The sequence below is a fragment of the Nodularia chucula CCY0103 genome (assembly GCF_963923915.1).
GTDB lineage: Bacteria > Cyanobacteriota > Cyanobacteriia > Cyanobacteriales > Nostocaceae > Nodularia > Nodularia chucula.
This window is the reverse complement of sequence record NZ_CAWUOL010000007.1, coordinates 1-57,671: the sequence shown is the minus strand read 5'-3', so window position 1 is coordinate 57,671 and position 57,671 is coordinate 1. Positions and strand designations below refer to the sequence as shown.

Sequence of the window (57,671 nt, the reverse complement as noted above, 5' to 3'; positions counted from 1 at the left end):
GCTTGGTGGTGCAATATCTACCAGAACAGGGTGTTTGGAAACATATCGCTGAATTTCGCCACAATCCATACACCCTAACTACCATTGGCTTTGAAATACCTGACGCGGGTAATCCCTTTGCTAATCAACTCAAGCAATTCCAGGTGGTACTGGTGGAAGATACAACCAAGGTGGACAATGAGATTAACCGAGAACTTGCTGAAAACATACCTGGAGCCTGGTTACTGATTCCCTTGGTCATTGAAAATACTCTTTGGGGCAGTTTCACCATTACAACTGCGGAAAAACCCTTTACCTGGAATCATGACCAAATTGCCCTAGCCCAGTCAGTCGCCGAACAACTAGAAATTGCTATTCACCAAGCCAATCTTTACCAACAGTTACAAGAAGAGCTAACCGAACGTCGCCGGGTGGAGACAGCTCTCAGAGAAAGCGAAGCCCGGTTTCAAAATATGGCCGCCAATGTCCCAGGGGCAATTTTTCGTTACATACTTCGCCCTGATGGTACTGACGGTATACTTTATGTGACTCCAGGCTGTTATCAACTTTGGGAAGTCACAGCCGCAGACTTAGTAGCAGATGTTAATATTCTCTGGCAAATGGTTTGTCCAGAAGACATACCTGGAATGCGCGCCTCAGTCATGGAATCAGCACAAACCTTAGAACCCTGGTTATGGGCGTGGCGGATTCTCACACCATCAGGGCGAGAAAAATGGCTAGAAGCTGCTGGTAGACCCACCCTGCAAGCCAATGGTGACATTATTTGGGATACATTAATTGTGGATGTTACCGATCGCAAACAAGCAGAAGCAGCCCTGCGAGAAAGTGAAGCCCGCTATCGATTGTTAGCCGAAAATACCAACGATCTCGTCTGCCTGCACAATGTCAATGGTCAATATCTCTACGTCAGCCCATCTTGTGAATTTCTCTTGGGGTATAGCCATGAAGAAATGGTGCAACAACATATTTATAACTTCATTCATCCTGATGATGTCTATCAGGTTGAGCAGGAGATTTCCAGAGCATTGACCGGGGAAAAACCCATACCCATCACCTATCGGATGCTTCAGAAATCTGGTAAATATATCTGGTTTGAAACCCTGACTAAGCCGATTCTTAATCCTACAGAGCAAATTATTCAACTGGAAACCACTTCCCGCGATGTCACTGAACGCGTCCAAGTGCAAAATCAGTTAGAATACGAAGCCCTCCATGATCGATTAACAGGGTTGCCCAATCGCCGTTGCTTCATGGAAAGATTGGAAGTAGCTATTCAAAGAATTAAAGGACTAGAAAATTATCATTTTGCCGTTTTATTTATTGATCTTGATCGATTCAAAGTCATTAACGATAGTTTAGGGCATTTAGCAGGGGATAAATTACTGATTGCCATTACCGAAAAACTTCAATCCACACTGCGACCAGTCGATCTAGCCGCTCGCCTGGGAGGGGATGAATTTGTCATCCTACTGGAAGAAATTCAGGATATGCAGCAAGTAATTGGCATCACAGAACAGATATTGTTAGAGTTACAAAAACCTCTATTCATTGAAGAACGGGAAGTATACACAACATCCAGTATTGGCATTGTCCTGGGGACAAAAGACTACGTTGAAGCCTCTCACCTGTTGCGAGATGCTGATATTGCCATGTATCGGGCAAAAAACCAAGGCAAAGCAGGATATGAAATTTTTGATAATAAAATGCACATTCAGGCTTTGAATCGACTGCATTTAGAAAACGATCTGCGCCGCGCCATCAAATCTCAGGAATTTATCCTGCACTATCAACCAATTGTCGCTCTAGGAACTGGAAATCTTGTCGGCTTTGAAGCACTAATTCGCTGGGAACACCCCACCAAAGGCTTGAAATTCCCCGGAGAATTTATTGCCGTCGCTGAAGAAATTGGATTGATTACAGCGCTAGATTTTTGGGCAATGAGTACAGCCTGTGAGCAACTAGTAGCATGGCAAAGTAAGTTTTCTGATCTTTCTGCTATCAAAATGAGTGTCAATTTATCGGCACAAGATTTACATAGGCCTGATTTATTAGCAAAAATTGATCGCATTCTTATAGAAACTCAATTAAATGCCCATTGCCTCACAATAGAAATTACTGAAAGTATGTTAATTGAAGATATTGAATCTACTATTATTCTACTTCGTCAGTTAAAAGAGCGGGGCATTCAAATTAGCATTGATGATTTTGGTACAGGATATTCATCCTTAAATTATCTCCACCGTTTACCTCTGGATAATCTGAAAGTTGATCGCTCCTTTGTGCATCAAATTGAATCAGGTAAAAGAAATCATCAGATTGTTCAAACTATTATGGCATTGAGTGACCATTTAGAACTGAATGCGATCGCCGAAGGAGTAGAAACTCAACAACAACTAGAATGGTTACAACACCTGGGTTACAAATTTGGTCAAGGGTATCTATTCTCCCAACCCCTAAACCAAAAAGAAGCAGAAGTATTTTTAGCCAATCAAGCATCCTCTGACCAAAATTACAACTCACAAGACTGAGAAGCATTCTCCACATCAAACTGACTAAAACTAATTAAAGCCAAATGCGCCGGGTTCCGCATCAACTCCTTAGCCAGCAAAAAGCCAGAAATTGTCCATGTTTGATATCTTCTCGCTTCCTTACCCACTAAAACTCCCCGCGTACCATCATAATATTCCGGCCAATGATCTTGACTCAGACGTGCTTGAGCAATTCCCCAAGCCCTTTCACCAATATCCTTTCTGCCTGTTTTTTGTGCCGCAGCAATCAAAGACCACAATAACACCGGCCAACTACCACCATTATGATATGACCAAGGAATATTTCTGGGGTCACATCCGGTAAAAATCCGATACTCCTCCTTTTCCGCAGCCGGAAAACAGATTTTCATCGGCATTGATCCCACCAAATCCTCCCACTGCTCCTCAATCAAATTCATAATAGCTTGAGACTGCTGTTCACTAGTAAGAGACGAAATAATCGCCATCATATTTCCCAGCGCAAAAAAGCGAGTATCTAATTGAGAAGGACCAACATTACCTGCTAAATAACCACCATTTTTTGGCAACCATATCGCCAAATTAGCATATTGAATAGAATCAGGATAGATATTAAATTGATTAACTGCTAACTCTCCGTATTCTTCACCCTTAAAACGATAAATTACATTCAACCTTTTTCGATCAATCCAATAGTGATCACGAATATGATTTCTTAATAGAGGTAAGCGGTTATCAATTCCATCCACAATTTTTTCATCCCCTGCACAAATCAACAACTTGCGTGCAGACCGCAAAGCCGCATAAAATAGCGCTTGAATTTCCAAAGGATAACCATAAATACCCATCCGCCGATAAATCATACAAGCACCATCAGGTACTAACAGCGTGGGATACATATCAAATCTAGTCGCCAAGCAGAGTTCCATAATTAACATAATTCCTTCCTGGAACTGAGGCTGCAATGCGAAATGGATATCCTTTGTGGCTTTTACATAAGCGTATAGTAAAATCACCCACCATAGACAAGAATCAACAGGTGTAACTCTGGCGATGGAGTGTTCACCAAAATCTGCCTCTAAAGACTCCACACCATCTTTGCATACAACTCTAAAACTACCAGGAATAAAACCTTGAGTTGGGATATAAGCATCAAATTTTCCGGTTTTTGGCTGTAATTTTAAAGTTTCTTCCAGAAAATTACGCACAAGATCATATTTACCTTTAATTAAAAAAAGTAATGCTGACGGCACAAAATCCCTAATAAAACAATGGTCGTAATTTAAAGATTTTTGCGAAGTATCATAGGCAGCTATTATACCTACAGGACGACCTTGGTACTTAATAATTGATTTTTCTAAAATTTCCCATGCCTGTTTCTCTAAGTCATCAACCTTTATGAATTCCTCTCTTTCCATTGTGAGAAACACTCCATTTTTATGGGATTTTAGCAAGAGATAAACTCTGGTTATTCTTTGCCGTTGCAATGCTTTTCATGTATTGATGGATATACAGCAATTTGCAGAGATATGAGGTACAAAAAGAAACAATGAAACTTTTGTTGGGTAGGCAGCTTTCGACTACGCTCAAGCCAAGTCTTGCCCGCCCTTGTGTACCTCACTAAAATGAAATGTGCTGTATAACCCACCTAGTTTCTGCCACGGTATATCTAGGGCGATTTCCACCGTCCATACACTCAAAATAACCCAAGTTTCTCATTTACTTCATTGTCCCATATACTCGATTTTTTAAAGTTATCACTCAGAGCAATTTAGCAAATAACAAAAGCCCCATAGAATTACAAAGGGGCTTTAAAAACAATGTTTATTTTGGACAGTTTGCACAACTTTTCGGAAGTATTACCACAGTAAAATATTCTAGCGAGATATGAAAGGTTCTACACTGCCAACTTCAAACTCACAAGCGCGAGAAATAGATTCTGGAGGTAATTCATCAAAACTGACTAAAGGCAAATAACTGGGATTATCCATCAATTCTTTTGCCAACAAGAAACCCGCAATTGTCCAAGTTTGATATTTACGCGCTTGTTTACCAATTAAGCGCCCTTTCTTCCCGTCATAATATTCCGGCCATTCATCTTCACTCAGCCGGGCTTTAGCAATTTCAATAGTCTTTCTGGCTAAAGCAGTTTTATTTGTTTTGACAGCAGCTGCGGCAAACATCCACATTAACACAGGCCAACTGCCAGCATTATGATATGACCAAGGGATATTTTTGGGGTCACACCCAGTAATAATTCTGTATTCTTCATTCTCTAAGGCGGGAAAACAGATTTTCATCGGCATATCTCCCACCAAATCATCCCATCTTTCCTCAATCAAAGTCATAATTGCTTGTGATTGTTCTTCCGTGGCTAAATCGGAAATAATCGCCATCAAGTTACCCAGTGCAAAGAAACGAGTATCTAACTGTGATGGACCGACATTTCCAGCTAAATAACCACCTTTGCGCGGTAGCCATTTATCTAATTCATAATAGGGAAGAGAATCTACATAAATATTAAATAGATTCACCGCCCCTTTGCCATACTCTTCACTCTTGAAACGATAAATTGCATTTAGCCGATTAATATCTATCCAATAATGCTGGCGAATATGAGAGCATAATAAAGGTAAGCGATTATCAATGGCTGCGATGATATCTTCATTACCTTGACAAATTAACAACTCACGGGCTGCACGTAAAGCCCCATAAAATAATACTTGAAGTTCCAGAGGATGACCATAAATACCCATCCGACGATCAATCATACAAGCACCATCGGGAACCAATAATGTGGGGTACATATCGAAACGATTGGCCAAACAGATTTCCATAATTAACCGAATACCATTTTGGAAATCAGGTTGACGGGCTATAGAATAATCTTTAGTGGCGACTATATAAGCACGCAACAAAATAATCCACCATAGACAAGAATCTACAGGGGTAACTCTAGCTATAGCGTGTTCCCCAAAATCCGCTTCTAAATGTTCCTCTCCATTATCAACCACAACTTTAAAGCTAGCTGGAATTAACCCTCGCCCTGGCTTATATGCGTCTAACTCCCTTTCTTTCGGCTGCAACTTCAAAGTTTCTTCTAGAAAATTCCGCACAATATCTGTTCTCCCTTTAATCAGAAAAATTAAGGCTGAAGAGACAAAATCACGGATAAAACACTGATCATAATTCAGCGCTTCTACAGAAACATCATGGGCGGCTACAGTCCCAACAGGGCGACCTTGATAATAGAGAATTGACTTCTCTAGCGCTCGCCATGCTTGTTCTTCTATATTTTCATCTGTTACTAATTCATGTATTGGCATCGCTAGAGTAACTCCATTCAGAGGGTAAGTTTTAGTAGATGCGCCTTCATTGATGATTTATGATTTCTAGCATAACAAAAACCAGCTTTTGCATAGAAAATTGCTTTGAAAAAAATAACTTATAAATAATAAGTTAAACTACTAATTTCTCCGCAATTTAATCTATACTCAGTTGGTTTTTCATCAATTATCTATTTGGTGAATCCTAGCTAGGCAGTTTTTGCCTGTCTCAACGTGATCATTCCTAAAAACAGCCACACCATAAATATTCCCAGATGACTCTGTATCCTGTCTGTACATCTGTAACCTGGCTTGGGCAAACAATAATATTTCTCCGTTACTGCTCAAATTGTGTGCAGTTTGAACTATATCTGGTAGATTTACTTAATCAGAATTTAGTTTGAAGATAGCTAATTGAATTATTCCCCTATAAGTTCATAATTTATAATGTTTTCGCAGAATATGCAATATAAAATCTGAAAAAATTAGCCATCAATTCTCCTGAATAAACGCATATTTTACTCAAATATGCAAAAATATGGTGATATTTTGGTAAGAAAGTCAAAAAATATATCTGGCACATAACTTAAGGCCGATGCAGGTTCTATCCAAAATTACAGAAAATTACTAGAGCAATCTTAAGTCATAATTTAGACAATCAGAAAATCTTAATAATGATCTAGAAATCATCATTAATTGAATAGCTATAAATTGAGTATTTTTTCCTAAAAAATAAATAATTGGCGTAATTTCGTAAACATTATTTGTTTTTCTGTCGAAAACTTAACTACAGACCAGAGGAAAAAATATTAAATGCAGTTAATTGATAGCTAAAAAATCAGAATCTCTCCGTAAAACCACACGAATTTTTGCAGTAGCTTAGGAATATTTTTCGCCGTCGAAAAATACTTTCTTCACCCCTAATCCTCCAAGTCCAACTCCCAGGACAATTCCTGCTGCTGGGAGTGCAACGACACTTGTTGTGGTGAATCCTGGTTCTTCTTTGCGTCTAACGCACAACAGCTTATAGCCTCCGTTATTCTCCACTAACGCGGAGGGTACGCTGATACACGAACCACTCTTCAAGTTTCTAGCTAGTAGATGTATCGTAATAAAAGCGATTCTTGGATAAAACAAAAAATTTATATGACTTCAGTATCTCCTCACAAAAAAGCCAAAGCCCTCAAACCAACTAGTCGCCGTCCGGCTAAAGAACTCTGTAGCGAGTGTGGGCTGTGCGATACATATTATATTCACTATGTCAAGGAAGCCTGTGCTTTTATTAATCAGCAGATAGACGGACTTGAAGAAGAAACCCACAAGCGATCGCGCGACCTAGATAATGAAAATGAACTCTACTTTGGTGTTCATCAAGACATGATCGCCGCCCGCAAACAGCAGCCCATCGAAGGCGCACAATGGACAGGTATTGTCAGTAGTATTGCCATTGAAATGCTGAATCGCGGCTTAGTTGAGGGTGTTGTCTGTGTCCAAAATACCAAAGAAGACCGCTTTCAACCCATGCCAGTTATCGCCCGTACCCCAGAAGAAATACTGGCAGCGAAAGTAAATAAACCAACATTATCTCCCAACCTTTCTGTTTTAGAAGAAATAGAAAAATCAGGGATGAAAAGATTATTAGTAATTGGTGTAGGTTGCCAGATTCAAGCCCTGAGAGCCGTAGAAAAACAACTGGGTTTAGAAAAATTATATGTCTTGGGTACACCTTGTGTAGATAACGTTACCCGCGCCGGACTGCAAAAATTCTTAGAAACTACCAGCCGTTCACCTGACACAGTGGTGCATTATGAATTTATGCAAGATTTCCGAGTTCACTTTAAACACGAAGATGGTTCTACAGAAACAGTGCCTTTCTTTGGTTTGAAGACAAATAAACTCAAAGATGTGTTTGCGCCTTCCTGTATGACTTGCTTTGATTATGTTAATTCTCTAGCAGATTTGGTTGTGGGTTACATGGGCGCACCCTTCGGCTGGCAATGGATTGTGGTGAGAAATGATACCGGGAAGGAAATGTTGGACTTAGTGCAAGACCAGTTAGACACTCAGCCGGTGATGTCTCAGGGAAACAGGAAGGAAGCGGTGCAACAGAGTATTCCTGCTTACGATAAGGGGGTGACTCTGCCGATGTGGGCGGCGAAATTAATGGGTGTGGTGATTGAAAAGATTGGGCCGAAGGGTTTGGAGTATGCGCGGTTTTCGATTGATTCGCACTTTACACGGAATTATTTGTATGTGAAGCGGAATTATCCTGAGAAGTTGCAAGCTCATGTGCCGGAGTTTGCTAAGAGGATTGTGGGGGGGTATAAGTTACCGGAGTAGTGTTTCGCGCATCAGCGAAGCGAAGCACGAAGTGCGTTAGGCGCAAAGGCGCAGAGAATAATGACTGAGAATGAAATTGCTAAGGAGGTTGTTGATGCTGCGTATAAAATTCATACAAAGTTAGGTCCAGGACTCTTAGAATCTGTGTATGAGGCAGTTCTAACTTATGAATTGGAAAGTCGGGGATTATGGGTAGTTCGACAGCAACCAATTCCTGTAGTTTATGAGGGTATACGCTTACAGGAAGGCTTTCGTTCTGACCTCATTGTTGAAGACAAGGTAATTATTGAAATCAAATCCTTGGAAGCCGTTCATCCAGTACATAAAAAACAACTGATCACATACCTTCGCCTTGCCAACAAGCGCCTTGGTTTGCTCATCAACTTCGGTGAAGAACTGATTAAAGATGGCATAACAAGACTTGTTAACGGACTATAAAAATACATCACCTTAAGACGCAAAGAAACCCTTAATTCCTTTGCGTCTTTGCGCCTTTGCGCGAAACCTTCTTATCTCATCCCCACAGCATCCATCGCCGCTTCTAATGCGATCGCCACATGAGTCCAATGAGTCCCCCCCTGACAATAAACCACATAAGGCTCTCTTAAAGGTCCATCCGCCGAAAACTCCAAGGTACTCCCCTCAATAAACGTCCCCCCAGCCATCACTACTTGGCTCTCATACCCCGGTATCTCATCGGGAATAGGTTCCAGATAGGAACCCACAGGTGAATGCTGCTGAATCGCCTTACAGAAAGCAATTAACTTAGCAGCAGAACCCAATTTAATCGCCTGAATCACATCACCACGAGGTGCAAGGGGTGCGGGATTTACGGGATAACCCAATTTATCGAATACATAACCAGTTAAATGAGTGCCTTTCATCGCCTCCCCTACCATTTGAGGAGCTAAAAATAAGCCTTGGAATAGTAACCGATTTTGGTCAAATGTCGCACCACCATAACTCCCAATCCCAGGCGCAGTTAAACGACAAGCTGCTGCTTCTACTAAATCAGCGCGACCAGCAACATAACCGCCAGCTGTGACAATTGTCCCCCCAGGATTTTTAATTAATGACCCCGCTATTAAATCCACACCCACATCTGTAGGTTCTTTAGTTTCAATAAATTCGCCATAACAGTTATCTACAAAGCAGACGGTGTTGGGGTTTTGTTGTTTAACTAAATGAACGATTTTTTCTATATCGGCTATTGATAAACTTGGTCGCCAGGAGTAACCACAAGAGCGTTGGATTAATACTAAACGGGTATTTTCCGCGACGCTATGACTTAAAGTGTCCCAATCTATAGTTCCTTGGGGGGTTAACTCCAATTGGCGGTAATTTATGCCAAACTCAATAAGGGAGCCTTGACCTTTTCCCCGTAAACCAATTACTTCTTCAAGTGTATCGTAGGGAGAACCAACTACTGCTAACATTTCATCTCCAGGACGGAGAACACCAAATAAGCCGCAGGCGATCGCATGAGTTCCCGAAACAAACTGCACTCGCACAGCAGCAGCTTCAGCACCCATAACTTCCGCAAAAACTTTATCTAAAGTTTCTCGTCCTAGATCATCGTGACCATAACCACTCACACCAGCAAAATGATGTGCGCCTACACGGTGATTACGAAACCCATCTAAAACTTTTTTGAGATTATACTTGACCTGAGCGTCAATTCCAGAAAAAATCTCTACCAGTGCCTGTTCTGCTGCTCGCAGCTGTTCTAAACTGTTCATTAGTCCTTTTTTCACAAAAAATTAATTATTAGATATGCGGATTTTTCAATCACGCAGATTAAACTAGAAAATTTCAATTCGGGTTATTGCATGACAATTGCTACTTCAACTAAACTTCAAATTAACTGGGTAAATACCCTGTTTTTCGTAGCCCTGCACATCGGCGCTTTATTTGCTTTGCTTCCCAGTAACTTTAGCTGGAATGCCGTTGGTGTAGCTTTATTGCTTTACTGGATCACAGGCGGACTGGGTATTACTCTCGGATTTCACCGTCTGGTAACTCACCGCAGTTTTCAAACTCCTAAATGGCTAGAATATTTCTTTGTTTTATGCGGGAGTTTGGCCTGTCAAGGTGGTCCCATTGAGTGGATCGGAACACATCGGATTCATCATTTACATTCTGATACTGACCCAGATCCCCATGATTCCAATAAAGGTTTCTGGTGGAGTCACATGGGTTGGTTAATTTATCACTCTCCCTCTCACGCTGATGTTCCCCGTTTTACCAAAGACATTGCCGAAGACTCAGTTTATCAGTTTTTCCAAAAATATTTCATTTTGATTCAGGTGGCATTGGGTTTATTACTCATGTATCTGGGTGGCTGGTCTTTTGTGGTTTGGGGAATCTTTGTTCGCATTGTTTGGGTTTACCATTGCACCTGGCTGGTGAACAGCGCTACGCATAAATTTGGCTATCGCACTCATGATGCAGGCGATCGCTCCACAAACTGCTGGTGGGTCGCCGTGTTAGTATTCGGCGAAGGCTGGCACAATAACCACCATGCTTTCCAATACTCAGCTCGTCACGGACTGGAATGGTGGGAAATCGATTTAACTTGGATGACAATTCAACTGCTGCAACTATTCGGTCTAGCTACCAATGTCAAATTGGCAGAGAGAAAGCAGTAATTTCCCGGTTATTGTCTAATAGTGGATAAATTACAGAATTTATTCACTATTGGCGCAAAAGTAATTTCTACCAGCAACTAATAACCATTCCCCATCTCGGAAAATTATTTCTAATCACTATTTAATAGTGCGCTTGTGTAGCTTAGATTGCTATAATCCGAGACGCTAATGTTAAGAAACTTTGCGACCGGCTGCCTGATTGGTGGCTTGGGTGTAAAGCGTATTGTTTTGCAGGTTTTCATGACTACATCAACAATCAACAGCCAAAAATTAGGTGAAGACCTTGGTGATTCCAGCCTGAAACTCAAAGATATTATCAAAACCTTGCCAAAGGAATGTTTCCAGAAAAATCGCCGTAAGGCTTGGAGTCAAGCGCTTCTTAGTGTCTTAATGGTCGGTTTAGGCTACTTTTTTCTAGCAATTAGCCCTTGGTTTCTCTTACCCCTAGCCTGGATTTTTACAGGTACTGCTTTAACAGGTTTTTTTGTAATTGGCCATGATTGCGGTCATAGATCCTTTGCCAAACGTCGTTGGGTGAATGATTTAGTGGGACATATATTTATGGCTCCTTTAATTTACCCCTTTCACAGTTGGCGAATTAAGCATAATCATCACCATGCTCATACCAACAAATTGGATGAAGATAATGCTTGGCATCCCATTAGAACCCACGTGTTTGCGAATTGGACCCCCTTTAGACAGTCAGCTTTTGAAGGCTTCATGCGTAAGCGTCTGTGGTGGGTAGGTTCCATTGGACATTGGGCAGTAGTGCATTTTGATTGGCGGAAATTTAAAACCAAAGACCAATCAAGTGTGAAACTTTCCGTGGCTGTAGTAGTAGTATTTGCGGCGATCGCATTTCCGCTTTTAATTGCCACTACAGGTATTTGGGGATTTGTCAAGTTTTGGCTCTTACCCTGGATGGTTTACCATTTTTGGATGAGTACCTTCACCATCGTTCACCACACTGCGGCAGATGTTCCTTTCGACACAGCCAACAAGTGGAACGAAGCCTTAGCACAGCTATTTGGGACTATTCATTGTGATTATCCTCGGTGGGTGGAAATTTTCTGCCACGATATCAATGTTCATGTCCCTCATCATATTTCTACAGCTATTCCCTCTTATAATTTGCGGCTAGCTTACAGCAGCATCAAGGAAAATTGGCAACCTTATCTACATGATGAATGTCAGTTTTCTTGGTCTTTAATGAAGCAAATTACCAACCAATGTCAACTTTACAAAACCGATATTGGTTATGAGACTTTTGATGAATATTATGCAGGAAAATAAATAGTAGCCAAATTGCATGATTTTGGTTGCAAAAATACTTTATTATCCTGTAAATTAACTAGATTCTGGTAATTCTTTATCTACCGCAATTCTGGGGTGAATTACCAGAGATTATCTGCTTGAGTATTAGTCAAGGCTGATACTAGACATATGTGAAAACAATCCGATTTATATCCCCCAAAATAATCAAGTGCAATCCAACACCATCGCTTTCAACAATCCTGATGACTGTGAACCCTCCGAAGAAATCACTAAACTTCCCTTTACTCTTCAGGATTTGAAAGCTGCAATACCTGCTGAATGCTTTCAGCCAAATGTGACAAAATCCCTATTTTATTTCTTTCGTGACATCCTGATTATTGGACTGCTGTATGCAGTGGCTAATTACTTAGATTCTTGGTATTTTTGGCCTGTATTCTGGGTGATGCAAGGAACAATGTTTTGGGCTTTGTTTGTCGTCGGACATGACTGTGGACACCAATCTTTTTCTAAGCATAAATGGCTGAATGATTTGATTGGACATTTATCACACACACCGATATTAGTTCCTTATCATGGTTGGCGAATTAGCCACAGAACTCACCACAAAAATACTGGCAACATTGATAATGATGAAAGCTGGTATCCTGTGTCAGAATCGCAGTATAAGGAAATGCCATTAGCCCAAAAGATAGGCAGATATTATGTTTTTCTTTTGGCTTATCCAGTGTATTTATTCAAGCGTTCTCCTGGAAAAGAAGGTTCTCACTTTTCACCCAGTAGCCCACTTTTTAAGTCTTCAGAAAAATGGGATATCTTGACTAGCACTGCGCTTTGGATTGGGATGGTAGCTTTACTGGGTTTCTTCACCTTTCAATGGGGTTGGATGTGGTTATTGAAATACTACGCTATGCCCTACATTGTGTTTGTGATTTGGTTAGATTTGGTGACATTTTTACATCATACAGAGCCGGGTATTCCTTGGTATCGTGGAGAAGATTGGACTTTTCTCAAAGGTGCAATTTCTAGTGTTGATCGGGACTACGGTTTTATCAATCACATTCATCATGATATCGGTACTCATGTTGCTCACCATATTTTCCTCAATATGCCTCACTACAATTTGTTAAAGGCGACTGAGGCGATTAAACCAATTATGGGTGAATATTTCCACGAGTCTAAAGAGCCAGTTTGGAAGTCTTTATGGCGTTCTGCTATTAGCTGTAAGTTTGTCCCCGATAGTGGCGGTCAGGTTTATTACACTTCTGATAATCAGAAATAAGTGAATATACGTTACTGCAATATATATGAAGTCCGCCTGTGCGGGCTTTTTTTTCGCCCAGAGGCGCAGAGGAAAATCAGGACTATTTGGGTTAATATGGGGGTGAACTATATCTGAAAAGTTCTATGACTTTCACTATTGAAGATGTAGACAGACTACAACAAAAGCTACAAGAAGATGAACAGGACTACCAAATAGAACTGCAAGAGGGAAATATTCTAGTTATGGGTCCATCGGATATTGAGTCTAGTGAAATTGGCGCTGAGTTTATCAGGTTATTAGGTAATTGGATAAAACCTCGTAAACTTGGGCGGATATTTGACTCAAGTGGTGGGTTTATTATGCCAAATACCGATTTACGCGCGCCTGATGTTTCTTTTGTGGCTGCGGCTAGATTAAAACGCACGGTGAGAGATTTCGGTCAATTAGTACCTGATTTGGTTGTAGAAATAAAATCAAAAACCGATAGAGTTTCTAAGTTAGAAGATAAAGTTAAGTTATTTTTAGAGTTAGGTGCAAGGGTAGGAATATTAATTAATCCTGATGAATTATCTGTGAGTGTATATCGTCCTAATGGTGATGTTGCAGTTTTAACAGGTGAGGATAAGTTAACTGTTAATGAGTTATTTCCTGGTTGGGAAGTTGCTGTTTCTGAATTATGGCCACCTGTATTTGAATGATTAAATTCACTAGGAATTTTTCTTAAACTAAACAAGGTGTTTTTCTAAGAAAACACTCAACGGATCTGCTTTATAATCTCCAAATGGAGGTACTTTAAAAAATCCCACATTTTCATAAAGTCCAATGGCTTCTGGTTGATAGATACCTGTTTCTATACGCACTGTGTAAATGTTTGCGTTTTTTGCGGTTACTTCTATCTGATTAAGAATTTTTTTGCCAATTCCCTTTCCACGAAAGGCTGGTTTAGTATACATTCGCTTCACTTCAACGTAACTCTGTGGAAAAAACTTCAAAGCCCCACAGCCAACTGGCTGATTGTCTAATCTGGCAAGAAAAATAATTACGGATTTATGAAGTAGAGCAGAAATATCAAGACCGTGATTACTCTCAGGAGGATAAATCTCTGCTAAATAATTGTCAAGTTCTCTAATTAGTTCCTGAATAGCAGAACAAGTCAGATTTTCAGGGGTAATTACTAATTTTGCCATGTTAATTTAATATTTCTCCCTACTAAAACCGTCCATTCCCTTGAACTATGTGTTTTGCTGTGGTTAAAGTTTCTAAACTAATAAATCCCCGGCGGTGTCCTTTTTGGTTAGACATACCGAGAAATACTGAGTCTCCCCGTGAAGGGTTGCGAGAAAACTTGGGGGAAGTGTTGATGTAGGTAGAGGCGCTGTTAACTCCTAACGCAAACTGGCGACTTTCTTGATAGGATTCTGTAACTATGCAGTCAGCATGACCGCTACTATGTTGATTAATCCAAGCGATCGCATCTTCTAAACTATCTACCAGTTTAAAGGCTACTGTCTTGGTTAAATAAGAGTTTCCCCATTCACCTGATTTTACTAGCTGCAAGTGCGGAAAGGCTTCTACTAGTTCCTCATCTCCTTTGATTTCAAAGCCTTTTTCTGTCAAACTGTTCCACAGAGCTGCTAAGGATGATGGCAAGGCTTGGCGATGAACTAAGACTTTTTCAATGGCGTTTACTTGGTCTGGTTCGCTCTCATGGCTATCGGTAATCATCCAGCGTACCATGTCTAAGCTGCTATTCGCTGACCAGTAAAGGTAACAGTTGCCCATTGCTGATTTTAATACCGGACAGGTTGATTGTCGCATCACTTGCTGGACTAAGCTAGAACGTCCGTAGGGTAATACTAAATTTACATATTTGTCTTGGGTGACTAAATCTCGAATGGAAGCACCATGTTCTGCGGTAATCAGTTCCACGCACCCAGAGGGTAAACCTACTTCCTCAATGACATTTTGCAAAACGTTGGCGATCGCCTCGTTGGAATGACTCGCTTCTGTACTACCCTTAAGGATAATACTATTACCAGTTTTAATACATAAACCAGCTGCGATCGCGCCTAAATCTGGAAAGGCTTCATAGACAAAGGCAATTACTCCCAATGGCATTAACTGAGTGTAACTCTGGGAGTCTTCCAATTGATAGTCAGCGTTTCTGACTCGCCGTAAAGGATCGGAAATTTCCCCCAACCTTTGCAGCACTTCTACTGCTGCTTCTAACCGAGTCGGAGTCAGCTTTAACCAATCTAAAATTAACTCTGGTACAGCCATTTCTTTGCTGGCTTCTAAATCCAAAGTGTTAGCTTCTAAAATGTCGTCAAAGGCATTTTCCAGCGCCTTTGCCATTGCTAAGACAGCGCGACTCCGGTCTACACCTTTGGTAAAACCCAACTTCAGGGAAGCTTGATAAGCGCGTTGTGCGCTGGTAATTGGTTCGGGGGAATCGTCTAAAACTTCAACAGTCATTGAATTAACGTCTGTAAGTAAGCCAGACCATCAGTGCTGGTAGAGTAGCCAACAGCACCGCCACTATTGCCCAAGCAATAATGCTGGAACCATTTGCCAATCTCAGTGCTAATGGCAACCATATAATCACTAGCACGAAAATCACGCCTAGCGCTACAGGTAAATAGCTTTCTCCCAACCGAGTTGGGACAATGCGCCAATTATTTCCCATCCAGTGCCAAGTTCGCTTGTAGGGATAAGTGGTGGAAAGCTGTTCTAGGACATGACCATTATCTTCTACTACAAAGATTTGTTGACAGCGATCGCAACCAAAAGCTTCTGTTAGTGTAATCGGAATTAGCTGTCCTTTGCGACGGCAGGGACACGGATATTCCGTATTCAAATCGATTTTTTCGTGTTTTTGAGATGGCACAAGCGTTTCTATTAACTTGAGCGTGTTTTTTAATCTTCTGCGAGAATACCGTTCCTCAAAATATTGAGGTTCAATTACTCACTTTAATACCCAGGAGATGCTAAATTATGCTTTGCCTGATTATATTTAATCACCAGATTAAATCCAGTGTAATACACCCATTTAGCTCAAATTGGCTACACCCTAAAAAATTATAGTCAAGCTGTTAACTCTTAGAGTTCGTTTTAACTTGGACTTTAAACTTTTTGAAAGCGGGTAACGCGATTCGAACGCGCGACATTCACCTTGGCAAGGTGACGCTCTACCACTGAGCTATACCCGCGATTTCCATGATGTATCTATCTTCTCAGATATATTTTCATTTGTCAACCCCTAATTTAAAGTGCTGAGTCAATAACTCAGCACATAGCAGTAGCCTCACCCTAGTTCTTCTGGCTCCGAGGAGAAATTACCTACTTTTGTATCTGCAAAAGATGCTGGCAAAGCTTGGGCGTTGCGAGTATATGACTCGCTGAGGTTAGAGCGTAACTGTCGCATCAGGCTAGCCATTTCTAGGGCGTTCATGGCATAATCCCAACCATGATTACCTTTAATCCCTGCCCGTTCTAAGGCTTGCTGCATGGTATCCACTGTCAAAATGCCAAAAATCACCGGCACACCAGTTTGAAAGCTAGCGGCAGCAATGCCTTTAGAAACTTCAGCCGATACATAATCAAAATGGGGCGTTTGTCCTTTAATCACCGCACCCAGACAAATTACTGCATCATAACGACGGGAAAGGGCTAGTTGGCGGGCTACCAAAGGCACTTCAAAACATCCAGGAACCCAAACATAGTCTACCTGACTCCCGTGGGGGTCTGGATCTACGCCGTGGCGTTTCAAGCAATCTTGACAACCCTCTAGCAGTTTCCCCGTAACTAGGTCATTAAACCGACCGATAACCACTGCTAAGTGCAAAGGTTCCGTTTGAGCAAAAGTCCCCTCAAAAACTGCCATGACTGCCTCTTAATCAACTATACTTTTCTGACCAATATACATTTCTTAATTTAGATGCTGAAGAGCAGAAGAGTACATTTAAGTGAATAGAACAAGAAAATCAAAAAACCCTGTTCTGGCTCTCCTGCTCCGTAATTATGCTATTTTCGCAGAATGCGATCGCTTAAACTACAAAAAAGTTTAATACACCGACTAATAGCACCAAAGCAATCCACACTCCAGAACCAAGCCAGAGCAGTTTTTTCGATTCCACCCAATTTTGTGGGGTAGCATAGGCAACAGGAACCCCTACTACCAAAACAAAAGATGTGAGAACTAGAGATATCAAAGCGAACTGAAATACTAAAATCATTTTTCCTTCTCTCAAACTAGCGCAAATACTAAATCTAGAATATCGTGAACGGGGACACCAAGGGAGTGTATGGGGAGTGTGGGAGGTGTGGGAGGTGTGGGAAGTGTGGGAGGTGTGCGGGAGAAGAACACGTCCTAGTCTTTACTAAGAGCCAAATTATTTAAAATATCTTTGTGCAAGAAGGCGCGATTTACTAAAGACTGAATTTGGTCAGATGATAGGGGGTTTCCATTAACATAGTGTTCCAGCCAAGTCTTGCTAATGAGATTGGAGTCATCTGGTAAACTCGCTAAATCCCATCCTGGCATTTGTAAATCTTCCATTAAACGATTAACTTTGGGGTCATAACTGAGGGCAAAACAACGACAACCTTCAGCCGCAGCCATAATTAAACTGTGCAGACGCATTCCAATTGCCATTTCTACACCCTGATAGACACCTTTTAAGAGTTGCGGGTCTTCTAGCATCAGGATTTTACTGACATCCGGTAATTGGGGTTGAATAGCTTGGGCGATCGCTAAATCTTCACTTTTTTGAAATGGCAATAGCAAAATAAAGGCTTGGGTCGCTTTCTGAAAGTCTACTAAAGCACGGGTGAAATTAGCTAACCGATGTTCTGTCAGTTGGGGATGATTTCTCAAATTCACTGCTACTCTGGGGGTTGGTAAATCTGCAAGTTCTGGTACTGGCTGACTTTTTAAAGCCCACACTGGGTCAGGCGCAAGCACACAAGGAATTTGCCAATCCGCTAATAAAGCAGCACTCACGCGATCGCGCACACTAACTTTGCTACAATATCCGAAGGAGTGCTGTGCCAACCAGCGAGTTTGGGGACGCACTAAGGGGCCGATACCTTGCGCCCAAGCTACAGTTTTTAAACCCATTTTCTCAGCCAATACCATCAACCCGCCATAATAAAATGGACTTATAGTGCTGGTGACATCTTGAATTAAACTCCCACCGCCCCAGATGAAAACATCGCAAGAACGCAAAGCCCGTAATACAGGTAAAATAGCCATGCGATCGTGAGCTTCTACATGATAGCGATCGCGCGTTTCCTCTGGATTACCAGAAAGCACCACAGGGGTGACATGAGATGGTAGCATTTGCAAAAGCGTTGCCAATAAAGCTTCATCACCACCATTACCCTTACCGTAATACCCAGACAATAACGCTCGTATCTTTGCCATTTTGGATTTGGAATTTTAAATTACTTATGCACGCCCTTTCTATTCCCACCTGGATTATTCACGTTTCTAGCGTTATTGAGTGGATTGTTGCCATTTGGTTAATTTGGACTTATGGCGAACTCACTGGCAATCGTACATGGTGGGGATTATCTTTGGCCATGTTACCAGCTTTAGTTAGTGCTATGTGTGCCTGTACCTGGCATTATTTCGATAATCCAGCATCTTTAGAATGGTTGGTAACACTGCAAGCTGCTATGACCTTAATTGGTAATTTTACACTTTGGGCAGCTGCGGTATTCATTTGGCGTTCCACTAAAGCAGAAGACACCACAACTGAGACGATTAAACCTGAACCTATCGAATCAAAGTCATGATATCCAAAGAAACCCTATTTGCAGTTTCCTTATTTCCCTACTTGGGTTTCTTGTGGTTTATTAGCCGCAGTCCCCAAATGCCCAGGATCGCCCTCTATGGATTTTATGGGACTCTGGTATTTGTTGCCATTACCATCCCCGCCGCCATTTACGCCGAATTGAATTATGGCGTTTCCTTGGCTGATGTAGATTGGTTACACGGGGGCGCAGAAATGTTTTTAACCTTTGCTAACATTCTGCTGGTGGTGGGTTTCGCCCAAGCTATTAGGGAGTTAAAAATGAAAAATTAAACGCGGATAAATTTAGATGTTTAATTATTTGAGTTGACTTTTTTTAGTTTTTGTCGTAAAGGGAATAAATAAAAAATGGAAGTAATCCCAGCAATTGACTTATTAGAAGGACGCTGTGTCAGATTGTATCAAGGAGACTATGAGCGATCGCAAGTTTTTAGCGAAAACCCAGTAGACATAGCTAAACAGTGGGTAGACCAAGGTGCTACCAGATTACATTTAGTAGATTTAGATGGTGCGAAAGCCGGGAAAGTAGTAAATTTAAAAGCAATTGCTGCGATCGCCGAAGCAGTGACAGTACCCATAGAAATTGGTGGGGGATTACGCGATCGCACCAGCATTCAACAAGTATTTAACTTAGGCGTACAGTGGGCAATTCTCGGTACAATAGCCGTAGAACAACCGCAACTAGTACAAACACTCTGTGAAGAATTTCCGGGAAAGATTATCATAGGTATAGATGCCCGTAACGGACTAGTAGCCACTCGTGGTTGGTTAGAAACCTCCGAAATCTTAGCCACTCAACTAGCCGTACAAATGCAAGAACTTGGCGCAGCAGCCATCATCTACACAGATATCCATCGTGATGGCACACTCATCGGCCCCAACCTCGAAGCCCTCAGAGAACTAGCAGCGACAATATCCATTCCCATCATAGCCTCTGGCGGAGTCAGTTCCGTCACCGACCTATTGAGTCTCTTAGGCTTAGAAACCCAAGGAGTCACAGGCGTAATCGTTGGTCGCGCCTTATACACAGGGGATATTGCACTCAGAGAAGCACTCAACGCCATTGGGCCTGGACGTATCCAAGACATTCCCCCCAACATCGACTCCAGCTTTGCTTAACTAAAAAATTCACCCCGTAATTTAGCCGTGACAGCAACATCAACCCCCAACATAACCTCAGTCTTCCATCTATCTCCCTTAATTCGGGTGACACTACTGAGCTTATATATAGCACTCACAGTCCCCCTACCTTTTCTATCCCAAGTCACAGCCTCACCCATCCAGCCACAATTATTATGGATAGGAATCAGCATCGGCTTTGTGGGTTTATATGCGGTGTTGACAGAAAGAGTCATAGTAGACGACCAAAGAATCCAAGTAACTTATCCCATCTGGGTTCCTAAATTCTTTCGTAAAGGTTGGACATTACCCTGGTTAGATATCAAAGAATTAAAACCCCGTTCCACAGGTCAAGGGGGATTAGTTTATTATTTTCTCAGTCAGGATGGCAAAGCCTACCTATTACCCATGCGTGTAGCCGGATTTTCTCGACTAGTAAAAATAGTAGAAACCAAAACCGGCATCGACACCACAGACGTTCGCACCTTAGCCCAACCCTGGATGTACTTCATCCTATTAGGATTCACCCTATTATTATTATTAGTAGATGCCTGGACAATCACCACAGCATTAGGAATGTCTCAGACCTAAATTAAGCAAACATACCATTTCTTTCTTCTTCCTTTGTGTACTTTGCGTCCTTTGCGGTTCGTTTCTCCATAAAAATTGAACAATCAAACCACAACAGCCCAAATCAGGCTAGAACAAATTAACTTATCAGCCAAGCTGAAACCACAACTTCAGGAATACCCAATATTACAGGATATATCCTTTGAAGTATTTCCAGGCGATCGCGTAGCCATTGTCGGCCCATCTGGTGCTGGTAAAACTTCCTTACTACGCCTCATCAACCGTCTAAGTGAACCTACCAGAGGCAAAATTTACCTAGAAAATCAGGAATATAGCCAAATTCCTACCCTACAGCTACGCCAAGTAATCACCCTCGCATTACAAGAATCAAAACTGTTAGGAAAAACCGTCCAGCAGGCCTTAGCATATCCGCTAATTTTACGAGGCTTACCCCCACAGACAATTCAACAAAGAATAGATTATTGGATAGAAAAACTGCACATTCCTAGTGAATGGTTAAGTAGAACCGAACTACAGCTATCTACAGGACAGAAACAACTAGTAGCCATCACCCGTGCATTAGTTATCCAACCCAAAGTTTTACTATTAGATGAGCCAACATCAGCCTTGGATACTGGCACAGCCGCCAATCTTATGCACATCTTAACTCAGATGACTCAAACTCATCAAACCACAATTTTGATGATTAATAACCAACTTGACTTAGCTCAGATGTTCTGCAACAGATTATTATATTTACAGCAAGGTCAGTTATTCACAGATGAAACAGCCCCAGAAATCAACTGGATTAACTTAAAAGAACGCTTAATACAAGCAGAAACCCAAGCAGCCGCAGAATGGATTTAATTAGGAAGTTTGGCTGCTAACCGTAGACCTGGGTTGAGTGAATCTTTCTTTAGTTAACTTAGTTGGTAGCTGAGTAACATTAGGCTTCAAACTTTCCATGTTAAATCGATATCCCACATTCCGGATAGTTTGAATCAAACTAGGTTGGCGAGGATCGAGTTCTACCTTTTTTCGTAGAGACAAAACATGAGTATCAATGGTGCGCGGATTGTCAATAGCATCAGGCCAAGCGCGACGCAGTAATTCTGACCGACTCAGGGCTGCTCCTCCAGCCTGTGCTAAAACATAGAGTAAACTAAACTCTTGAGGTGTTAAATCAATAAACTCCCCTTGAAAACGGACACGGCGCTGTACCAAATCAATTTGCAAACTGCCATAATCCAGATAAGCTGGTGCAGTGGGAGTCCGTCGGCGGCGAATTAGCACCTCTACTCTTGCCAAAAACTCCTGCATTCCAAAAGGTTTACTGAGATAGTCATCAGCCCCGGCCTTTAAACCAGCGACAATATCAGCCTCATTACTACGTGCTGATAGCATCAAGACTAACGGCTGTTGCTGACCATGCAACCAACGGCAAAACTCAATCCCATCACCATCAGGCAAATCGGCATCCAGAATCACCAGTGTTGGTTGTTGACTCAAAAACACTTCCCTTGCTTGATAAATACTGGCGGCTTGATGGACACGGTATTCTAACTGTTGTAAGTGCCATCCTAGCAACGACCTTAAATGGGGATTTCCCTCAACGATTTCAATACAAACCGAACCCACAGCGGCAAGACCCCTTAGCGTCGATGAATTTCAAAGTAACAAGGTCATGCTCAAGGTTTTGTAGTCATTGTTACTTCCATTCCAATTCATTGGACATTCTATCATCATCAAAGTCAGAAAATCCTTTGCTGATGCCTTGTCAAAGGTGATTTACTCATATTACTTAATTTATTCTTAAATTTTTGTTAGACTAATGAGAACCTCTTGTTGGTTAAACATCCTCCCGCAGGGGGACGTACCTAACCTGACAAAATATAAGTAAACAGGGTGAAATTTACCAAAGCTATATTTTTGCTTTTTGTCCAGTCAGATGACATTTTCTCGGAATTTCTCAAATTATCCGTTAAAAATATATCGGCATTTGACAAAAAGAATTATAAAAATAGCTGATCAAAGTATCATATTCCAAATTTTCTAGAATAGGATGGGATTACGTTGTAACTGGGGGAGGATCTAGCCGACGGTAGATATTTTGTCCTTGAATTGAAGCGACGGACGTGAAAACACACTTCACATTTCGGCGTGAATCGTTTACAATTCTCATTCTACAGAGACTAATAAAGCAGTTATGCTCCAAGACACACAAACCATCCGCTATTACCAAAGAGTTACCGATGCCTTCGTCGAGCTATGGAATCGCGGTTATCGGACGGACGATATGCGGATGTATTTGGATGGGTATCTAGCCGCACTGCGACAAAGTAACGCTATTGAACCTATACTGATTCACCGTTTAGAGGAAGAAGCCAGGCGCTACCTGTACGATGCCTCTAATTTCGTGAGAACTCAAACAGAGGTACAACTTGATTACTATTAATTCCTTTTAATTGGTAATTTATTCACAGTAACCATTAGACCAACGCTGATGATTGTAGCATATCATTTGCCCTGGTCAAGGGTTTAGCAGTGTAAAGTTTTGGAAATATTTTATTTATACAAGTATCCCCTCTGTCCGATTTTGGTTTTGCCAACTCCTATGAGGGGATTTTAATTGATTTTTCTTGTGTAACAGGCAAGATGCCTGTTAATGGCTGGCTATACCCAGCGTAGTATGGCTGCCATCGGCTTGAGTTCCTGCGGAGCTTCTGCTTCTGTAAGCACTCCCAAGACTTCACCCCCGTTGTCTATGACTCGAATCACAATTTCATTGATCAAATCATAGGTTTCGCCACTGCGGGTATCACTAGGTGTAATTTCACCCATATCGGAAAGAGTGCCATACTGTACGGCATCAACTTCGACCAGCAGATGACTAACTTGACCACGAGTAGCAAGCTTGGCAATGGTGGATAGATCCGTGATTGATCGGGATTCGTTTTGACGCTGATAGTACAGGTCAACCCACTGCTGAATGCGTTCTTGACGCAATTGTTTGATAATGGGAGCAATAGCTTCTCTAATTTCTTCTTCTGGCAAGCCTTCCGTGCTACCATCAACCCCTTGATCGGCTAGCATATCGTAGCTATTCAGAGATTTATACATGGCTTGAAATTCCTGGGTCGTTGCCAGAATCAGAGGCATATTGCTACCGCTAACTACTGGGCGAACAGCGATCTCTACTGCTCGTAAGAACTGTCTTTGCAATGTTTCTGCCCCTTCATCTCCTTGGAGTTTGCCTGATGGGGCGCGATCGCGCTGTAATGTTACCTTCGTGACTGCGCTAAAATCGGCTGGCAAATCCGAAACGTCTACTAATTCTAATTCTTGGGCGGCTGTAAATTCATAAAACTTGACCGACTTTTGAGAAATGGCTAGTACGTAAGCCGACATCGGTTGCAAAGCGGACATCAAAGGCTTGAGATAGAAGCGATCGCTCACCTCTGCCGCCTCTTCTACAGCATAAGCCAGACGATAGGTTTTAATTGATTCAGGCGTAACTAATATTCCCAACCCATAAGCTTGGAATTGCCAAAATTTGTCATCTTTTTGGAGTTCTTCCAGATAGCCGGTCATCACCTGTACTTGTCGTTTATCGGCGATCGCTTGTACTTGCTCCATCGCATCTTTAGTCAAGTTTTTTAACACGATGCGATCATTTTGGGCTTCCTGGGTCAAGGGAGTGGTCGGGAGAAATATAGACACGCAAACTCCACGCTGGGCTGCCAGTTTTGAAAATTGCTTTTCTCGAATAGTATCTTTGTACAGCATGATTTTTCTCTGTGTTGTTAACTGGCACTTAGGCATTCTATTGTAGAGCTGTAAAAACTGACATCCTCCCCAGGTGTAGCGAACGGCAAACAAGCCAATTACCAACAATTTATTTAAAAAAGCCCTCAAAAATAGAGTTCTGTGATGATATCCCTAATTTTCAAAGGCAGTGACTATAAATATTTATTGAGAGCATAAAGCACAAATTCAGCAGCAAAATAAATGGTTACTGCTGTGGGGATATTACGAAGCTAGTGCTACTTCTACAACTTGCTGTAATTCACCTTTTTGGTACAGTTCAATGAGGATATCAGAACCGCCCACAAATTGACCGTCAATATAGACTTGGGGAATGGTCGGCCAGTTGGAATATTCCTTAATCCCCTGACGGATTTCTGGGTCTGAAAGCACGTCAACTGTTTCAAAAGGAACTGCCAACGTATTGAGAATCTGGACAACGTTGTTAGAGAAACCGCACTGAGGCATCAACTTGTTGCCCTTCATGAACACCATGATTTTGTTTTGTTGTACTAAATTATCGATTTTTGCTTTGGTTTCTGGAGTCATGGATTTTTTGTTTCCTCTGTTGCTAATAGCCAAATGTCAAGAGTCAGTTTTGATGTTAAGAAGCTGCTGTTGCTTGCCATGCTTCGGGGGTATAGGTTTTGAGTGCCAAGGCATGAATTGCTTCAGTTGACATAGCTTGTCGCAAAGCACCATAAATCAACTGGTGTTGTTGTACCAGTCCCTTATCGGCAAACTGCGATGAAACTACTGTTACTTGGTAGTGGTCGCCGCCACCAGTCAAGTCTTGCACCTGAATTTGAGCATCAGGCAGTTCCGCCTTGATCATTGCCTCAACTTGCTGCGGATTAATCATCGCAATTCCTGAAAAAATTTACTTTTCTATTATTCACCAGCACCCCACCAGTTATGCAGATGGGGAATTTCTCATTACTCTCATCTAATATTGTAGGGCAAAAACACCTTGTCCGAGTTTCCAGTTCTACCCAAAGGCTAACTGTCCCTAGTGACTCTTACCGTTCTAAATGGGCAGAACTTAGCGATTTGGGGATGAACTAGTGCTTGATCTGGGAAAGGGTGCATCTACAAAACCCAATTCAAATAACTGCTGATAGGCTTTCGTGCCTAATTCCCGTGTGGGGTTTTGACTTTTAATAATCTGAATTAACAAGGGGACGGCTAATTCCGGCTGATTTTGCGCCCGATGTACCAGGGCTAACTGAAAGGTGGCTTCGTCTCGCTTCTGGGCTGTTTCTAGGGCTTTTTGGCGCTGGGAATCGGAAACTCGATTATCTATTCCGGTAAAGCTTGAGTTTAATTCCTGATAGAAATTAGATAGTTGATTATAAACTTGGCGTGCTTCTTGGAGTTTTTGAGTAGCTAGAGGGTAATTTTGGGCAGAAATGGCTTGTTCTGCTTCTTGCATCAACCGTTGGCCTCCCTCCATACTCAAAATACTATTATTCTGGGCTGTAGGACGGAGTGTGTTGGGATCGTTGGGTTCAACTATTTGTACTTGACTATAAAGACTGGGTAGCTTTTGTATCTCAGCGTTTACAGGTGATAGCAGGCTGATAACTGCGATAAATGATAAGGAGGTAAGCCGAATAAAAGGAGGAACGGCGGCAGATTTCATGGGTTCAATGAGTGTTGGAATTATGTAAAAAAGCAATGCAAACTTCGGGTATCTTAACTCTGTTTTTGCCTTTGAGAACACAAAGTTAGATACTGAGCTTGTTCTGATTTAGACTCAATATCGGTTTAATAGAGTTCCCATTGCTTCTGTATTCTAAAAATAGAACCTATTTAACAGCTTTTTCTAGCTTATGAATGATGACGCTAATTACTCAAATTTTTCCCCAGGTGGTGTACCCACTAGCAGTTGGGGAATGGTTTTACAACGGGGTGGGGAAGAATTAGTTTTAGATAAGGTTTTAGACCGCTTTACTGTCCGTCCCACAGGGAATTTTAATTCTCAACAATTATCTCAGGTGAGTGGGGCGGTTTGGCAAGGTAGTATTCCCCAAGCAGATTTGGAAATTTTTACGGTTTTACCACAGCAGTTAGAGGCGGCGATGTTGGCAGCACGAGCTGCGGAAAATGTGGCTTTTGCTGGTCATGTTTACCGGATTCAAGATCATCCGGGAACGTTGGTTTATTTAAATGACCAAGTGACTGTACAGTTTGCTTCAGGGATAGATGCTACCACGATTGAGGCGATCGCCTCTCGTTTTGGCTTGGTGAAACATAAACCTGTGTTGGGTGTGGCTAATACTTTTGTATTTTTAGTCGGTAAAGCAGCTACAGCAAATCCTCTGAAAATTACTAATCAGTTGCAGGGTTTGTCGGCGGTGTTGGTTGCTGAACCGAATATCCTGGTAAAAAGTGAGTTACATTACAGACCCAATGATCCTATGTATCCTCAGCAGTGGTATCTACACCACAATGGCGGTAATCAGTTGGTAGCTGGTTCTCATATTTCTGTAGAACAGGCTTGGGATATCACTCGTGGTGTGCGGTCTGTGGTGGTGGCTGTGGTGGATGATTCTTTTGATTTGCAGCATCCAGATTTGCAGGGGATGGGGAAAATTGTTGCTCCCAGGGATTTAAGGAATGATGGTTTTTTACCGACTCCTGGTGACAGAGAAACTAGTCATGGGACGGCTTGTGCTGGTTTGGCGATCGCCGAAGAAAATGGTACGGGAATTGTGGGGGTGGCTCCTGGTTGTGCATTAATGCCAATTCGTAGCACTGGTTTTTTAGATGATGAATCCATTGAGGCGATGTTTAATTGGGCAATGGATCAGGGAGCCAGTATAATTTCTTGCAGTTGGGGAGCTTCTGCTGTCTATTTTCCCTTATCATTGCGTCAACGGGTGGTAATTAATCGCGCTGCGACTACGGGCAGGAATGGTAAGGGTTGCGTGGTGCTGTTTGCGGCGGGAAATGCTAATCGTCCTATTCGGGGGACTGTAAATGAACGGAATTGGCCGGAAAATCTGTTACAAGGTAATACGGATTGGTTAAGTGGATTTCCTCTACATCCAGATGTGATTGCAGTGGCGGCTTGCACTAGTTTAAATAAGAAGGCGGCTTACAGTAACTGGGGAATTAATATTGCTGTGTGTGCGCCGAGTAACAATGCTGCACCGGGATTAACCTTTCAGGGTAGAGGTTTTCTCAATACCCAACCGGCGATCGCATCTACTCTTCCAGGAAGAACAATTGTAACTATTGATCAAGTAGGCGCAGCAGGTTTCGATCCTGGTGATTTTACCAATAATTTCGGTGGTACTTCTAGCGCTACCCCCATAGTCGCAGGTGTGGCGGCCTTAGTTTTATCAGCCAATCCCAACTTAACCGCCCAACAGGTGAAATCGATTCTGGAAGAAACTGCGGATAAAATTATCGATTCTGACCCTGACCCCCAATTGGGGATGCGAGAAGGTACTTATAACAGTAATGGACATTCTCAATGGTTTGGTTATGGGAAAGTGAATGCAGCCAAAGCCGTACAAGCAGCCCGAAAACTCGCTAATTCTGCATCCTTTGCTAGTGAATACGTCCGGGGAGAGAATACCCGTGAGTTAAATATTCCAGATAATTATCTCCAAGGTATCACCAGTGCGATCGCCATCACCGAATCCAGCAGTATTAAAGATATTCAAGTCACAGTTAATATCACCCATGATTTTTTAGGAGATTTAGAAATCTATTTAATAGCTCCGAACAATCAACGGGTATTATTACAAAACCGCACATTAGGTTCTCGGACTAATTTACAAACAACATATACAATTGTTTCCCATCCCGGACTTAAACAATTACTTGGTCTTTCAGTTAGAGGAAATTGGCAATTATGGCTAATAGACCACTCACCCCAAGACGTAGGAAAACTCAATAGCTGGTCATTAGTCATAGGTCACTAGAAAATAATTTATTTTGCCGACTTCCCACGCCAATTATTCACTTAATTGCTGTAGGACTAATTCTAAATCTGATGTGAGATTTTGAGCATTTTCCTTGATTTTACCTTGACAGTAATCCAAGACATTTAGCGGCTTACCAATAGACATTTTTACCCCTGTACCCCACTGAGGATAAGGCTGACTATAGTTAATACTTACAGGCAGAATTTTGATATCTAATCCTGGCTGATTCAATTCCGCACTCAAAGACAAACGAGCAATTCCTGGTTTTAACCGATGAACTTTACCATCCCGATAAATATTACCTTCAGGATAAATAACTAATATTTGTTCTTGTTTCAATAATTCCACAGCATGACGCAGAGCAGTAATAGCTGGATTTTGAGGATCTACAGGAAACCCTCCCATACTTCTCACTAACCACCCTTGCAGTCCCTGACACTCATTACTAGATACCATAAATCTCAAATCTCGCCCCGTCACACAGCGTCCAGTCCCATAGGGTAAAACTAATGAATCCCAACGGGAACGATGGGTAGGAGCTAAAATCACAGGGCCAGTTAAAGGAATATTTTCTTGTCCAGTGATTTCAATGTCTCGAAAAAACAAAGGTAACAGAAAATGCCGACCTAATAAATATAATAATGGACTTAACCAAGGAGATACCCGCGAATTGGTATCAGATGTTTTAGCATTTCTGCTTTTACTACGTGGTGTTTCTTGGCAAGTTTGATCGCAAGTATAAATTTCCATAATGATGGTAGCTGCTGTTTGTCGCGTAAAATATAACTAACCCTTGATTAATTACACCGTAGTTTTTCTTGAGTAAATTGTGTTAGAGGTACTGGACAGTTTTATCTCTGTCTGTGATTTTTCTGACGACGTTGCACAAACCAAGTTTGTAATTGTTCACGACAAATTGATTCTAAAACCCCTCCCATAACTCTTAGGCGATGATTAGAAGCAGCGCCATCAGGGATGTTAGTAACAGTACGAACTGCGCCAGTTTTAGTATCGTCCACTCCATAGACCAGCATTCCTAAACGAGCTTGCACAATAGCACCTGCACACATAGGACACGGTTCTAAAGTCACGTAGAGAGTGCATTGATTTAACCGCCAATTGTGTAAACTTTGACTAGCGGCTCTCAGGGCAATTATTTCTGCATGGGCTGTGGGATCTTGGTCACGTTCTTTTCGGTTTTCCCCCTCAGCAATTAAATTGCCATGAGCATCAATAATTACAGCACCAACCGGGACTTCACCTGCATCTCCAGCAATTTTTGCCAGTTCTAAAGCCCGTCTCATCCATTGTTTATGTATAAGATATTCGGAATTTTCAATCAACATTTTTCCCGTCACAGAAAAGCCTTCGTAGAAAGAGGGGGTTTAAAACCCAGATTTTTGCTAAATTTTATGGACAAGAGATAAATCTCCAATATTGCTTTAGTTAAAGGTGTTTCTAGATTATTATCACTAATCAGGCATCAGTTCATTATTTCAATAAGCAAACATACTCCATGCGTATTTCTTTAAATTGGCTACGGGAACTAGTAGAAATTAAACTTACTCCAGAAGAATTAGCCGAAACTCTGACAATGGCAGGGTTTGAGGTGGAAGATATTGAAGATCGCCACACTTGGGCTAATGGTGTAGTTGTGGGAAAAGTGGTTGAACGTCAACCCCACCCGAATGCTGATAAATTAAGTGTTTGTCAAGTGGATATCGGTGCATCTGAGACTTTAAATATTGTCTGTGGTGCGCCTAATGTCAAAGCGGATATTTATGTTCCAGTAGCCACCACAGGTACTTATTTACCCAATATCGATTTAAAAATTAAACCGGCAAAGCTACGGGGTGTGCCATCTCAAGGGATGATTTGTTCTTTAAAGGAATTAGGTTTACCTACTGATATTGATGGTATTCATATTTTTACTCAGGAAAATCTGCCCCTGGGTAGTGATGTGCGCCCGTTATTAGGTTTAAATGATGTAATTTTAGATGTAACTGCAACGGCTAACCGGGCTGATGCTCTCTGTATGGTGGGGGTAGCACGGGAAGTTGCAGCTTTGACTGGTGGTAAGTTAAGTATCCCGGAACTTACGACAACATCGGTTTCCCCAGGTGGGAGTAATTTAGGATTAAAAATTGAGGAGCAGCAAGCTTGTCCGGCTTATATTGGCACAGTGATTGAAAAGGTGAAAATAGCTCCTTCTCCAGAATGGTTGCAACAGCGTTTACGTGCTGCTGGGGTGCGACCAATAAATAATGTGGTGGATATTACTAACTATGTTCTATGGGAATGGGGACAACCACTACACGCTTTTGACAAAGACCGTTTAGAATCTGTGGCTGGTAGTGAAGGTTTAACTGTTGGGGTTCGCTTCGCTAATTCTGGGGAATCTTTGAAAACTCTGGATGGACAAACGCGCAATTTGTCAACTCAAAATTTGTTAATTACTGCTAATGATACCCCAGTCGCACTGGCGGGTGTGATGGGTGGAGAAGAAACTGAAGTCCATGATGCTACTCACAGCATTGTTTTAGAAGCAGCATTATTTGATTCTGTGGCTATTCGTCGTTCTTCCCGCAGTGTGGGTTTAAGAAGTGAGGCTTCTGGGAGATATGAACGGGGAGTAAATCGGGCTGAGTTGGAAATAGCTTGTAACCGCGCTTTATCTCTGATTAGTGAATTGGCTGAGGGGGTAATTGTACAACAGGAAATTGCTGATACTCGCCCCGATCCATCTACTTGGAGTCGTTCTATTTCCCTGCGTTTAGATCAGGTTAATCAGGTGCTGGGGCCTGTGGATTTGGGTGAGGATACAGGGGAAATAACTGAAGCAGATGTTGAGCGGATTCTTTTGGCTTTGGGTTGTGATTTAACTCTGACTGGAGAGGGAACTTGGACGGTGACAGTTCCACCCTATCGTTACCGGGATTTAGAACGGGAAATTGATTTGATTGAAGAGTTAGCCCGTCTCTATGGTTATGACAATTTTTGCGATACTTTACCAGAGAAGTCTGAGGCTGGATATTTATCTTTAGAACAGGAGTTAATCCGCAAGGTTAGGGCTGTTTTGAGAGCGGAAGGATTGACGGAGGTGATTCATTATTCTTTGGTGAAACCTGGGAATGATCGCCAGGTAGTTTTGAATAATCCGCTATTTTTGGAATATTCGGCTCTGCGAACTGATTTGATCTCTGGTTTGATTGATGCTTTTCAATACAATTTGGAGCAGGGAAATGGTTCTCTGAATGGTTTTGATTTGGGGCGGATTTTCTGGCAAGAGGAAGATGGTTTGCAAGAAACTGATGCGATCGCTGGTATTATGGGGGGCGACACATCAATAGGCAAATGGTCAAAAGGTAGCAGTGAAAACCCGATGACTTGGTTTGATGCTAAAGGTATTTTAGAAAGCGTCTTTGAGCAACTTAACTTAAAGGTAGAATATCAACCAGATTGTCGAGATCAGCGTTTACATCCAGGACGCACGGCTTCTTTGTGGCTGGGTGGTAACAGACTGGGTATTTTTGGACAACTTCATCCCCAACTGAGACAAGATAAAGGTTTACCGGCTTCTGTATATGTGTTCCAACTTGATCTAAATGTGCTGTTAGATGCACTTGATCAAGATGAAGTTATGGTTCCCAAATTCCATGCTTATTCTACCTATCCAGCCAGTGATCGGGATATTGCCTTTTTCGCTCCTGTGAAAATCTCGGTAGCTGACATTGAAAAATCCATTAATAAAGCTGGAAAGGGACTGCTGGAATCTGTGGAATTGTTTGATGAATATCGTGGTGAAAACGTACCAGAAGGACAACGTAGTTTAGCATTTCGCTTAATTTATCGGTCAAGCGATCGCACTCTCACTGATGCAGAAGTGGAACCTGTACACAATAAAGTCCGTGAGGCTTTAGTGGAGAAATTCGGCGTTAACCTGAGAAGTTAATTAATTAGATTTTTCTATAATTCCCAGGAATTGATCAACCTGGGAATTATTCTTCAATGCGGCGCTGAATACAAATATTTCCCTAAGTTCAAATTTACCACTTTATAAAAGTGTGGTCTTCTTAAGGAGTGGTGGTCGCAATCGCTTAATAATCAAAACAGTCTCTCAAAAATCAGCGATCACGCTAAAAATCATGGTATTTGATGTCAAATATATATTAATGAAGAGTATATATTATAATATTTATCTTCCCTTCTGTTTTTTACTAGAAATTTTCAACATGACAGTGCATTTACCTAGAATTGGCATAACTAGTTGTCAAAGAGCAATAGTATTACTTGAAGAGTATCATCAAAATATTGTGGGTAGTTTTTGGGTGATGTGTGGTTATGGATTTGATGATGAAAAAAAAATTCCTATTTGGTGGATTGATAATGTTTTAGAAGACAATCAAGCACAGGGTATTATTAATGCCTTTCAAAAAGGTTATTTTAATGGAGAACATAACAACCCGCTATACTTAGGCTTTTGTATTATTGTTGTCGCAGACGCATCCAATCACTCTCATTTATCCTATGTAATTCAACACCTTAGAATGTGGGAGGCTGAGGGAATTAGTTTATTAAAAATAATGGCACAGCATAATATACCTGCTCATACAGAAGTAAGTTATCCTAAATATTTTTTATATGAGCGTTATGGTCAGGATCATTTTAATTATAACTATCTTCGAGAAAGCATAAATCATTGGTCAGTTCAAGTTTGGGAAGATTACTGTAGTTATCTAATGTCTGAACATGGGCAAGGAATGTTTTTTAACTATTTTAAACAAAAAAACTTATTTAAACATGAAGTAAAATCTACTCTAGAAAAGGGTAATAAACCTCTAGTTTTAACAGAAGGAGAGACTGATGAAATTTATATTAAAACAGCCTTGGAATTACTAGGAGAAACAGAAATTTTGCAACAAGTTGATATTGAATGGGTAGGAGCTTCTATAGGCAAAGGCAAAAGTATTAATACTGGTAATAATGGTTTGAATAATACAAGAGATGTTCTGCTTTCCAAACCTCAACTCTTAACCAGAAAAGTATTACTTCTCTATGATTGTGATACCAACAAACCGAATGAAGATCACGGTAAATTAAAAATTAGAAAAATACCTAAACAGGAGCATCGGAAAGTCAAAAAAGGAATTGAAAACCTATTTTGTGATTCTTTATTTATAGAAAGGTTTTATTCGCAAAAAACTAAAAAGGGAGATTATGGAGAAGAAAATCAAATTCAAGAATTTCAAAAAATGAAATTTTGCCATTGGATATGTAAAGAAAGGAAACAAGCTGATGATTTTATGGATTTTCTAATAATTGTTGATATTATTAAAGATTGCTTAGGCAAAATTATTTATTGAAAATATGTTACTCAACTGTTGACTAAGCCTTCTCGGATATTTTAGAAGTTTGGGGCGAATATAACAGTAGAGTTTTTCACTCCCGTAAGCTTTACGCTACTATGCAAACGTAGATGCTTTGTGGCTTCCTACAGGGTAATCCCCCTGCTATGGCTAACGAGAAACTTAGCGTCTTAAGTAGCTTTAAATTAAAATCTGGTTTGAACACGGGATATACTAAACTCTTGGCAGATATCAAGAGGAGAAACAAGGAATCATGCCGAAATACATTATGTGGGGAAGTTATTGTGAAAACGTTCTGGAAAAACGCGTTCCCTATCGTCAAGAGCATTTAGACGGATTAGCAAAACAGAAAGAATCAGGTGTATTGATTACTCTTGGTCCCACAAAGGATAGTACCAAAGTTTTTGGAATTTACGAAGCGGAAGACGAAGCGACTGTCAACCAGTTAGTGGAAAATGACCCCTATTGGAAAAATGGCATCTGGACTGAGTATTGTATCAAAGAGTGGATTCAGGCTTTTTAAATGATAGGAACTAAAAGCTGGATGTTTCATGTTTTATACAAATCAGTCTCAAGATAGAAAGTTACATCTTAAATTCTAGCTTCCAGTAGATGCGCGGTGGATTTTGTGGATGTAACCATCATAATAAGATTAGTTGCATCTGCATCTGAAAAACGTTTAATTGCTTAACAAGGTATTAACATGAAGAACATCTTAAAACGGACACTTTTACCCGGCCTCATGGCTGCAAGTTTGACTGGTGTGAGTTTAGTTCCGGCTCAATCGGCTGCTGCTAGTGAGTTGCTTAGAGATGTCGGTACTGGCGCTGCTGCTGGTGCTGCATCTGGTGCTGTCAGAGGATGTGGCTCTTTGCTAAATAATGCTGTGAAAGGTGCTGCGGCTGGTGCTGCGGTGAATGCGGCTAATAGTAATAGACGCAATCGCAATAATCGTAATTTAGCTCAAGATACTGGAGTGGGTGCGGTTGCTGGTAGTCTGACAGGTGCAATTACTGGCGGACGTTGCAATGAGCCTTTAGGTGATGCGGTGGATGGTGCTGCGGCTGGTGCAGCTATTCACATTTTGAATAACAGAAAATAAGTTGTGATTGGCAATTTCTCAGTGAATTGTGGATTGTAGATGACATAAAAATTCCCAAGTTGACTATCTATATCTGCATTTTTGCAAATGAATTACCAATTTTCAGATAGGTTTTCTACCTAGCCAATTTACAATTATTAGTAGGGTAACTAATCACCTACTAATAATTTTTATTCCAAAGAATTGGGTTCGATGAACTGGCGATTGGCTCTGACAAAACAATTACCCTGATTTTTTCCTGAATTGTTGAATATTTTCACCTGCATCAGGTTGGAGTAGTTGATTGGGTTCAAATTCGTGGATAACTGGCTGATTTATTCCGGCAGTATTATGACAGTTTAGTTTACCATTAGGAATATTAGTGAACCAGGACAATAATACAGATTGACTACCATCAGGAAATTTGGTGATGGCTGAATTATAGTCTCCTTCTTGTTGAGGTGTGGGGATCTGACGTTGTTGGGTTGGGGAAATATCATCCCCTTTTTTTGCAGATGTGGGGATGTGGCGTTGTTGGGCTAAGGTACTGAGAGAGATAATACCGATGAAACTAGCGATCGCGATCGCTACAACAGGACGAACCATAATTTAAATTTCTCAAGTCTGATTTGTGTGACTACAAACTCAGAAGTATTAGTTCCAGTTAAATTTCATGGCTATTTTCCGATGACCTCAGCCCTATGCAATTTTCACTTTAGTACGAGTGGGCGTAAATAAACAGATTTTGAAAAATCAATTTTTGACTTTTTACCTGATGGCGATACTAGCCTTTTAAAGCCCGTTGAAAATTGCGTCGATATGATTTATTTGCAATTAATAGAACAGGCCAAAGCAATGATAAACCGACTCGATTAGCAAAGGTTTGACTAAAGTTAGTTCGGTGAAACCCAGTCCATAACTTCCAAGCACCACCTAAATAGACCACAATTACACCAATAATAAGTAAATTCATCATTTTTCTCGACTCCCTTTGTACCTGAGATAATTTAAGTTAAGCATTACCATACTATTGACATTATGCAGCACCTAGAATGTTAAAAGTGCAAAATCTCTAATTCTTTTGACACTTGCAGGTGTTACGCAAACTAAAGGTAATATTAGTAACATAGCTGATTGGGAGATGGTTTTCTATCTTGATTGTCTCTGAACAGACAGGTTAAAGTGATGAGTAGATTTGCTTATTTCTCAGCAGATGCTTCTTAGGAAAGTTACTTAAATACCAATATCCATAGGACACTAAAGAAAGAATATACAACACACTCTCAAGGGTATGTAAGCAGCAAAAGCTGCAAATAGCTAAGGAGAATTTATGCGTGCAGTACTGATGGCAGGGGGTTCGGGAACACGACTGCGCCCGTTAACTTGTGATCTGCCCAAACCGATGGTTCCTATTCTGAATCGGCCGATTGCTGAACATATCATCAATTTGCTCAAGCGGCATCAAATCACAGAAGTTATTGCTACATTGCATTATTTACCAGATGTCCTGCGAGATTATTTTCAGGATGGTAGCGATTTTGGGGTTCAGATTACCTATGCTGTAGAAGAAGATCAGCCTTTAGGTACAGCAGGTTGTGTGAAAAATATTGCGGAACTGCTGGATGAAACGTTTTTAGTGATTAGCGGTGATAGTATCACAGATTTTGACCTGACGGCGGCGATCGCCTTTCATAAACAAAAACAAGCCAAAGCAACTTTAGTTTTAACCAGAGTTCCTAACCCGGTGGAATTTGGGGTAGTAATTACCGATGAACAAGGACATATTAATCGCTTTTTAGAAAAACCCTCTAGCAGTGAAATTTTTTCCGATACCGTCAACACTGGTATTTACATTCTCGAACCAGAAGTATTAGATTATCTGCCATCCAACACTGAAAGCGACTTCTCCAAAGACTTATTTCCCCTGATGTTGGAAAAAGGCGAAGCCCTGTATGGTTATATTGCCCAAGGTTACTGGTGTGATGTCGGTCACTTAGATGCCTATCGTGAAGCTCAGTATGATGCCTTAGATCGGAAAGTTCAACTTGACTTTGCTTATAAAGAAGTTTCGCCGAATTTGTGGATAGGACAAAATACTTTTATCGCCCCTACAGCCAGTATTGAATCTCCAGCCATAATTGGTGACAATTGTCGCATTGGGGCGAGAGTTCAGATTGAGGCGGGAACCATTATTGGGGATAATGTCACCATTGGGGCTGATGCTAATCTGAAGCGACCAATTTTGTGGAATGGGTCAATTATTGGCGATGAAGCACATCTGAGCGCTTGCGTCATTTCTCGTGGGACGCGTGTAGACCGTCGCGCTCATGTATTAGAAGCGGCTGTGGTGGGTTCCCTGTCTACTATTGGCGAAGAAGCCCAAATTAGCCCAAATGTGCGGGTTTGGCCGAGTAAAAAGATTGAATCGGGGGCGATTTTAAATATTAACTTGATTTGGGGTAATACTGCTCAAAGAAACTTATTTGGACAACGTGGTGTCCAAGGTTTAGCGAATATTGATATCTCTCCAGAATTTGCCGTTAAGTTGGGATCTGCTTATGGTTCCACCTTGAAACCAGGTTGTAAAGTTACAGTTTCCCGTGACCAGCGTAACGTTTCCCGCATGGTGACTCGCTCGTTAGTTGCTGGTTTAATGTCTGTCGGTGTTGATATTCAAAACCTTGATGCAACAGCTATTCCTATAGCGCGTACAGTCATACCTACAATGTCCGTGGCTGGTGGGATTCATGTGCGGGTACACCCGGATCGCCCTGATTATATCCTGATTGAATTTATGGATGCTAAGGGGATTAATATCACTAAAGCTGTGGAGAAAAAAATTGAAGGAGCTTATTTTAAAGAAGATATGCGGCGATCGCAAATTCATGAAATTGGCGATGTGGCTTATCCCAGTCAAGTCATGGAACGCTATTGTACAGCCTTTGAAAAGTTGTTAAATGTAGATACTCTCCGCAACAGTCGGGCAAAAGTCGTAATTGACTATGTTTATGCGGTATCTGGCGCAGTTTTACCCATGATGTTAGACAAATTTGGCGCTGATGCGGTGGTGCTGAATGCGAGTGTGAATAAAGCGGCGATGTCAGTGACTGATCGGGAAGCACTGCTGACTCAGTTAGGTCATGTTGTGGAGGCGTTGAAAGCTAACTTTGGCGTGCAAGTATCGGCTAATGGGGAACAACTGATTTTAGTTGATGAGTCAGGCTTTCCGATTCGGGGGGAAATTTTGACAGCATTGATGGTAGACATGATTTTAACATCTAACCCCAGAGGGACGGTTGTTGTCCCGGTTCATGCTTCTAGTGCTGTGGAACAAGTCGCCCGTCGTCATGATGGTCGGGTAATTCGCACTAAAGCCAATCCAACCGCTTTGATGGAGGCTTGTCAGAAAAATCCCAATGTGGTGTTAGGCGGTAGTGGTGAAACTGGTTTTATTTTCCCCCATCTGCATCCAGGCTTTGATTCGATGTTCTGCATTGCGAAGTTAATTGAGATGTTAACTATTCAAGAGCGATCGCTTGCTACAGCCCGTGCAGAATTACCCCGTGTAGTTCACAAAACCTATACAGTTCGCTGTCCTTGGACTGCTAAAGGGGCGCTAATGCGTTATTTAGTCGAAACACACCCAGCCCAAAATTTAGAGTTAATTGATGGGGTGAAAATTTGCCAACCTTATGATGATAGTTGGCTATTAGTTTTACCTGATGCTAGTGAACCTTTAGTACATTTATATGCGAATAGTAATGATCGTGATTGGGTTGATGAAACTTTGAGAAACTACCGCACCCGTGTTCAGGCGTTTGTGGAAAGACAACAAGAACAGCAACCCGCCGAGGTGTAAATTTAGCGAATCTTTATAGGTTGTTTGAAAAGTCTAATTTATTACAACCCTGGCGACTAGAAGTCGCGGCTATACAAACTAAACCCGCCTGCGCGGGTTAAAAATCCCAGTTTTTCATTAGTCCAGGTCGCTTGACTTCCCTACGGGAAACCGCTACGCGTCCTGCCTGTGTAGTAGCGAATTATATTCGCCCAAAACTTTTCAAACATCCTCTTATGGGGTGGATTTACCGCCCTTCATCAACTTATAGAAACCAAATCAAAAGGAGCGGTTCCAAGTTTTCAGGTTGCTGACTGAGAAATACGTTCTACAATCCCAATAGAGATGAACCAGCCGCCGCACCTAACCAACCAGCAACTTTTACAATAATTGGCTTGGCTACTGTCCAAAGTTGCTTACCAGAATCCACAGTTTTAGTAGTTTTTTCTAGGGTTTTTGTCATGCTTTCCAAACGGTCTAACGCACGTTTTTTGTTAGGTTCTTCCTTATCAGTTGCGTTTTTAGCTGCGCTCAAATCTTCAATTACTTCTTCTTTGGTGTCGGCTGGTAATTCTGCATCTTGAATCAAAGTTTCTAATTGTGCCAGTAACTTGACAATATCCTCTTTAGTGAGCGCTTCTCCAGTATCTTCACCCACTTGATTTTGTTGTGTAACTTGATTATTGTCACCAAGAACAGCCTGATTATTGTCTCCTTGTACTGTGCGGTTGTTATCGCCTTGAACGTTGTTGATCTCTGTGATTTTTACGGGAGTAGTCCTGGTTCATGGCTGGGTGGGGTAGACGAATTTCTGATGTTTTCTAACTTAGCTACAGATATACCACGAATATTTCCGGTCTAGTAAGTAGCTCAAATTAAAAAAACGGAATACCCAGATTAATGACTTCTCTAAGAAGTAGGGGATCTATATCCTCAATTTTTTATGTTTAATTATGTTGACCTACTTAGTTGAAATAACAGATTAGGCGATTGTTGAAACAGTTTGTAAAAAATTGAATCTCGAGGCATAAAATATATAACTAATATTAATTTGTAGGAAATATTGCTAAGTCTGTTTGAGGGTCAAAAAAGTGCAATTTCTCTGGATTTAATGATAACCATAATTGCTCACCGACACTTACTAATCTATCTGGTGGGATTCTCACTTGCAGATAATTATCTGTATGACTAATTTGAGATTCTGGTATGGCTTCGCCACGCAAGCTATCGGAAATTCTCACTGCTAGGAAAGAATCATTACCCAGATTTTCTACTAAGTCTACTTTGACGGGTAAATTTTTGGTCGCAGGTACGCTTACAATTAAATGTTCTGGACGCATACCTAAAATAATGGTTTGCTTATCGTATTTTCGCAGCGCTGTTTCCCAAGTTTCTGGGAGGGTGAGACGGAAATTATTATGGGTAATTAATAACGGTGCATGAAATGTTACAGGAATAAAATTCATCGGTGGTGAACCAATAAATTCGGCGACGAAGCGGTTAGCAGGGCGGTTGTAAAGTTCTAATGGGGATGCTACTTGCTGAATTTGACCTTGATTCATAATGGCTATGCGATCGCCCATTGTCATGGCTTCCGTTTGGTCATGGGTAACGTAAATCGTCGTGGTTCCTAGTTGACGTTGCAATTTGACAATTTGGGCGCGGGTTTCGGCGCGGAGTTTCGCATCTAAGTTAGAAAGGGGTTCATCCATTAAAAATACTTGGGGGTCACGGGCGATCGCTCTTCCTAATGCTACCCGTTGTCTTTGTCCCCCAGATAGCTGTTTGGGTAAGCGATTCAGCAAGGTTTCCATTTGCAATAATTGTGCCACATTTCTTACTTGCTGGTCTACTTCCCTTTCTTTGTCAGAAATGTAACGCAGTCCTTTAGGTAACTTTCTGGTGACACCCACCAGCAGATTTTCCGCCCAATCAGGAAGGGAAGAGTCCTGAGTTTCCCGATTTTCTAATTCCCGCCGGCGCAGTCCAAAGGCGATGTTGTCGTACACCGTCATGTGAGGATAGAGGGCGTAATTTTGAAACACCATTGCAATGTCTCGTTCTTTGGGAGGTAGCTCATTGATCAGGCGATCGCCTACAGTAATATTCCCTCCTGTCATGGTTTCTAACCCCGCAATTAGACGCAGTAGAGTGCTTTTACCACAACCCGAAGGACCGACAAGCACCATAAATTCACCATCGGAGATCGTTAAGTTAATGCGCCGTAAAACAGTAATAATCTCTGCTTCTGGAGTTGGATCACCTTTGTAGCGATCGCTGGAAACGGTTGGAGAAGCGACACCTTCCCCCTTACGTTGGGGAAAACTTTTATAGATATTCTCTAAGACAACTTGCGCCACGGGTATTTGGGGTAATGGTATGCAGTGGATAGCTGATTCCACAAAGCGGAACATTCAGCGCCCATGATATATGTTACCTGTGACAACGAACAGTGAAAAAAATAGCTGCTAAAGCTGGGGAGTAGGGAGTGGGGTAAAAGCCTTTTGGTGTCTAACTTTTATGATCAGTTTATGTCCTAACGTCTATGCGTAGTGCTATAAAGCTCCTCCTCTCCAATTAATTCAGCAGGGAAATGTATATCATAAAGTAAGGAATCCTTACATTCTCTGGCAACAGCTAGAAGGTTTATCATGCTCGCTAAGTTAACTTCTAAGAATCAACTAACATTACCTAAAAGTATTACCCGTGAAATTGGGGAAGCTGAGTATTTTGAGGTCAAAGTGCAGGACGGGCAAATTATTCTGACTCCTGTAAAAATTCAGAGGGCGGATGCGGTGCGGGCGAAGCTGGCGGATTTGGGGCTGAGTGAGCAGGATGTGGCTGATGCAGTGGCTTGGGCGCGTCAATCATGACGGTTGGACTACGCGTTGTAATTGATACTAATCTTATAGTCTCTGCCTTGGTTTTTGGGGGCAGAGTATCCACAATTCGTTTGGCATGGCAGAATAATCGCTTCACTCCCCTGGTTTCTAAAGCGACAACAACTGAGTTAATCCGAGTGTTGGCTTATCCAAAGTTTCAGCTAACGCCAATTGAACAAGAAGATTTACTATCGGATTACATACTGTTTTGTGAGGCTGTGGCGATACCTGATGTGTTGCCTATAATTCCTGAATGTCGTGACCCATTTGATGTGCCTTTTTTACTTCTGGCTGTGGTCGGTGAGGCGGATTATCTGGTGACAGGCGATCGCGATTTACTCAGCATCAAAGATGATTTTTCTGGACGGATTATCAATGCTGAAGATTTTATGAACGTTATTGATAGTCAATCACTGTGAACTTTTTCCGCGACCTTCCAGGGCGGTTGATTCGCTTGGGGATTTTTCCAGTTCATGTCAAAAGTTAATTTGCAGTATTTTTTCTGCTACTAATGGTATACTTGTACTACTCATGCAGAAATCAATGCTCGTTTTAGTCAGGCGATGTGCCGAATAGTATCCTAAATACTGTTCAAAGCGATCGCTTGGCTTTTATGCTAGAAAAGACCCAAGCTGAAAGTGTTGTCAGGAATTTATTCAGGCAAATTACAAAAATTTAGCTAATAAAAATCCCTATTTCCCACTCAGTATTTTTACAGTCAGGAGGATTTAATGAATAGCTGCGTTTTAATGGCAGAAATCATTCAAGAACCACAGTTACGCTATACCGCCGAGAACTTAGCCATCACGGAAATGCTGGTGCAGTTTCCTAATTCTCAGCGCGCAGAAGACCAGTTAGTTACCTTAAAAGTGGTGGGCTGGGGGAATATGGCTACAGAAATTCAGCAAAATTACCACCAAGGCGATCGCGTCCTGTTAGTAGGTCGGTTAGGGATGCACACAGTTGACCGTCAAGAAGGTTTTAAAGAAAAACGGGCTGAATTAACCGTACAACAGATTCAATCTTTAGGAAATACAGTTCCGTCATCCTTTACACCCCCACAACCTTCACAACCAGAAGTTCAAATCCCCTCAGTCACCACCCCCCCAACAACCCCCGTTAGTGTTGCGCCTCAACCGTCAAACTTTGTACCTACACAAGCAGCACCCAATTTTGAGCGTACCAGTTATCCTCCAGTCCCAGAGCAAGAACCAGACCCAGATGATATTCCTTTCTAAGGTACAGATGGGGGAAATTCACAAAGGAAATATCAAGTGCGATCGCTGATCATTGATAACTACGATTCCTACACATTTAACCTTTATCAGATGATCGCCGGAGTCAATGGAGAACTTCCCCTAGTAATTCGTAACGATCAAATTGACTGGGAGGATGTAACTAAACTCACATTCGATAATGTTGTCATCTCTCCCGGCCCTGGTCGCCCAGAAAAGACTCAAGATTTCGGTATCTGCCAAAAGGTGATTCAAAATGTCGATGTACCCCTACTGGGAGTTTGTCTTGGTCATCAAGGAATTGCCCATGTATATGGTGGAATTGTTACTCATGCACCGGAAGTTAGACACGGACGATTGAGTAAAATATATCACAATAATTCCGAGTTATTTCAGGGGATTCCTCAAGGCTTTTCTGTTGTCCGCTACCACTCCTTAATAGTTGCAGAAGAGTTACCGAACTGCTTAGAAAAACTGGCTTGGACTGAAGACGGGCTAATAATGGCGCTGCGTCATCGACATTTACCATTATGGGGTGTGCAGTTTCATCCTGAATCAATCTCTACAGAATATGGGTGGAATCTTTTAGATAACTTCCGTAATATTACGCAGCAATTCTGTAAATCTAGGACAATTAAGCAACCTCAATGCGTCGCTAGGAATAGGGAAAAAATTCCCCCCCTGCAACCGCAACCGCGCACCCCGAAATCTTCCCCTTCTCAGTACCAAGTTTGTAGTAAAAAATTAGATATCTATCCTAATGCAGAACAGGTGTTTGTGCATTTGTTTGGTAAAGATACTCACGCCTTTTGGTTAGATAGCAGTTTAGTAGAATCTGGTCTTTCTCGTTTCTCCTTTATGGGAGGAAGTGGGGGTTTAAATAGCTTATTGGTAGAATATTTTACCCAAACTCAAGAAATATCTGTTACTCAGTCAGGTATTGTTACACGCCATCAAGAAAGTATTTTTGATTATCTGAAACGAGAAATTAATCAGAGAAAGTGTATATCTAATGACCTACCTTTTGATTTCAATTGTGGGTTTGTGGGTTATTTTGGCTATGAACTTAAGGCTGAATGTGGATCTGAGTTAGTCCATCCTGCCTCCCTTCCTGATGCAATGTTTCTGTTAGCTGATCAAATGATTGTTTTTGATCACCAAGAACAGAGTATATATCTCCTGTGTCTGACTCCAAACCATCAAAAGACAGTAGCACAGGCTTGGTTGGAGTCCATAGAAAAACAACTGCGTACATTAGCGCCCCTTCCGCCTATTCAACCAATAAGTAGTCAAGATCCAATAGTTTTTCGTCTCAGCCGTTCTCACGAAACTTACATTCATGATATTCATAAATGTCTCAGTGAAATTAAGGAGGGAGAGAGTTACCAAATTTGTTTGACTAATAAGTTTTATACAGATAACACTCCTGATCCACTGGAATTTTATCGTCAGTTACGCCGAGTCAATCCAGCACCTTACTCAGCATTTCTGCGCTTTGGTGAGATTGCGATCGCCTGTTCATCTCCAGAAAGGTTTTTACGAATTGACCGGGCTGGATGGGTGGAAACTAAGCCAATCAAAGGAACTTCTAGACGAGGAAAAACCCCCACAGAAGATCAAATCCTGCGTGAACAACTAAGTAACAGCGAAAAAGACCGCGCCGAAAATTTAATGATTGTGGATTTGTTACGCAACGATTTAGGCTTAGTCTGTGAAGTCGGTAGTATTCACGTTCCCAAGTTAATGGATGTAGAAACTTATGCCACTGTGCATCAACTTGTCAGTACAATTAGGGGACATTTGCGTGCAGATATGACCGTAACTGATTGTATTAAAATGGCTTTTCCTGGTGGTTCCATGACAGGTGCGCCGAAAATTAGAACTATGAAAATTATCGATGAATTAGAGCAAGAATCCCGTGGAATTTATTCCGGTGCAATTGGCTTTTTAGGGCTAAATGGTGCAGCAGATTTAAATATTGTGATTCGCACTGCTATTTTCACTCCTAATGGTACTTCTATTGGTGTCGGTGGCGGTATTGTGGCTTTATCTGACCCAGAAGCGGAATTTGAGGAGACAATGCTGAAAGGTCAGGCATTAATTCAGGCTTTTTCTGCCCTAGTTTAATATATTACAAAATTATCTGCGTTTATCTGCGTCCATCTGCGTTTAATTATTACTGCTTATACCTCACTTGAATGGGAATTGCTATAATCTGTGGTCACGCAGAGTCGCAAAGAGTTTTTATGAGTGTAGATGAGCGATCGCCTACTCAGACTATTAACAACATCTGCAAAGTGCGATCGCCATCACTGATTAATAAAATAGTGCAGAGACTATTAACGGAAATTACCAGGATTTAAACGCCCTGGGCTAGGAGATTGCTGTTGACGGTTATTTGTCGCGTTAACTCGTAAACTTCCACCATCTTCAGGGGCGAGAAAAGGTTTCAAATTGATATTATCTCTACTAGATGCAGTCGGGCGATTATTACCACCACCTAAGAGCGTGCGACCTAAATTGTATAACTCATTCACTCCACCCCGATTAGCGCCGTAAGTATTCACAGCTGTAGTTTGTTGTCCACTATCAGCAGTCATCAAATTTTGGAAAACATTATTACGCACCGCATAAGGATCTTGTCCACGGGGTACTGTTAATACAATGCGGCAGAAAGGATTATTTTGTGTAGTTACACACACAATATTTTCATTATTTTCTACAGCTATTTGTAGTTCTTCCAGACCATCTGGGCGATATTGTTCTAAACGACTAGAAATAGCTTCACAGCGTCTTTGAGGAGTCCAACCATCACCCAAAGTCTGAGGTGCAGCCCAAGGGAAAAACTGCCCTGAAAGGTTCTGGGGTTGATACATAACTGTATACTGCCCATTATAAAATTGACAGGTAAACCGAGTTCCACTAGTTACAGGTGGTACATTTGTTGGTTGTGTGTTGATTGGCGTATTGATAGGGGCAGATGTACCCCCAGAAGGTATAGTTGGCACTACAACATCACCAAAATTAGAATCATTAAATTGAGCAAAAGCCGCAGCATTACCTAAACACAAAGATAAGCCAAGACTACTTAAAAATACGAACTTTAAACGTTGTAAAGACATAAATTATTGCCCAGTATACATTAAATAGGGAGTTGATAATTTAAGAGACGAATAATTTGGGATTTTTGATTCATCAAGAGGAAGATTTTTTGGCTTCCCGTGATTTTTTATCTTGCAGTAATTGTTTTACACGTGCTTGTACTTCTAAATGTCGTTCAACGCCCTCGTAACTGTAACGGTTGTAATTTCCACGGGAAATTAAATTTTCTAGATAACTAACCCTCTGACTACCACCTGGGTGAGAAGATAACCACAGAGGGATAACATTTTTCTGTTCTTTTTCTAACGTCACCATTAAATTACGTAAACCATCAGCAGCATATCCACCAGCCACAATTAAACGTGTCCCCAAATTATCGGCTTGACGTTCCATTTCCCGACTGTAACTGAGAGCAAAAAGTTGACCAATATTACCACCTAGAGGTAAATACTGCGTGATATTAGCAATCAGGTTTCCTTGAGTGACTAATTGAAAACCATGAGATAGAACAGTGTGAGCTAATTCATGACCAACTAAACCAGCTAATTCTGCTTCTGAATTAGTTTTAGCGATCGCACCAGCATTAATAAAAATCTTACCCCCAGGCAGGGCAAAAGCATTGAGGTCTGCTTGAGGAATCACAAAAAACTCATAGTCAAAATCATGTCTTCCCGCTACAGCAACTAATTTTTGACCAATTTCATTCACATAAGCCGTAACAGTTTCATCCTCAATTAAATTTAACTGTCTTTTTGCTTGCGTTGCTATCGACTCACCAATAGCCGCTTCACCTCTTAACAACATCACAGTAGAATCAATAGCAGAAAACGGCCCCAAAAGACTCCCCGTAACTGCATAACCCAATGCACCTGTAATGATATTGGTAATAGTATTACCCCTAATCTCCGACTTAATCTGAGACTTAAAGTTATTCAGATTAGTATCAGCTAAACCTTGAAATTGAGCAGATTGGGGATGATCAGGATTTAATAGTGCAAATTGACGCGCCGTTAAAGAAGCCTCGATCCATTTTTGATTAGCTGCTAATGCATTCACCCTAGCTGCAATCAATGTTGATTCATTGGGATAAAGGGAAACTGCACGTTCTAAAACCTCCAGAGCTTCTTCAGAGCGATTATATTGATTTAACACTTCCGCAAAGCGAATATGACCAGGAATAAACTGCGGATACTGTGCCACCAATAATTGCAGAGGTACTATAGTTCTAGTTTGCAAATTATTAGCAATACCCGCCGCCGACTCTCGCCAATAAACCTGACCTGCTGGAGCCAATTGCTCATAATTAACTATTGCAGGTTGACGTTGTTGGTTTGTAACTTTTGTATTAAAGGGTTCTTTAACCTCTCGGTAAATTTTTTCCGCCTCAGCAATTTTTCCCGCTAAAAACAGGTTATCTGCTTCTATGAGTCTTTGCTGACGAGCCAATTCCTCTGGACTTAGTTCAGATAACTCCAATTCTGGCGGTGTAATTTCCTCCGTCTCCACTTTTATAGGTGTATTGGTAGTCTCAATAATCACAGATGGAGTGGCTTCTTCTGCTGTCACAGGCGGAATAAATTGACTCAAGATAACTAACAGCGATGTCACAAACCCCAGGAACACCCATCTCCAGGCTAAGAGTAGAGACTTTCTAATTTTTTTCATAAATTTATACACAACAATATCCTTTAAAGTCGGATAGAAACAGCAGTTTCTGGGTCATATCCCCTACCCTGACAACACTCATCTACCCAAGCACCCAGACTAGAAACATGATGACTAGGAGATAAATTCACATCATGGGGAATATCTTTGACTTTCGGTGATGTTTTTCTCTGACCATTTTTGAGAACTGTGGGTTTCAGACAGTTGCGTAAAAAGAAAACCCCAGTTAAACAATTTATCTGGAGTAGAAGCAGGGAAAACTGAATAGGTACATGAGAAAATCGGGAATCCTCAAATTTTCTAGACGGTATAGCCTTAGTTTTGTGCAATATATCCATAGTAATTGCCAGAGGCGATCGCACAGGTTTCTCCGCCAGTAATAAACCCGACTTCCCTTGACGAGAATCCATCATCCTATGAGTCGGGAAAGCAGCAACCGCAACCGACGAAACCACTTCCTCCCTATTTGTCCTATATGCTGACACAGGTTGATGTAATCGCGGCAGATTAGAACGTTGAATTTCCCCAGTAGAAACTTCAGCAGTCACAGCCTGTAGAGGAACAGCCTCCCTTTCCAACTCACTTTTAGAGAGAGAATCCGGTAAATTTACCACACTCAACTCATCATCAGGATTAAAATTCAGACCTAAAGCCCTAACTATCTCATCAGGATTATTATTCAGACTGAGGATAAAAGAAATCACCTCATGAAACTGCGGTTCTAAAATCGCCACAGTAGCCAAAATAAATCCAGATAAAGGACGGCGGACACCATCATAAGTCCCCCAAACCCTCATTTTCCCCATCCAAGAACGATTCTGCTCATAGTAACTCAGCCACTTGATTTTTGCAGATTGACGTAGCTGCTGAATATCCATAGATGCCTCCCTGTAGTAATTGATATTTAAAAGATACTTACTTCTCAGTATGAAATCGATAATAAAGCATTTTTTTCACACATTCACCACCCGACAAATGTTGTTTCACCACCAGAGGTACTTCATTCGGTTTCACACCGCAATACCAGACCATATCCGGTAAAACCAGCACCATCGGGCCATGACCACATTGTCCCAAGCAACTGCTACCCGTCACCGTTACATCCGCAACTGGTAAAGTAGCAAAAGCCTCTAATACCTTAGATGCACCTTGCTTTTTACAGGTGCGATTTTGGCACACTCGCACACATCTAGCAGCAACCCTGGGACTGATTTCAGCAGAATTAGATGATTTACCAATATTTGACATAATTATGGTTTTAAGGGAACAGGGAACAGAAAACAGGAAATTTCCTAACCACCTTGGCGGTTACTATAAGACTTAACCAGAAATCCAGTTCCCCTCCTCGCTTGCGGGGAGGGGTTAGGGGTGGGGTCTTATGACACAAACGAGAATTTCCCGACTTGTGTGTACACCGTAGCCTCGCTTGCGGGGAGGGGCTAGGGGTGGGGTCTTATTAACCAATAACTAATCCCTTAGAAGCCAGCCATTCCGGGTTAAATATGCGTGACTGATAGCGGGAACCGTTGTCACATAAAATAGTAGCAATAGTATGTCCTGGCCCCATTTCCTTTGCTAAAGCCACCGCCGCCCCAACATTAATACCAGTAGAACCACCCATTAACAACCCATCCTTCTTCAACAGTTGATACACAACTCGCAGAGCTTCCGGATCATCTATTTGCATCGCATCATCAATGGGTACGCCTTCCATATTAGCCGTAATGCGGCTATTACCAATACCTTCAGTAATAGAACTGCCTTCGGTCTTAATTTCACCAGTTTTAACATAGCTATATAATCCGCTACCCATAGGGTCAGCTACCACACATTTCACCTGGGGATTCCGTGCTTTTAAATACAAGGAAACCCCCGCAAAAGTCCCACCAGTACCAGTCGCCGCCGTCCAAGCATCCACTGTACCGTTTGTCTGTCGCCAAATTTCTGGCCCCGTAGTTTCATAATGGGCGAGGCGGTTGGCTAAATTATCAAACTGATTTGCCCAAATCGCATTATCTAACTCCGCCGCAATTCTGCCAGATAACTTCACATAATTATTCGGGTCTTTGTACGGAACAGCCGGCACAGTACGCACCTCTGCACCCAAAATTCTCAAAGCATCAATTTTTTCTTGGGACTGGGTATTAGGAATAATGATTAAGCATTTATACCCTTTAGCATTGCAAATATGCGCCAAACCAATACCAGTATTTCCTGCGGTTCCTTCCACCACAGTCCCACCGGGTTTCAGTAAACCCTTCTTTTCCGCATCTTCAATAATATACAGTGCAGCCCGGTCTTTTACAGAACCCCCAGGATTGAGAAATTCTGCCTTAGCTAAAATTTCACAGCCAGTTTCCTCACTAAAACTGTTTAAGCGAATCAGAGGGGTGTTACCAACGCTACCGACAAATCCGTTTTTAATATCCATTTTGACGTTCCTGAATGCTGTTATATAAAAATTTTGGCGTATTGCAATGATAATATTGAGCAATTCTGCCACCAAAATCCTAGTACACCATACACACTCTCACTTCAAACTCCCTCTCTGCAACTCTGCGTGAGAGGAAAATATTTTTTGACATATAGGAATCATATTTGATTTCTAATATACAAGGGTGCTGTATAGCCCAAGGGGCTAAAGCGAAGCGTAACGCACCATCCTGAAAGCCTTTTGTGCGTTACGACGTTCCGTCTAACACACCCTACAACACCTAGATTTTTTCAATAATCAAACCCCAAAACGACGTACTTAGAGAGTCGATCCGCAACTTAAAGAAAAGCCGTCCTAGAAGGACAGGGCTTTAGACCCAAGTTTTTGGTAAATCCTGGAATCATTTCATTGTTTCTTTTTGGCGTTGCTGCATTGGTAGCTGTAAGAATAGCCTCAGCCCTTGCAGGAATAATTATTATTGGTGCATTGCTGTGGAGATCTTACCAACTATTCTTTGAATCTAAAAAACAATTATTATTTAATCTCTTAAATAAATCCCGCATACTTGTTAAACTATTATCCAAGGCATAAGCCAACCAACACTCAACGTAAAGACGACTATTCAAAACCGGATAATCGTTTTTTGGCAAGGGTCTGAGGATGTCTTTGACAATCTTGGGAAATGAATTTATAATCACTTTCAAACTAAAGTATTTTAATCCTTCGCTCAAAATTTACCATATTCCGATGCTCTTTTTATCACCTTTTTCTTAACATTCAACACTTCTGCATTACAATAATTATTCCCAAAATTTCTTATTTAACAAAGCATCTACATCACTAGGAAATGGACAAACATCAGAAAAATAAACATCAGGATAACCATCTCTGACATTTTCCAAAGCCATTTCATAACTTTTAGCAAGAATTTCTAACATAAAATTTTTCAAACTCGGTGAATCTTCTAACTCAATTTGCAATCTTTGCCGAAAATTTCTAATTTCAATTTCCCAACCTCGATAACAATCTGACATCGGTACATAACACCGCTTTAACAAATGTTCCAATAAGCGCACCAAAAAACTCCGCACTGTTTTACGCTGACTTTTCCCCAAAGACTCTACCTCTTCAATTAAATTTTCCCAATCTAAGTTGTCATTATCTCTGGCTTTTAATTTACTGACTGTATCTTCAACCCAGAGATAAAAATCCTCATTGTATAGGTTTTGGACTGATTTTTTACTCATAGTTTATCTTTGCTGTTGCTTGTGATTTTATTTCATAATTAGTAGAAATTACGAATTACGAATTACGAATTACGAATTATATTAACATCTTCATAAATTTCTGCCATTGTCAAATTCAAACCAATCGAATCTAAACGCAATTTATCATCTTTGCTTAAAACTTCCATTGACCAGCTACCCGAAACTTCCCGGCGATAAACTTCTACTTTGATTTGGTCTTGATATACTAAGACATATTCTTGTAAACTATCTAGCATTTGATAATTAATACGTTTTTCTCGTTTATCTGTGGTTTCTGTTGAATCAGATAAGACCTTTATAATTAAGCTAGGATAAGTTTTAAAATATCTTTCTTTATCTTCAAGGTTACAGGTGACTAAAATATCAGGATAGTAGAATATATCGGCGTTCTGCACCTTGACTTTAACTTTCATGTCTGACATAAAAGCACGACAAAAACTTCCGCGAAGATGGGAGCGTAATATGTTGTAAATATTGCCTGATATTAGGTTGTGTTCTTCACTAGCACCTGCCATTGCAAAGACTTGTCCGGCTACATATTCATGACGAATATCGCTGAAGTTCTCTGATTCTAGGTATTCTGTAACTGTGAGAATATTTAAAGAAGATTGCATAATTTTGATTGGTTTTGTGACTACCAAATTTTACTCATCTTCAGAAAAAATCCTGATAAAACGTTTTCACCGCTAACAGTTTCAGGATTTTCTAAACATTCTTCTGGTTGTCCAGGACGATAAATATAAACTCGGCGATGTTTACGGTCAATTAACCAAGCTAATTGTATTTCTGCTTCCTGCATATATTCTGTCATTTTTTCTTTCAATGGTTGCAGGTTATCAGATGCTGACCTTAATTCAATCAGAAAATCTGGACAGATAGGTGCAAATTTTTGTTTTTGCTCTGGTGTGAGTTTATTCCACCGGGCTAATTTTATCCAGGACGCATCAGGCGATCGCTCTGCACCTGTTGATAGTTTAAATCCTGTGCTAGAATCGAAACAAATGCCTGTGCCGTCTTGTTCTGCCCAAACATATAACTGTCCGGCGATATTAAAGTTACGGTTTCCTGTTTCTGACCCTGTGGGTGGCATAATTGATATTTCTCCCAATTTATTCCTTTCAATGCGTAAGTCGCGGTTTTCTTGACAGAACTCAAAGAATTGTTCGTCTGTCATTGGCATTGATGAGGGAAAATGCAATATCAAGGGGGATGAAAGCATGGTAAATCTCTCCTACTTTGCTAACCCAAATAAGTTAATTATATCTATATATAAAAATGGTGGGTTACGCTTTTGCTAACCCACCCTACTATTGATGTTAATTCAATTTACTTGTTGGGCTGAGGTGTCATCCGCAAATAAGGTTTGATTTCTTTGTAACCTTTGGGGAATTTTTCTTTCAGAACTTCAGGATCTTTCAAAGATGGTACAATTACGCAATCTTCACCATCTTTCCAGTCAGCAGGGGTTGCTACACTGTAATCATCAGTTAATTGCAGAGAATCAATTACTCGCAATAGTTCATCAAAGTTACGTCCGGTGCTGGGGGGATAGGTAAAGCTAAGACGCAGTTTTTTGTTAGGATCGATAACGAAGACGGAACGCACTGTGATGTTTGCAGCTGCGTTGGGGTGAATCATGTCATAAAGGTCAGAAACCTTTTTGTCTGCATCTGCGAGAATGGGATAGTTGAGGGCGGTTCCTTGAGTTTCTTCGATGTCTCCTACCCAGCCATTATGGGAGTCAACATCATCAACGCTGAGTGCGATCGCTTTTACGTTACGCTTGTCAAATTCTGGCTTGAGTTTTGCGACTGTGCCTAATTCTGTGGTACAAACAGGCGTAAAGTCAGCAGGGTGGGAAAACAATACTACCCAGCTTTCGCCAGCCCATTGGTAAAAGTCAATATCGCCGTGAGTAGATGCTTGTGTAAAGTTAGGTACTGTATCACCAAGACGGAGAGTCATGCAAGATTCCCTGTAATTTTAGAAAGTTTTATGTATTTTACATTGCCATGATGACATAAATAACGGTTTCCCCATCGGCGTTTAGCAGTGTGTAACAAAATTTTAATTTTTTAGGTGCTAGTTTTCTCAAGTGAGAATATTTTGGTAGGCTGGGATGATTTGACGGGCGATCGCACTCCAACTAAAATACTTTAAAGCATATTGTTGAGCATTTAACCCTCGTTGCTGACGTTGTTGGGGATTTTGCAACGCTTCCTTGATTAATTGTACAAAATCTTCTACCTCCGTTTTACCCACCCAACCCGACTGACTATCACGCACCTGTTGGCAAATATGCACTTGGTCAGAAATAACTACCGGGATACCTGCTACCATAGCCTCAGCTACAGCAATGCCAAAATTTTCATAGTAAGAAGGCAAAACGAATAAATCAGCAGTTTGTAGTAAACTAGCTTTTAACTCACCACTGATAAAGCCTGTAATGGTAGTGTGCGATCGCAATGGAGAATTAGCAATCTGTTCTTTAATCTTCTCCTCATAATCTGGATCTTGAGAATTTGTCCCAGCTAACACAAAATGAAACTTGCAGTCAGACATTAATAACTTTTCTAATGCCGGAATCAACAAATTTAAGCCTTTTTTCTGGTCAATGCGCGACATAAACAGCACCAAAGGCAAATCTAACGGTATTCCCAACTGACTACGGACTAAACTATCCCCATTTTTCACCTTTTCCGGAGGAACAACACCCAAAGGAATCACCAAATCTCGCGTTAATATCCCAAAACGTTCTGATATTTTTGCCTCTTGTTCACTGGTAAAATGAATTGCTGCTGCATTAGCTAAATTACCCCGTTCAATCAATGCAGCATAAAACTGTTTTAATTGTTTTTTCTTGCGTAAATCGGCCGGGTCAAGAGTTCCCAAAGGACGTAAAATATAAGGTAACTTTTGCTGATGACATACTCGCGCCGCCGCACTAGTTACAGGAGAAAATAAAGCGTGAATATGCGCCAAATCGTACTCACAAGCATGAACCTTTAGCCATTTTAATAAATCCAGAGAAAACTTATAACGCCGAAATGGGGCGCAACGAAAATAAATTACTTCATAACCATCTCGTTTAACTGGACAATTCAAAGGGACATCTAGAGGTTTTTGTCCAGTATCACCATTACTATCAGTTGTAATAATTGTAATTTCAATACCTTCTTTGGCTAACGCTTCAGCCAAACCAATAACCATTTGACTAGGACCACCGTAAACCAAAGAAATTGAAGGAATAATTTGTAAAATTTTCATAGTTGTGTGTTCTGCTGGGCGCGAACTTTTAATTATTAATTAATTCTTGATAAAACTGAAATTGCTGTTTTGCTAAAGCCTGATTAGTATATTGAGTCATGGCTTTCTGATAACCCTTCATACCAATACTCTTAGCCAAATCTGGATTTTCTATTAATTGTAATAAACATTTTGCTAACTCTGGGATATTACCTTCAGGAAAAACCAAGCCAGCATCACCAATAACATGGGGAATTTCTCCAGAATCAGAACCAATGACGGGAACTTGGCAAGCCATAGCTTCAATTAAGACATGGCCAAATTGTTCTTTCCAACCCACAGCCGTTAATGTTTTCAATTTGTAAGTTGTTTCTGAAGGTAAAACTAATGTGTTCATTAAGTTGATATAATTCGCAACTTGATCATGAGGAACACTTTCAATAATTATTACCCGATTATTTAGATGATTTTCTGTGAGGAATTTAATTATTTCATCTTGTAATTCTCCCCTTCCTAGCAATAGCAACTTCCAAGGTTTATCGGAAATATTTAATAAGGCTTGTAACAGCGTTAATATCCCTTTCTCTGGGACAAACCGCCCCACAAAGCCCACAACAAAATCATCTGCTGTAATCCCTAATTTCTGGGATAATTCCGGTTGGAATTGGGGAGTAAATAAGCGTTCATCAACACCCAGTTGGGGCATAATTTGAATGGGGCCTTGATATCCCCTTTCTCTGATGACTTCTGCTCCATCTTGATTACCACAAATAATTCCGTCACTGTGGTCAAGGTTATATTTTTCTAATAAATTTACCGGAAATTTGAGTTGATAGGGGAGATTCCACCAAGTAAAAAAGATGTTTTTGGCTTTGAGTCCTAATATTTGATTGAGAACAATCATCTGAGTATGTGCTATTCCTCTAGAACCTTGTTCTACTTGGAGAATTTGAGGGCGAAATTTCTTTAATAAGGAGATTAAATCAGTACCAAAGGTAAGTAGTCCTTGATGATTTTGACTAAAGTTAGAAATGGGGACTATTTTAAAGTTTCCTTCGTCCCTATATTGGGTGGTAATAGTTTTGTTTTGGATACCACCGGGTTTCCAGGTTTTGGGAACTACAACTGTGACTTCTATTCCTGGTTTTAGTTGAGCTAAGGAGCGTAATTTTTCACAGTTAAGGTCTACAATATAAGAGTGACTAGCAACTAAGATTTTCATATATAGCTGGGGACTGGGGACTAGGTACTGGGTTAAGACCCGAATGGTGTCTCGGTTTTATTTAGGACTTACACAAAGACTCTCTCAAACCCTCTTCACTTTGTGTCCTTTGTGTCCTTTGTGGTTTGTTTTTCTTAATTCTGCGTAAGTCCTGTTATTATCTTTTTATGTCCTAACCTCCTTAGCTATTGTTATGATTTGAGCATTTTTTCATGGCGATCGCAATTCCTTCTAAAAGTGCGCTAGGGGCTTGAGTCCGCAAAGTACAGGAGAGAAAAAGGAAATTCCGCAAGGTGTGGGATGGTTATGCTTTGAGATTTAATTAGTGTGGATGTTGTCTAAATGGGTGTAAATTTGACCATCATTCCAAGGTGACTGAATAACTGTAATTAAGGCTTTGATAAATCCTAATGTGTAAAATATCCCACGAGTGACAATTTTTATGGGAGAACCGCTTTTATTACAGGGGGGTTTTCCTAAAACGTGACAGTCAAATAAGGCGGCGTATAGGCGTAGGGCTTGGCTAGAAGTGAGGTTTTTTAACGCCATTAAGAAATGATTGTGGTAGAAGGTGAGTTGATATTTGAGCGATCGCATACTAATATCATGACAACCTCCAGTTTCTTCACCTAAATGGATCAAAGCGGCCTCTGGATCATACCAAATTTTGTATCCCGTCTGGCGGATTCGCAAACAAAAATCTGATTCTTCCCGCACTGCACTACCGCGAAATCTTTCGTCAAAGTGCAAGCCGTATTTAGTAAAAATTTCCCGCCGAAAAGACATATTACAACCCCTGGCTGTTAAAACTTGCTGGGGTTTGATGGTGTGGACTAAATCCAGATGATACCAAGCAATCCCAGGGTCCATCGCTGCGGGAGGTAAATATTCAATTTGTAATTCCCCACCAGAATCACTCAATTTATCCCGGTCAAATACCCGCCCAGCCACAGCCCCAATTTCTGGATTTTGGAGATAATTTTTGGCGTGGGCGGCTACAAATTCCGGGGTCATTTTGACATCATCATCAATGAATAAGATGATTTCACCTATGGCGCGACGCACACCATAATTACGCGCCCCTGGTAAACTCGCCCAATCTAAACGAAACCATTGAATTTTATTAGCTGCTGCGGTGGTTTCTAGATAAGTTTGAATTTCTGGTTTGTGTGTGGGAGATTGATCTACTACTAAAACCTCAAAGTTGGGATAGTCTTGATTTAAAACATCTATGATACTATCCCGCAGCGTTTCTTCTCTCCCATAGGTGGGGATAATGACAGAAACCAAAGGCAAATCATTCATATTTTTGTTTCGCTGCTATTGGGAGTAGAAGTAATTAAGTTACTAAGGGGACAAATTTTTTCTTGGTTGTTTTGACTGGCTGAGGATCTTCAGTTTTTACTTTCTGTTTATCTATTAATGGCAATTTGAATAATACCCCGGCAAAAAACCAGTAGTATACTGCAACTGGGTCAACATCTAGAGGATAGTAGTAGGTGTTGTAGCTAATAAACAGGATAAATACCCATAAAGCAGCTGCATGAGTGCGTAAATTGGGATCTTTTATGGAGCGATAGGCTTTGAAAGCCTGAATTGTGATGGTGGTGACTAGGGCTAAAAATGCCAGGACTCCCAGAATACCTACTTCCCAAAGCACTTTAGCATAGTATGTTTCTACTCATCACACACTGATCCCCGGTATGAGAACGCTGACAGAGTTGGTGG

57 protein-coding genes, 1 tRNA gene and 2 pseudogenes (1 of these 60 running past the window's edge) are annotated in these 57,671 nt (G+C 41.1%); 24 read left to right on the top strand and 36 right to left on the bottom strand.

The features are described 5' to 3' along the window. On the top strand, positions 1-2,528 hold the 3' portion of the coding sequence (locus tag ACM0OP_RS04115) for a bifunctional diguanylate cyclase/phosphodiesterase (protein ID WP_414527118.1). The gene continues 1,015 nt to the left of window position 1, outside the view; the window shows 2,528 of its 3,543 coding nt (coding positions 1,016-3,543); its start codon lies off the left edge, out of view; it ends in the stop codon at positions 2,526-2,528. Here ACM0OP_RS04115 and ACM0OP_RS04110 read toward each other — a convergent pair. From ACM0OP_RS04110 to ACM0OP_RS04100, 3 genes are all read right to left on the bottom strand, one after another. Then, positions 2,510-3,925: a glycoside hydrolase 100 family protein gene (locus tag ACM0OP_RS04110; RefSeq protein WP_414527117.1), complete on the bottom strand. Its 1,416-nt coding sequence runs from the start codon at positions 3,923-3,925 to the stop codon at positions 2,510-2,512. The two genes, ACM0OP_RS04115 and ACM0OP_RS04110, sit on opposite strands and share 19 nt — an antisense overlap. Positions 3,926-4,384: 459 nt before the next feature. After that, positions 4,385-5,833 carry a glycoside hydrolase 100 family protein gene (locus tag ACM0OP_RS04105; protein WP_414527116.1) on the bottom strand — a complete coding sequence of 483 codons (1,449 nt, stop codon included), beginning with the start codon at positions 5,831-5,833 and terminating at the stop codon, positions 4,385-4,387. 879 nt (positions 5,834-6,712) lie between these two features. Beyond that, entirely contained in the window at positions 6,713-6,880 is a 168-nt protein-coding gene (locus ACM0OP_RS04100; protein ID WP_414527115.1) for a hypothetical protein, read from the bottom strand. A 99-nt stretch (positions 6,881-6,979) separates the two neighbouring features. Here ACM0OP_RS04100 and ACM0OP_RS04095 point away from each other — a divergent pair, with 99 nt between their 5' ends. After that, on the top strand, positions 6,980-8,173 hold the full coding sequence (locus ACM0OP_RS04095; protein ID WP_414527114.1) for a Coenzyme F420 hydrogenase/dehydrogenase, beta subunit C-terminal domain: 1,194 nt from the start codon (positions 6,980-6,982) through the stop codon (positions 8,171-8,173). A 60-nt stretch (positions 8,174-8,233) separates the two neighbouring features. Beyond that, positions 8,234-8,611, top strand: a complete 378-nt coding sequence (locus tag ACM0OP_RS04090) for a GxxExxY protein (RefSeq protein WP_089090642.1) — start codon at positions 8,234-8,236, stop codon at positions 8,609-8,611. Positions 8,612-8,682: 71 nt separating this feature from the next. Here ACM0OP_RS04090 and ACM0OP_RS04085 read toward each other — a convergent pair whose 3' ends face one another. After that, positions 8,683-9,912 carry a methionine gamma-lyase family protein gene (locus ACM0OP_RS04085; protein ID WP_414527113.1) on the bottom strand — a complete coding sequence of 410 codons (1,230 nt, stop codon included), beginning with the start codon at positions 9,910-9,912 and terminating at the stop codon, positions 8,683-8,685. Positions 9,913-10,002: 90 nt separating this feature from the next. Here ACM0OP_RS04085 and ACM0OP_RS04080 point away from each other — a divergent pair, with 90 nt between their 5' ends. From ACM0OP_RS04080 to ACM0OP_RS04065, 4 genes are all read left to right on the top strand, one after another. After that, positions 10,003-10,821, top strand: coding sequence for an acyl-CoA desaturase (locus ACM0OP_RS04080; RefSeq protein WP_414527112.1), 819 nt, complete (start codon positions 10,003-10,005; stop codon positions 10,819-10,821). Positions 10,822-11,061: 240 nt separating this feature from the next. Then, entirely contained in the window at positions 11,062-12,114 is a 1,053-nt protein-coding gene (locus ACM0OP_RS04075) for a fatty acid desaturase (protein ID WP_414527111.1), read from the top strand. A 190-nt stretch (positions 12,115-12,304) separates the two neighbouring features. Beyond that, positions 12,305-13,375, top strand: a complete 1,071-nt coding sequence (locus tag ACM0OP_RS04070) for a fatty acid desaturase (RefSeq protein ID WP_414527110.1) — start codon at positions 12,305-12,307, stop codon at positions 13,373-13,375. Positions 13,376-13,500: 125 nt separating this feature from the next. Beyond that, positions 13,501-14,055, top strand: a complete 555-nt coding sequence (locus ACM0OP_RS04065; protein WP_414527109.1) for a Uma2 family endonuclease — start codon at positions 13,501-13,503, stop codon at positions 14,053-14,055. A gap of 27 nt (positions 14,056-14,082) precedes the next feature. Here the strand turns inward: ACM0OP_RS04065 and ACM0OP_RS04060 are convergent, their stop codons facing one another. The 7 genes from ACM0OP_RS04060 to csaB all read right to left on the bottom strand — a co-directional run bounded on the left by ACM0OP_RS04060 (position 14,083) and on the right by csaB (position 18,782). Further along, a complete protein-coding gene (locus ACM0OP_RS04060; protein WP_414527108.1) occupies positions 14,083-14,544 on the bottom strand; it encodes a GNAT family N-acetyltransferase in 462 nt (153 codons plus the stop codon). Positions 14,545-14,566: 22 nt separating this feature from the next. After that, positions 14,567-15,832 (bottom strand): glutamate-5-semialdehyde dehydrogenase, encoded by a 1,266-nt coding sequence (locus ACM0OP_RS04055; protein ID WP_414527107.1) that lies wholly within the window; start codon positions 15,830-15,832, stop codon positions 14,567-14,569. 4 nt (positions 15,833-15,836) lie between these two features. Then, positions 15,837-16,244 carry a hypothetical protein gene (locus ACM0OP_RS04050; RefSeq protein ID WP_414527106.1) on the bottom strand — a complete coding sequence of 136 codons (408 nt, stop codon included), beginning with the start codon at positions 16,242-16,244 and terminating at the stop codon, positions 15,837-15,839. A 250-nt stretch (positions 16,245-16,494) separates the two neighbouring features. Next, positions 16,495-16,566 (bottom strand) — tRNA-Gly (locus ACM0OP_RS04045). A 95-nt stretch (positions 16,567-16,661) separates the two neighbouring features. After that, complete coding sequence (gene ribH / locus ACM0OP_RS04040) at positions 16,662-17,240, bottom strand: 6,7-dimethyl-8-ribityllumazine synthase (RefSeq protein WP_414527105.1); 579 nt, start codon at positions 17,238-17,240, stop codon at positions 16,662-16,664. Positions 17,241-17,403: 163 nt separating this feature from the next. After that, a complete protein-coding gene (gene psbZ, locus ACM0OP_RS04035) occupies positions 17,404-17,592 on the bottom strand; it encodes a photosystem II reaction center protein PsbZ (RefSeq protein WP_414527104.1) in 189 nt (62 codons plus the stop codon). 134 nt (positions 17,593-17,726) lie between these two features. Further along, positions 17,727-18,782 carry a polysaccharide pyruvyl transferase CsaB gene (gene csaB, locus ACM0OP_RS04030; RefSeq protein WP_414527103.1) on the bottom strand — a complete coding sequence of 352 codons (1,056 nt, stop codon included), beginning with the start codon at positions 18,780-18,782 and terminating at the stop codon, positions 17,727-17,729. 26 nt (positions 18,783-18,808) lie between these two features. Between csaB and ACM0OP_RS04025 the strand changes: the two genes are divergently transcribed. From ACM0OP_RS04025 to ACM0OP_RS04005, 5 genes are all read left to right on the top strand, one after another. Continuing rightward, a complete protein-coding gene (locus ACM0OP_RS04025; RefSeq protein ID WP_414527102.1) occupies positions 18,809-19,156 on the top strand; it encodes a DUF2499 domain-containing protein in 348 nt (115 codons plus the stop codon). Next, positions 19,153-19,446: a DUF3593 domain-containing protein gene (locus tag ACM0OP_RS04020; RefSeq protein WP_414527101.1), complete on the top strand. Its 294-nt coding sequence runs from the start codon at positions 19,153-19,155 to the stop codon at positions 19,444-19,446. Before ACM0OP_RS04025 ends, ACM0OP_RS04020 begins: the two co-directional genes overlap by 4 nt. 75 nt (positions 19,447-19,521) lie before the next feature. Continuing rightward, a complete protein-coding gene (gene hisA, locus ACM0OP_RS04015; RefSeq protein ID WP_323194950.1) occupies positions 19,522-20,292 on the top strand; it encodes a 1-(5-phosphoribosyl)-5-[(5-phosphoribosylamino)methylideneamino]imidazole-4-carboxamide isomerase in 771 nt (256 codons plus the stop codon). Positions 20,293-20,319: 27 nt separating this feature from the next. Beyond that, positions 20,320-20,883 carry a hypothetical protein gene (locus ACM0OP_RS04010; protein WP_414527100.1) on the top strand — a complete coding sequence of 188 codons (564 nt, stop codon included), beginning with the start codon at positions 20,320-20,322 and terminating at the stop codon, positions 20,881-20,883. A 75-nt stretch (positions 20,884-20,958) separates the two neighbouring features. Continuing rightward, positions 20,959-21,729, top strand: a complete 771-nt coding sequence (locus tag ACM0OP_RS04005) for an ABC transporter ATP-binding protein (RefSeq protein WP_414527099.1) — start codon at positions 20,959-20,961, stop codon at positions 21,727-21,729. On the opposite strand, the gene ACM0OP_RS04000 is transcribed toward ACM0OP_RS04005, so the two are convergent. Continuing rightward, on the bottom strand, positions 21,730-22,500 hold the full coding sequence (locus ACM0OP_RS04000; protein ID WP_414527098.1) for a response regulator transcription factor: 771 nt from the start codon (positions 22,498-22,500) through the stop codon (positions 21,730-21,732). It abuts the gene before it with no gap. 568 nt (positions 22,501-23,068) lie between these two features. Between ACM0OP_RS04000 and ACM0OP_RS03995 the strand changes: the two genes are divergently transcribed. Further along, complete coding sequence (locus tag ACM0OP_RS03995; RefSeq protein ID WP_414527097.1) at positions 23,069-23,317, top strand: DUF6761 family protein; 249 nt, start codon at positions 23,069-23,071, stop codon at positions 23,315-23,317. Between the two features lie 218 nt (positions 23,318-23,535). Here the strand turns inward: ACM0OP_RS03995 and ACM0OP_RS03990 are convergent, their stop codons facing one another. The 4 genes from ACM0OP_RS03990 to ACM0OP_RS03975 all read right to left on the bottom strand — a co-directional run bounded on the left by ACM0OP_RS03990 (position 23,536) and on the right by ACM0OP_RS03975 (position 26,308). Further along, complete coding sequence (locus tag ACM0OP_RS03990) at positions 23,536-24,648, bottom strand: baeRF11 domain-containing protein (protein WP_414527096.1); 1,113 nt, start codon at positions 24,646-24,648, stop codon at positions 23,536-23,538. Positions 24,649-24,891: 243 nt separating this feature from the next. Then, the gene (gene grxD / locus ACM0OP_RS03985) at positions 24,892-25,215 is read right to left on the bottom strand and encodes a Grx4 family monothiol glutaredoxin (protein ID WP_414527095.1); all 324 of its coding nucleotides are present in this window, start codon (positions 25,213-25,215) and stop codon (positions 24,892-24,894) included. A gap of 55 nt (positions 25,216-25,270) precedes the next feature. After that, positions 25,271-25,528 carry a BolA family protein gene (locus tag ACM0OP_RS03980; protein ID WP_414527094.1) on the bottom strand — a complete coding sequence of 86 codons (258 nt, stop codon included), beginning with the start codon at positions 25,526-25,528 and terminating at the stop codon, positions 25,271-25,273. Between the two features lie 180 nt (positions 25,529-25,708). Next, on the bottom strand, positions 25,709-26,308 hold the full coding sequence (locus ACM0OP_RS03975) for a hypothetical protein (RefSeq protein WP_414527093.1): 600 nt from the start codon (positions 26,306-26,308) through the stop codon (positions 25,709-25,711). Between the two features lie 190 nt (positions 26,309-26,498). Between ACM0OP_RS03975 and ACM0OP_RS03970 the strand changes: the two genes are divergently transcribed. Further along, positions 26,499-28,601: a S8 family serine peptidase gene (locus tag ACM0OP_RS03970; RefSeq protein WP_414527092.1), complete on the top strand. Its 2,103-nt coding sequence runs from the start codon at positions 26,499-26,501 to the stop codon at positions 28,599-28,601. Positions 28,602-28,634: 33 nt separating this feature from the next. On the opposite strand, the gene ACM0OP_RS03965 is transcribed toward ACM0OP_RS03970, so the two are convergent. After that, positions 28,635-29,354, bottom strand: coding sequence for a lysophospholipid acyltransferase family protein (locus tag ACM0OP_RS03965; RefSeq protein ID WP_414527091.1), 720 nt, complete (start codon positions 29,352-29,354; stop codon positions 28,635-28,637). Between the two features lie 101 nt (positions 29,355-29,455). After that, positions 29,456-29,950 carry a tRNA adenosine(34) deaminase TadA gene (tadA, locus tag ACM0OP_RS03960; protein WP_414527090.1) on the bottom strand — a complete coding sequence of 165 codons (495 nt, stop codon included), beginning with the start codon at positions 29,948-29,950 and terminating at the stop codon, positions 29,456-29,458. Between the two features lie 170 nt (positions 29,951-30,120). Between tadA and pheT the strand changes: the two genes are divergently transcribed. The 4 genes from pheT to ACM0OP_RS03940 all read left to right on the top strand — a co-directional run bounded on the left by pheT (position 30,121) and on the right by ACM0OP_RS03940 (position 35,072). Beyond that, positions 30,121-32,556, top strand: a complete 2,436-nt coding sequence (pheT, locus tag ACM0OP_RS03955) for a phenylalanine--tRNA ligase subunit beta (RefSeq protein WP_414527089.1) — start codon at positions 30,121-30,123, stop codon at positions 32,554-32,556. 280 nt (positions 32,557-32,836) lie between these two features. Continuing rightward, entirely contained in the window at positions 32,837-33,967 is a 1,131-nt protein-coding gene (locus tag ACM0OP_RS03950; RefSeq protein ID WP_414527088.1) for a hypothetical protein, read from the top strand. 256 nt (positions 33,968-34,223) lie between these two features. Further along, positions 34,224-34,493 (top strand): YciI family protein, encoded by a 270-nt coding sequence (locus ACM0OP_RS03945; protein ID WP_414527087.1) that lies wholly within the window; start codon positions 34,224-34,226, stop codon positions 34,491-34,493. 180 nt (positions 34,494-34,673) lie between these two features. Continuing rightward, positions 34,674-35,072, top strand: coding sequence for a hypothetical protein (locus ACM0OP_RS03940; RefSeq protein ID WP_414527086.1), 399 nt, complete (start codon positions 34,674-34,676; stop codon positions 35,070-35,072). 222 nt (positions 35,073-35,294) lie between these two features. On the opposite strand, the gene ACM0OP_RS03935 is transcribed toward ACM0OP_RS03940, so the two are convergent. Then, on the bottom strand, positions 35,295-35,657 hold the full coding sequence (locus tag ACM0OP_RS03935; RefSeq protein WP_414527085.1) for a hypothetical protein: 363 nt from the start codon (positions 35,655-35,657) through the stop codon (positions 35,295-35,297). A 178-nt stretch (positions 35,658-35,835) separates the two neighbouring features. After that, complete coding sequence (locus tag ACM0OP_RS03930) at positions 35,836-36,027, bottom strand: hypothetical protein (protein WP_414527084.1); 192 nt, start codon at positions 36,025-36,027, stop codon at positions 35,836-35,838. A 354-nt stretch (positions 36,028-36,381) separates the two neighbouring features. On the opposite strand from ACM0OP_RS03930, the gene ACM0OP_RS03925 reads away from it, so the two are divergent. Continuing rightward, the gene (locus ACM0OP_RS03925; protein WP_414527083.1) at positions 36,382-38,910 is read left to right on the top strand and encodes a sugar phosphate nucleotidyltransferase; all 2,529 of its coding nucleotides are present in this window, start codon (positions 36,382-36,384) and stop codon (positions 38,908-38,910) included. Between the two features lie 307 nt (positions 38,911-39,217). Here the strand turns inward: ACM0OP_RS03925 and ACM0OP_RS03920 are convergent, their stop codons facing one another. Together ACM0OP_RS03920 and ACM0OP_RS03915 are read right to left on the bottom strand one after the other, a co-directional pair. After that, complete coding sequence (locus tag ACM0OP_RS03920) at positions 39,218-39,547, bottom strand: hypothetical protein (protein WP_414527082.1); 330 nt, start codon at positions 39,545-39,547, stop codon at positions 39,218-39,220. 388 nt (positions 39,548-39,935) lie between these two features. After that, complete coding sequence (locus ACM0OP_RS03915) at positions 39,936-41,249, bottom strand: ABC transporter ATP-binding protein (protein WP_414527154.1); 1,314 nt, start codon at positions 41,247-41,249, stop codon at positions 39,936-39,938. Between the two features lie 291 nt (positions 41,250-41,540). On the opposite strand from ACM0OP_RS03915, the gene ACM0OP_RS03910 reads away from it, so the two are divergent. The 5 genes from ACM0OP_RS03910 to ACM0OP_RS03890 all read left to right on the top strand — a co-directional run bounded on the left by ACM0OP_RS03910 (position 41,541) and on the right by ACM0OP_RS03890 (position 45,369). Next, on the top strand, positions 41,541-41,762 hold the full coding sequence (locus tag ACM0OP_RS03910; protein ID WP_414527081.1) for an AbrB/MazE/SpoVT family DNA-binding domain-containing protein: 222 nt from the start codon (positions 41,541-41,543) through the stop codon (positions 41,760-41,762). Continuing rightward, on the top strand, positions 41,759-42,190 hold the full coding sequence (locus ACM0OP_RS03905) for a putative toxin-antitoxin system toxin component, PIN family (RefSeq protein ID WP_414527080.1): 432 nt from the start codon (positions 41,759-41,761) through the stop codon (positions 42,188-42,190). The genes ACM0OP_RS03910 and ACM0OP_RS03905 overlap by 4 nt, the downstream gene beginning before the upstream one ends. 312 nt (positions 42,191-42,502) lie before the next feature. Continuing rightward, complete coding sequence (locus ACM0OP_RS03900) at positions 42,503-43,009, top strand: single-stranded DNA-binding protein (protein WP_414527079.1); 507 nt, start codon at positions 42,503-42,505, stop codon at positions 43,007-43,009. A gap of 36 nt (positions 43,010-43,045) precedes the next feature. Then, positions 43,046-45,133 (top strand): aminodeoxychorismate synthase component I, encoded by a 2,088-nt coding sequence (gene pabB, locus ACM0OP_RS03895; RefSeq protein ID WP_414527078.1) that lies wholly within the window; start codon positions 43,046-43,048, stop codon positions 45,131-45,133. Positions 45,134-45,204: 71 nt separating this feature from the next. After that, positions 45,205-45,369: a hypothetical protein gene (locus ACM0OP_RS03890; protein ID WP_414527077.1), complete on the top strand. Its 165-nt coding sequence runs from the start codon at positions 45,205-45,207 to the stop codon at positions 45,367-45,369. Here the strand turns inward: ACM0OP_RS03890 and ACM0OP_RS03885 are convergent. From ACM0OP_RS03885 to ACM0OP_RS03820, 14 genes and pseudogenes are all read right to left on the bottom strand, one after another. Continuing rightward, complete coding sequence (locus ACM0OP_RS03885) at positions 45,346-46,128, bottom strand: COP23 domain-containing protein (protein ID WP_414527076.1); 783 nt, start codon at positions 46,126-46,128, stop codon at positions 45,346-45,348. The genes ACM0OP_RS03890 and ACM0OP_RS03885 overlap by 24 nt on opposite strands. Positions 46,129-46,201: 73 nt before the next feature. Beyond that, entirely contained in the window at positions 46,202-47,773 is a 1,572-nt protein-coding gene (locus ACM0OP_RS03880) for a M48 family metalloprotease (protein ID WP_414527075.1), read from the bottom strand. A 23-nt stretch (positions 47,774-47,796) separates the two neighbouring features. After that, positions 47,797-48,651 (bottom strand): DUF5331 domain-containing protein, encoded by an 855-nt coding sequence (locus ACM0OP_RS03875; protein ID WP_414527074.1) that lies wholly within the window; start codon positions 48,649-48,651, stop codon positions 47,797-47,799. A 37-nt stretch (positions 48,652-48,688) separates the two neighbouring features. Then, positions 48,689-49,021 (bottom strand): (2Fe-2S) ferredoxin domain-containing protein, encoded by a 333-nt coding sequence (locus ACM0OP_RS03870; RefSeq protein WP_414527073.1) that lies wholly within the window; start codon positions 49,019-49,021, stop codon positions 48,689-48,691. Between the two features lie 208 nt (positions 49,022-49,229). Next, complete coding sequence (locus tag ACM0OP_RS03865) at positions 49,230-50,204, bottom strand: cysteine synthase A (protein WP_414527072.1); 975 nt, start codon at positions 50,202-50,204, stop codon at positions 49,230-49,232. Positions 50,205-50,731: 527 nt separating this feature from the next. Then, positions 50,732-50,905, bottom strand: a pseudogene (locus ACM0OP_RS03860) (IS4 family transposase); the annotation flags it as partial. Positions 50,906-51,007: 102 nt separating this feature from the next. Then, complete coding sequence (locus tag ACM0OP_RS03855; RefSeq protein ID WP_414527071.1) at positions 51,008-51,454, bottom strand: DUF29 domain-containing protein; 447 nt, start codon at positions 51,452-51,454, stop codon at positions 51,008-51,010. A gap of 62 nt (positions 51,455-51,516) precedes the next feature. After that, positions 51,517-52,089, bottom strand: coding sequence for a Uma2 family endonuclease (locus ACM0OP_RS03850; RefSeq protein ID WP_414527070.1), 573 nt, complete (start codon positions 52,087-52,089; stop codon positions 51,517-51,519). A 20-nt stretch (positions 52,090-52,109) separates the two neighbouring features. Further along, positions 52,110-52,694, bottom strand: a complete 585-nt coding sequence (locus ACM0OP_RS03845; protein ID WP_414527069.1) for a Uma2 family endonuclease — start codon at positions 52,692-52,694, stop codon at positions 52,110-52,112. Positions 52,695-52,801: 107 nt separating this feature from the next. Beyond that, positions 52,802-53,440, bottom strand: a complete 639-nt coding sequence (locus tag ACM0OP_RS03840; protein WP_414527068.1) for a peroxiredoxin — start codon at positions 53,438-53,440, stop codon at positions 52,802-52,804. Positions 53,441-53,566: 126 nt separating this feature from the next. Beyond that, a complete protein-coding gene (gene hpsP, locus ACM0OP_RS03835) occupies positions 53,567-54,742 on the bottom strand; it encodes a hormogonium polysaccharide biosynthesis glycosyltransferase HpsP (RefSeq protein WP_414527067.1) in 1,176 nt (391 codons plus the stop codon). A gap of 28 nt (positions 54,743-54,770) precedes the next feature. Further along, entirely contained in the window at positions 54,771-55,943 is a 1,173-nt protein-coding gene (gene hpsO / locus ACM0OP_RS03830) for a hormogonium polysaccharide biosynthesis glycosyltransferase HpsO (protein WP_414527066.1), read from the bottom strand. Between the two features lie 318 nt (positions 55,944-56,261). After that, positions 56,262-57,248 (bottom strand): hormogonium polysaccharide biosynthesis glycosyltransferase HpsN, encoded by a 987-nt coding sequence (hpsN, locus tag ACM0OP_RS03825; RefSeq protein ID WP_414527065.1) that lies wholly within the window; start codon positions 57,246-57,248, stop codon positions 56,262-56,264. A gap of 34 nt (positions 57,249-57,282) precedes the next feature. Then, positions 57,283-57,624: pseudogene (locus tag ACM0OP_RS03820) on the bottom strand (hypothetical protein); the annotation flags it as partial. Between the last annotated feature and the right edge of the window lie 47 nt (positions 57,625-57,671).

Excerpts from the sequence above, each read along its gene's own strand:
- ACM0OP_RS04110 (WP_414527117.1), bottom strand. The coding sequence starts at position 3,925 with ATGGAAAGAGAGGAATTCATAAAGGTTGATGACTTAGAGAAACAGGCA.
- ACM0OP_RS04105 (WP_414527116.1), bottom strand. The coding sequence starts at position 5,833 with ATGCCAATACATGAATTAGTAACAGATGAAAATATAGAAGAACAAGCA.
- ACM0OP_RS04095 (WP_414527114.1), top strand. The coding sequence starts at position 6,980 with ATGACTTCAGTATCTCCTCACAAAAAAGCCAAAGCCCTCAAACCAACT.
- ACM0OP_RS04090 (WP_089090642.1), top strand. The coding sequence starts at position 8,234 with ATGACTGAGAATGAAATTGCTAAGGAGGTTGTTGATGCTGCGTATAAA.
- ACM0OP_RS04085 (WP_414527113.1), bottom strand. The coding sequence starts at position 9,912 with ATGAACAGTTTAGAACAGCTGCGAGCAGCAGAACAGGCACTGGTAGAG.
- ACM0OP_RS04080 (WP_414527112.1), top strand. The coding sequence starts at position 10,003 with ATGACAATTGCTACTTCAACTAAACTTCAAATTAACTGGGTAAATACC.
- ACM0OP_RS04075 (WP_414527111.1), top strand. The coding sequence starts at position 11,062 with ATGACTACATCAACAATCAACAGCCAAAAATTAGGTGAAGACCTTGGT.
- ACM0OP_RS04065 (WP_414527109.1), top strand. The coding sequence starts at position 13,501 with ATGACTTTCACTATTGAAGATGTAGACAGACTACAACAAAAGCTACAA.
- ACM0OP_RS04060 (WP_414527108.1), bottom strand. The coding sequence starts at position 14,544 with ATGGCAAAATTAGTAATTACCCCTGAAAATCTGACTTGTTCTGCTATT.
- ACM0OP_RS04055 (WP_414527107.1), bottom strand. The coding sequence starts at position 15,832 with ATGACTGTTGAAGTTTTAGACGATTCCCCCGAACCAATTACCAGCGCA.
- ribH (WP_414527105.1), bottom strand. The coding sequence starts at position 17,240 with ATGGCAGTTTTTGAGGGGACTTTTGCTCAAACGGAACCTTTGCACTTA.
- psbZ (WP_414527104.1), bottom strand. The coding sequence starts at position 17,592 with ATGATTTTAGTATTTCAGTTCGCTTTGATATCTCTAGTTCTCACATCT.
- csaB (WP_414527103.1), bottom strand. The coding sequence starts at position 18,782 with ATGGCAAAGATACGAGCGTTATTGTCTGGGTATTACGGTAAGGGTAAT.
- ACM0OP_RS04025 (WP_414527102.1), top strand. The coding sequence starts at position 18,809 with ATGCACGCCCTTTCTATTCCCACCTGGATTATTCACGTTTCTAGCGTT.
- ACM0OP_RS04020 (WP_414527101.1), top strand. The coding sequence starts at position 19,153 with ATGATATCCAAAGAAACCCTATTTGCAGTTTCCTTATTTCCCTACTTG.
- hisA (WP_323194950.1), top strand. The coding sequence starts at position 19,522 with ATGGAAGTAATCCCAGCAATTGACTTATTAGAAGGACGCTGTGTCAGA.
- ACM0OP_RS03995 (WP_414527097.1), top strand. The coding sequence starts at position 23,069 with ATGCTCCAAGACACACAAACCATCCGCTATTACCAAAGAGTTACCGAT.
- ACM0OP_RS03990 (WP_414527096.1), bottom strand. The coding sequence starts at position 24,648 with ATGCTGTACAAAGATACTATTCGAGAAAAGCAATTTTCAAAACTGGCA.
- grxD (WP_414527095.1), bottom strand. The coding sequence starts at position 25,215 with ATGACTCCAGAAACCAAAGCAAAAATCGATAATTTAGTACAACAAAAC.
- ACM0OP_RS03980 (WP_414527094.1), bottom strand. The coding sequence starts at position 25,528 with ATGATTAATCCGCAGCAAGTTGAGGCAATGATCAAGGCGGAACTGCCT.
- ACM0OP_RS03975 (WP_414527093.1), bottom strand. The coding sequence starts at position 26,308 with ATGAAATCTGCCGCCGTTCCTCCTTTTATTCGGCTTACCTCCTTATCA.
- ACM0OP_RS03970 (WP_414527092.1), top strand. The coding sequence starts at position 26,499 with ATGAATGATGACGCTAATTACTCAAATTTTTCCCCAGGTGGTGTACCC.
- ACM0OP_RS03965 (WP_414527091.1), bottom strand. The coding sequence starts at position 29,354 with ATGGAAATTTATACTTGCGATCAAACTTGCCAAGAAACACCACGTAGT.
- tadA (WP_414527090.1), bottom strand. The coding sequence starts at position 29,950 with ATGTTGATTGAAAATTCCGAATATCTTATACATAAACAATGGATGAGA.
- pheT (WP_414527089.1), top strand. The coding sequence starts at position 30,121 with ATGCGTATTTCTTTAAATTGGCTACGGGAACTAGTAGAAATTAAACTT.
- ACM0OP_RS03950 (WP_414527088.1), top strand. The coding sequence starts at position 32,837 with ATGACAGTGCATTTACCTAGAATTGGCATAACTAGTTGTCAAAGAGCA.
- ACM0OP_RS03945 (WP_414527087.1), top strand. The coding sequence starts at position 34,224 with ATGCCGAAATACATTATGTGGGGAAGTTATTGTGAAAACGTTCTGGAA.
- ACM0OP_RS03940 (WP_414527086.1), top strand. The coding sequence starts at position 34,674 with ATGAAGAACATCTTAAAACGGACACTTTTACCCGGCCTCATGGCTGCA.
- ACM0OP_RS03935 (WP_414527085.1), bottom strand. The coding sequence starts at position 35,657 with ATGGTTCGTCCTGTTGTAGCGATCGCGATCGCTAGTTTCATCGGTATT.
- ACM0OP_RS03930 (WP_414527084.1), bottom strand. The coding sequence starts at position 36,027 with ATGATGAATTTACTTATTATTGGTGTAATTGTGGTCTATTTAGGTGGT.
- ACM0OP_RS03925 (WP_414527083.1), top strand. The coding sequence starts at position 36,382 with ATGCGTGCAGTACTGATGGCAGGGGGTTCGGGAACACGACTGCGCCCG.
- ACM0OP_RS03910 (WP_414527081.1), top strand. The coding sequence starts at position 41,541 with ATGCTCGCTAAGTTAACTTCTAAGAATCAACTAACATTACCTAAAAGT.
- ACM0OP_RS03905 (WP_414527080.1), top strand. The coding sequence starts at position 41,759 with ATGACGGTTGGACTACGCGTTGTAATTGATACTAATCTTATAGTCTCT.
- ACM0OP_RS03900 (WP_414527079.1), top strand. The coding sequence starts at position 42,503 with ATGAATAGCTGCGTTTTAATGGCAGAAATCATTCAAGAACCACAGTTA.
- ACM0OP_RS03890 (WP_414527077.1), top strand. The coding sequence starts at position 45,205 with ATGGGAATTGCTATAATCTGTGGTCACGCAGAGTCGCAAAGAGTTTTT.
- ACM0OP_RS03885 (WP_414527076.1), bottom strand. The coding sequence starts at position 46,128 with ATGTCTTTACAACGTTTAAAGTTCGTATTTTTAAGTAGTCTTGGCTTA.
- ACM0OP_RS03880 (WP_414527075.1), bottom strand. The coding sequence starts at position 47,773 with ATGAAAAAAATTAGAAAGTCTCTACTCTTAGCCTGGAGATGGGTGTTC.
- ACM0OP_RS03875 (WP_414527074.1), bottom strand. The coding sequence starts at position 48,651 with ATGGATATTCAGCAGCTACGTCAATCTGCAAAAATCAAGTGGCTGAGT.
- ACM0OP_RS03870 (WP_414527073.1), bottom strand. The coding sequence starts at position 49,021 with ATGTCAAATATTGGTAAATCATCTAATTCTGCTGAAATCAGTCCCAGG.
- ACM0OP_RS03865 (WP_414527072.1), bottom strand. The coding sequence starts at position 50,204 with ATGGATATTAAAAACGGATTTGTCGGTAGCGTTGGTAACACCCCTCTG.
- ACM0OP_RS03855 (WP_414527071.1), bottom strand. The coding sequence starts at position 51,454 with ATGAGTAAAAAATCAGTCCAAAACCTATACAATGAGGATTTTTATCTC.
- ACM0OP_RS03850 (WP_414527070.1), bottom strand. The coding sequence starts at position 52,089 with ATGCAATCTTCTTTAAATATTCTCACAGTTACAGAATACCTAGAATCA.
- ACM0OP_RS03845 (WP_414527069.1), bottom strand. The coding sequence starts at position 52,694 with ATGCTTTCATCCCCCTTGATATTGCATTTTCCCTCATCAATGCCAATG.
- ACM0OP_RS03840 (WP_414527068.1), bottom strand. The coding sequence starts at position 53,440 with ATGACTCTCCGTCTTGGTGATACAGTACCTAACTTTACACAAGCATCT.
- hpsP (WP_414527067.1), bottom strand. The coding sequence starts at position 54,742 with ATGAAAATTTTACAAATTATTCCTTCAATTTCTTTGGTTTACGGTGGT.
- hpsO (WP_414527066.1), bottom strand. The coding sequence starts at position 55,943 with ATGAAAATCTTAGTTGCTAGTCACTCTTATATTGTAGACCTTAACTGT.
- hpsN (WP_414527065.1), bottom strand. The coding sequence starts at position 57,248 with ATGAATGATTTGCCTTTGGTTTCTGTCATTATCCCCACCTATGGGAGA.